This is a genomic window from Mediterraneibacter agrestimuris (genome assembly GCF_943193195.1).
Taxonomy (GTDB): domain Bacteria; phylum Bacillota; class Clostridia; order Lachnospirales; family Lachnospiraceae; genus Schaedlerella; species Schaedlerella agrestimuris.
The window spans coordinates 230,687-275,957 of sequence record NZ_CALPDG010000001.1; the positions used below are offsets into that span (position 1 = coordinate 230,687).

Sequence of the window (45,271 nt, forward strand, 5' to 3'; positions counted from 1 at the left end):
TACTTTTCAGTATAATTAGAAAATCTCCACCACCTGAAATAATCATAAATTCTGCCAGAAAAAATAGCAGTAATTGATTTGCCATTACAGAAACTACTGCAGCTCCACCGCCTAAAACTAATGTAGGCATAGCAGTTCCTAGCAAATATTGCCATTTTTCCAACGGTTCAGAGCAAGTACAGTATGGAGAAAAACTACTCCAAATAATTCCAAAATCAATCGAATGAAAATGATTCTTTGCAAAAATCCCCCAAGTGACGCCATGTATTAATTCATGTAAAATAGTTAGAGGAAGAAGCAGAAACGCCGCTACGACAAATCCCAAAGAAATCCCCCCTAAATCAAAACCATTCACATTATAATAAAACAAAAATGTAAAAATTATAAAAGGTAGCATACTCAAAGGTCCTAAAAAATTTGCTTGTCGAATATTGATAGTCATATTCTTAATTTTATATCCTTTTTGTTGCATTTCAGTACTTAATTTTTCAAAATAATCTTTACGTTTCAATTCTTTTTCTGTTAATTTTCTTTTGTCTTTATCCATACTTAATTCCTCCAAATCTCGATTTTTCTTTTATATTTTGAAATTATAGCACGAATACATAGATTTATCCAGAAACCTTGGCGCTAAAGTAAATGTATCTCCCCGACAGGGATTTCCGCAGTTCCTTTTTCATTTCTATTCCTCCATCCGATAGTTATTATTTTTCATTTTCTGTATTGTGATAGATTTAATTTAGTAAGTCAACAAAAACACCCTTTTTCCATTTGCGAATAATGCAAATCCGTGAGGTACAATCTATTACAGATTTACCTTTACGCCCCGTTTCCAAAAGCATTTTAAGGGTCTAACCGCACAGGAGAAGAAGCAGCTTAAAAACAAGCTGGAACTTCTGGCTGAAAATCCTTCTCATCCATCGCTGCGCACCAAACGAATCCAGGGAGTGCAGCGTCAATATGGGCATCCGCATTATCTGGTATTACGAAGGCGACAAAATGATTATCCTGGTGGACGTAGCACATCACGACATATTAGAGCAATTACTCCGTACCGTTGTTCCTCCCCTGCTACGTGGCGGGATCTTTGGTAACCCTTCCCATGAGATGAATAATTGCTGACATAAAATTTCTCCTTCCTGCCCTCTGGGCGTTGAAATAATAAAAATAGGTAAAAGAATGGGAAATCCATGTTTCTGATTTCCAAACTTAAACTCGCGTGTGCTCTGGAAGAATGGTCCAGACTCCCGATATGGGAAACGAACTTATTTTTAAACAGATGCTTGAAAATGAGGAGAAGATAGTTTATAATCAGCATAGAAGGTAAAGGAGATATTGGCATGTCCCCATTACCCTAGACGGAAACTTATGCAAAATGGTTTACAAGTTACACAAGCTATCCCCTATTTGCGGTAGAGGATAGCTTTTTTCTGCCTATTTACGGTTGTTGTGATTATCTATGTAAGTTAAGGCGGCAAATACCACCAGAAGTAATGTCAGAATTTCTAACGTGTTCATGATAACCCCCTTTCCGTTTCCGAAAAGGGCAACCAGGGAACTATCCCCTTACTGTCTATGCTGATTAAAGAAAGTGTAACACATAATAACAGAAATCGCCACAACATTTAATCACGATATGGTAAGGAATCTCCTGGAGAACTAGATTTGGAAGAATGTAAATTTTAATTAGCTGACGTATTCTAATCATTTTTTGTAATTACAGGCAATTCCTCGTATCCGACCAGATCTACAGAAGAATAATTGTTATAACTGGTATCAGGTATCCAGAACGGGGAATTTCGGAGATAACAGTGGAATATGGTGCAAACAGTATCTTTGATGTGAAGAAGGTGCAAGGACATTTATGCCAAACTTGTCTGGATAAACTGCTGGAAGTTATGGATAGCTGTGGATATGAGGGAGAGGAAACGGATGCAAAAGATATATGTATGGTGGATTTTAAGACGCTGGAGCTGTATTCCCTGCAGGAACATTACATTTCCCATTATATACGGGATTATTATGTCCAGGTAGACGGACGGGATGGGGAAGAACTGGAGGTGACGGGCATCTATACGCCGGTACTGGAGAATGGGGAACGGACAGCGGAATGATTGTGCAGGAAGAAAATGCAGGATATAATAGAAAGAAAATGCTGATAGAAAAAGATAGATGCAGTGGAAAACAATAAGAGAATCTGCCCAGGTTGTGGTAAAAAGATGAAACAGCAGTTTATTGGTTTGAAGCATTGTAAATGCAGCATGAGCTTGAAAAGAGACATCGGTTATTTTGAACGTACAGAAGACATGGTTTTCGCATTGAAAAGGAGAAAATGCGGGAAAAAGTGGAAACAGGTGCCGGTAATCAGATATAAATAGATAGAAAGCCTTGAAACAAGGGGAAGGGATATTCAAAAATATGAGACGGAAGAAACGGATTATTATTCCGGCACTATTGTTCTTTTTTATAGCAGTCCTTTGTGCCGGATATGTAAGTGACTATTATCATACAGATGAGAATGTACAGGTATATCTGCAGAAGAAAGATTCCGTAACACCAAGAACCACATAAGCAGCACGGCCTAAAATTCAATCCCATAAAGATTCTGAAGCTGGTCATGAATGCCATGTGTACTCATGCCGCGTGCATACAAAGAGATGATTTTTTTCATAACCGAGAGTTGCATCCAACTCTGCTTCCATCAGTTCCTGTAGGATATCTTTGAAGCTGTCTTTTAGAAGTGTGTACACATCTGCAACACTGCTAATGTTGTTTTCTGAGATAATCTGTCGAATTTGTTCCTTTGCAACTGCCATAAAAAATACAAACTATTTTACACTACCCCTTAGAAAAATATAAACAGTTTAAACTATTCTGGGATTCGTTGTGAAATGTAGGGATCAGATATCACTAAGAGGGGGCTGCCTACTAGCAAATGGCGCTACTCCTAAGTAACAAGTTTTTATTATTTCACTTGTCTACCTAGAAGGGAGAATATCATTTCCCGGCAGCCCCTTCTTTATATTTGATTATTCAATAATCATTAGAGTACGAAAAATTTCATTCATAAAGTATATTTTATATCAATATGGACATCCACTAACAAGAATAGCTGAAGCATAATGATATCTCGTATCTCCTGTACGAATTGCAAAACGTACCTCTTCTTTTGTCAATCTGCAGAATTCTGAATGAGGAATCTGCTCAATTGGAACATTATATTCTGCAAATAATTTTGAATAAGCATCATATAATTCTTTACTTACTTCCATCATTTCTTTTGCCAGATATGCTTTTTCAACAAGGCAATCCTCAAGAATTCCTTTTGTTACTGTAATCACATCAGGTACATTTGGAACAAACGCCAAGTCTATTCTTGTCATTTCTTTCGGAAGTTCCATTGCAGAATCACTTACTAAGTACTTATCTAAATGTGTCAATAAAGATAAATTGTAATTTACTTGTGGGTTAATAATACCATTCTTAATCATTTTTTTCTCCTTATCTTTTTCATTATTTTTCTGGATATAATAACTTCTGTACATCTTCATCTAATAAATTATTTTTCGTTACTAATTTAGCCCCGGGATCAATCACCTTATCAACTGGTCTTTTTTCAAGAGCATCCATTACACATTTAACTCCCATGTATCCAATTTCAAAAGGTTTTTGTACAATCATACCTGTAAGAATACTATCCCGTACTGCTTCAATCTCTACATCATTTGCATCAAATGCATATGATAATACGCGCTTTTCAGCACAAGCTTTGCGGATACCATTAGCAATTCCTACCCCTGTCATATCATTATCAGCAAAAATTCCAATTAAGTTTTCATCTTGAAGAAGCTTATATACAATTTCCTCTGTTAATACTGGATCGTTTTCCACATATTGAGTATCTAATATTTCAATTTCCGGTGCCAGTAATTTGACTTTTTCAATAAAGCCGGCATCCCTGTCTAAATCTACTTTTGAAATTTTTGATGAATTAATAACAACAACTTTTTTATCGTGCAAATCAATTTTTGAATCTTTTAATGTTTTAACCATTGCTTCTGCCGCCATACCTGCGGCAATTTTACTATTTGTTCCAATGAATGACACATATTTTTCAGTACTCACTTGATTATCTAAGGTAACTACAGGAATGCCGTTTTCCATAGCTTTTTCAATATATGGAACTGTTAGATCATTACTTGTTGATGCAATTACGATTCCATCGGGATTTGAATCTACAACCTGCTGCAGCATCTCCACCTGCTGCAAAATATCTGATTCTTCCGGCGGAGCCATCACTTCAACCTCTACCTGTTGCGGCAATTCGCTCATAACATGCTTTGCACCACTTAGCATTGTCTGCCAAAAATCAGAATTCCACGCTTTTACAATTACTTTAATATTATATTTTTTCATTTTCTTCCCTCCAATTTATAATACCTTTTTGCCGCAAATGAACTTTGCTTTAACATCTCTATCATCTGAAAGAGAAACCATACGCTCCACGCGCTCATAAGTTGTCCTATTACAAAAATCTGCCACACGGCTGTCGTCAAGCACTACAGCATCAAATTCATATCCTTTTTCAAAACTTCCTACATTTCCCCAAAAACTTCCTCCGCCTTTTGTTGCCAGATAAAATGCACTTGTTAATGGCAAGAAATCACGTGTTGCATTTGGATCTCCATTTCTTTCGGTATATGCCCATCTTACCTTTGAGGCTAACATTGCATCGCTTATTATTCTCATCATACTTAATGTATTTCCGCCTGATGCATCAGTTCCTAAGCATACTTTAGCTCCCGCCCGCATATATCTTAATACAGGCGCTGCGGTTCCAGATCCCTGCAAATTAGAATTTGGACAATGTGCTATCCATATATTACGATTGCATAATAATTCAATTTCTTTTTCCGTTGAGAATACACAATGCGCCATTATCGTAGGTACTACTGTTCCAAACATATCATACTGATCATATGCCTGACCATAAAAATCAATATCAGGTTCCAGTTCTTTTACCCATGCAATTTCATCTAATCCTTCTGATAAATGCGATTGAACCGGGACTGAATATTCTTTCATTAAATCAGATAATCCCTGCATTACTTCATTCGTACAAGATGGAATATATCTTGGCGTGATAATTGGTTTTACATGTTCATATTTATTATGTGTATTTTTTAACCACTCTTCTGTTTCATTTAAGGACTCTTCTGTTGATTCAAGTAACCCCTCCATAGAATTTCTATCCATATTTACTTTTCCAACATATGCGGCGAATCCTTTTTCTGATAGAATCTGCATAAGCAGTTCAGTCGCTTTTCTATGCAGACTTGCAAAAGCAACAACTCTGGTTGTTGTAGTATGCAGCAAATCATCTGTTAATCTTTCATAGGCCTTTTTAGCATACGAAATATCACTGTATCTGCCCTCATCAGGAAACGCATATCTGGAAAACCAGCTTGACCAATCTGAATTTTCGATGTTTTGCCCCATTCCTCTAAAACCATATTGAGGCGCGTGTAAATGCATATCACACATTCCCGGTATGATCAAATTATTGCCATAATCATAAATATAATATGACTTAAACTTTTCAGGTAATTCTTTGTAAATACCCTCTACCTTCCCATCCTCGCATACTAAATATGATTCTTCATGGAAAGCGAAATGATCTACATCTGGTGTATATACAATTGTTCCTTTTAATACATAACTTTTATCCATTTTTTCTCTCCTTTAAACAAATTATGATTTTACTGCTCCCGCTGAAACTCCTTCAAAGATATATTTCTGAAAGAAAATATATATAGACAATGTCGGAATCATTACTACCACTATTGCTGCTGCTAATATCTGCCATGATCCTTGCTGTGCACTTGCATAGCTCATTAAAAAAGTACTTAAAGTTTTTAATCTTGTACTAGGCATATATAAATAAGGAATATACATGTCATTTATTATATTAACTGATTTAATAATAACTAAAGTTGCTGTAGCCGGCGCTAACAGTGGAAAAATGATTTTTGAAAAAATCCGGTAATATCCACAACCATCTAACAATGCAGATTCGTCTAATTCTATAGGTATTCCTTTAATAAATTGACGATATATATATAACTGCATTAAATCAGAAGCAATATAAATAATTATTGGCGCGCCTAAAGTATTATATAATCCTAAGCTTCCGATAACTTTAAATCGTGATATTTCCATAACAAAAGTCGGTATCATCATGCCCAGAAAAAACAGCGCTACAATTATCCTTTTTAATTTAAAATGAAATCGCTCTAATGCATATGCTGTAATTGAGCCAAATATTATATTAAAAAACAGGCTGACCAATACTATAAACGCAGTATTTTTAAAAGCTGATAATAAATATTTGGATGAAAAAACATCTCTGTAATTCTCTAATGTTATTTCTGAAAAATCAGGTAATAACAATGGCGATACTGTTACCATATGTTCCTTTGTTTTAAAAGATGTAAACAGAACAACCAACAATGGTCCTATAATTACAAGAATAATTAAAATTGAAATAACATACTTTAGACCCTGCATAAAAACTTTTTTCATTTTCTCACCTCTTTTTCAATAATTTAGGAATCATATTTTTTATGAGATAAATCATCATAACCATTATCATAATGGCAACTGCCATTGTTGACGCCATTCCAAAATCATTAAATTTAAATGCTGTATCTATCGTATATAATGTAAAAGTAGATGATGCATATCCTGGTCCGCCTTGTGTCATTACAAATGGAATTTCAAAATGTTGTAACGTTCCTCTTATACAATCAAATAAAACAAAATCCATTACAAGTGCCATAGAAGGTAATTGTATTGCCCGTAGTCTTTGCAGAGAATTTGCACCGTCTATTTCTGCCGCTTCTAATAATTCTGGTGATACAGATTTCAAACCTGAGATAAATAAAATTACATGATAGCCGCTAAACCTCCAAATTGACACAAAAATCAATGTAAAATTAACTATTTTAGGATCTGACAGCCAATTCCTAATAAAAGTATCGAGATTACATACGTTCAATATTTCATTAAAGGCGCCATTTACAGGAGAAAAAAAGTAAGCAAATGCATAAGATATTCCTACTCCACTAATTACAAATGGTAAAAATATAATTGATTTTACGATGCCCCTTCCTTTCATTTTTGAATTAAGCATAACTGCGATTGACAGCTCAATTGGGATCATTATCATATGAAATACTAAATATAAACCATTATTTCTTAATGACAACCATAAATTTGGTGAATTAGTAAACATATTAATATAATTTTGTATACCGACATATTCTTTTACCTGGGAAATACCATCCCATTCCAAAAAGCTGGTTTGGATTAAATTAATTGCAGGATACACAACAAAGATCAATAATAAAATAACTGGAATCAATAATGATACAACGAGAAACCTTTTTTGTTTTTTCTCAATCATCTTCATACTTTTTCCCTCACTTTTATTCTGCTATTCCTGCCTTGCTTTTTTCCAGTCCTTATTTAGTTTCGTAAATACATCTTCAATATTAAAATCAGGCTCAAACATCTGTGCTCCTAATTTCTTATAATCAAATCTTGTTTCAGTAACTAGCTTTTGAAATTCAGCATCTCCGCCATTATAGGTATATACAACTACATTAGACGAATTTCTTTCTGCTGATTCAAATACCGGATCCAATTCTTTATCCACTGTTTCCATCGTACTTGCGCTTGCTAATTTAGAAATATAGTCTGGATACCATGCATCACTAAAATAAAATTCTACAAATTCCTTTGCCAACTCATAATTCTCTGTATTTTTAGTGATTCCCATAAGGAAATCTCCCCGTACTGGTAAATATAGCGAATCATCTTCGGATTCCCTAAATGGAATATAAAATGATTCCAAATTACTCGTATCAATGCCTTCACTCTTGATTGCTGTCAGTCCAATAGGACTATCCATTGCCATAGCAGCGCCTTTTTGCATAAAAATTGAAAATGCCTGATCATATCCCATTCCAAGCGGATCTTTTCCAAATACTCCCGTCTTAAAAAAATCATTTATCTTATGGTATGCTATATTTATATCCGTCCCCTCTTCAAATGGGGTGTCTTGTTTTGCCATATCATTCCAATACTGACCATTTCCTGATATTCCAGAAGGCATATTTTCTATTAATGGATAAATCGGCCACTCATCTTTAGCCCCCAATGCAATTGCCATATAATCTTTATTATCAGCTCCATAATATTCTTGTAATTTTTTTGAGATTTCTACAAACTCATTCCATGTTTGAGGAACATCGACCCCGGCTTCTTCAAATTGATCTCTCCAGAAAAAAACATACTCTTCTTGTCTTTTCTCCGGTATACCTAATACTTCTCCATCTACTGAATATCCATCTGCTAATATATTATTTTTAGCTGCTTCCGTATCACTTAAATCGTAAAGGTATTCTGCAAAGTTTGCTAATGTCACAGTTTCATTAAACATAATATCCGGAAGCTCTCCCGCCGATGCTCTTATTTTCATTGCATTAAAATATTCCGTATCATCCTTCATTTCTTCAATTTCCAAAGATACATTAGGATATAACTCTTGGAATCTGCCCTCAATATCTAATTCTTCATATAGTTTCATAGAATCTGCATCCCAAGTACCAAATGTTAATGTTGCCTTAATATTTGAATCTAATTCTCCTTCATTTTTTGTTTCATTTTTAGTTTCATTGCCCGCACATCCGCTTAAGAATAAAAATACAAGACTAAAAATTCCCAAATATATATTGCTTTTTCTCATCTTAATCACACCTCCTACAAATATTTTAGTGGTTCTATAATAGTTTCTAAATCCAGCATCATCTGTGTTGTCAAATCCCAGTTTAAACAATGTAAATTTTGAATCATCTGCTCTGAATTATTAGCCCCTGCAATAATCGTTGTCACCTCCTCTTTTTGTCGTAACCAGTTCATAGCAATCTCATACAAGGGATGTCCGATTTTATTTGCATATTCATTTAATTCTTGTGTTTTATTAAAATATTTTGAAAATGCTGGTTCTGAGAACTTAGGATTTTCATTCCTAATATCATTTTTAGAAAAGTTGTTTTTATCTTTCCATGTACCACTTAAAAGCCCTTGGAACAAAGGACTATATGGTAAAAATGCCTGCCCCTGTTCCTTTACATATGGCAAAACCTCTTCTTCTGTTTTATATTCCAATGGAATATTGTGATAACTTAAAGTATTACGTTCCAGCATATTATAAAGAGATTGCTGTGAATTAACTTCTATGTACTTTTCATACTTTCTGACATCTCCTTGTGAAAAATTACTTAATCCCACATATCTTATTTTTCCCGCCTTTTTTAACTCCTTTAATGTTTCTGCGGTCTCCTCAATAGGCGTGGTATGATCTGGCCAGTGTAATTGATAAATATCAATATGATCAGTCTGCAAACGAGATAAACTTTGATCAATCTCCCATAATATACTTTTACGGCTAAGATCATTTCGGGTTTTACGGCTTTCATCCCATCTCAAACCGCATTTGCTGGCAATCAAAATATGATTTCTAAACCCATGTTTTTTCATAATATTTCCAAGTACTGTTTCTGAATGGGAAAAACCATATACTGGCGCAATATCGAAAAAATTTATACCATTATCAAGTGCAGTCAGTATAATATCTTCTGTATTTTTGTCATTTGATTCATCCCAATCCCCGCCAAAATTCCAACAGCCTATACCTATAACTGATATTTCTTCCTCTATTTTCTTTACCTTTTTATACAACATATTAATTCTCCTTTGTGGAACCGCTCCCATATTTTGGTAAAAAAAGCATTTCTGCTTTTTTTATTGTTTTTTCTCAGATCCTTTTAAATGTAACTCATAGGGTACAATGATAATCTTTCTCCCCATATTGGGATTCGCAATTCTTTCTAATAAAATCTCTAATGCTGTCTTTCCCATTTTTTTTGTATTTCTAGTAGCACAGCTTAATTCATAACCAAGAATATCTAACATTTCTACATGATCAATACCGATAACACCAATGTCAATTCCTATTCTGATATTACAATCTTTTGCCGCCTTTACAAACCCTATACTTGTTCTGTTATTGCTGGTAAGAATACCATCTGGAATATCCCCAGATTCAAACATCGCCTTGGAGAGTTCATATGATTTATTTACACTAAAATTTCCTTCGTATATATATCTTTTATTTAAAGAAATTTGATGATCCTCAAGCGCCTGTTTAAATCCTTCATATCGTTCTCTTGCAATTTGCAGTGACAAATCTCCTGTTATAATCCCTATCTTCTTATGCCCTGCTTTTATCAAAGCTTCTGTTGCAGCATATGAACTATTATAGTTATCATAGAAAACACCGTCCCATTGTGTATTATTAAAATGACGATCTAATAATACAATAGGAGCATTTACTTTTTTTAGGTTTAAACGCAAGGAACTATTTACATCTTTATCTTGATATTCTTCGGCAGGTGTAATAATAAGACCTTTAACTCTTTGTTGAGAAAGCATTTGTAATACTTTCTGTTCACGTTTCCCATTATTATTTGTGTCACAGCATATCATTGTCAAATCATTTTCATCAAGTTTTTCATTGATTCCTGATAATATCTCGCTAAAAAACTCATTATCAATTTCAGGAATAACAACTCCAATATAATTTGTTTCATTTTTTGACAATCCTCTTGCCAATGATGAGGGAGAATAGTTATTTTCTTTTATTACCTTTTCAACGCGTAATCGAGTTTCTTCATTTACATATCCTGTATTATTGATCACTCTTGAAACAGTTGACTTAGATACGTTTGCTAACTTTGCTATTTCATTGATTGTCATTTTGTACTCCTTAATATGGAACCGGTTCTATATTTATTAATTTAATATTATCATTCATTCTTTATGTTGTCAATATAAAATATATTATTTGTATATTATCATCTATTATTGTGTATTATTTTTGTATATTTTGCACAATATTTTCTTGTATTTTCCAATATATTACATATGGTATCGGTTCCATAAACAAAATATAATTAAAATCACTGTAGAGCGACTCCCGATACACAAAAGAGAGGGTAAGATATTTGATAAAAACAAATTACCTTACTCTCTCTTTTGACTTTGTTACATAGACAACTATACACCTATCAATTTCTAATTACTGATCCATCCCGCATGCGGTTGCTGTTTCAATCAAACCACGGTCATTCATCACTGCATCATAGAAACGAAATCCACCCGAGAAATTATATGTCTCATAACCGTTTCCCTCAAGAATACGAGAAGCAATATAACTTCTTAGTCCGCTTTGGCAGATTACATACACCGGTTTTCCCTTTTCAATCTCATCCAAATGCTCCCGAAGCTCATCTACCGGGATATTTCTAAACCCTTCTATGTGACCTCTGCTGTATTCTCCAACGGTTCTTACATCTAATAAAGTTACACTTCCATCGTGAGGAAGGTTCGCTGCATCTTCTAAATGCCACTGTTTTAGAATACCTTTGGAAATATTCTCAATCATAAAACCTGCCATATTGACCGGATCTTTTGCAGAAGAATATGGGGGCGCATAAGCAAGATCCAAATCTTTCAGTTGTGTTGCTTTAAGCCCCGCATGAATAGCGGTTGCCAACACATCGATCCGTTTATCCACACCCTCATAACCTACTATTTGTGCTCCCAGAAGCCGATATGTTTCTTTTTCAAAGACTACTTTCATAGTCATAACTTTACCGCCCGGATAATACCCCGCATGACTCATTGGAGATAATATAACAGTATCCACATCCAAACCGGCTTTGCATGCATTTGTCTCATTGATTCCGGTAACTGCCGCAGTCATGTCAAATACCTTTATGACAGAACTTCCCTGACTTCCCTGATATCTGCTGTCGCCTCCGCAAATATTATCTGCAATGATACGCCCCTGTTTATTAGCAGGTCCGGCAAGTGAAATTAATGCATCCTGTCCTGTTACATAGTGTTTCACCTGAACTGCATCTCCGGCAGCATAAATATCGGGTACGGATGTTTCCATGTGGTCGTTAACTACAATACTTCCTTTTATCCCCAATTCCAATCCTGCTTCTTTTGCAAGATGTGTATCTGGAGTAACGCCGATAGCCTGAACGACCATATCTGCATGCAAAGACTTTGCATCTTTCAGCAGAACGTCTACACCTCCGTCTTTTTCCTCAAATCCTTCCACCGTATATCCAAGTACCAGAGTTACCCCTTTCTTGCGCATTTCACTATGTATAAAAGAAGCCATATCTGCATCAAAAGGATTCATGAGTTGTTTTGGACGCTGCACAATAGTCACATCCATTCCAAGCTCTTTTAAGTTTTCTGCCAGCTCCAGTCCGATAAAACCACCGCCGGTCAAAACAACAGATTTAGGATGATTCTGAATGATATATTCCTTAATACGGAAGGTATCTTCTACCGTCCGTAAGGTAAAGAGCTTTTCTATTCCTACACCGGGAATCCTCGGCTGGGTAGGCTTTGCGCCGGGAGAAAGGATCAGCTTATCATAAGTTTCTTCAAACTCTTCCCCGCTTTCCAGATTTTTTACAGAAACACTCTTTTTATCCACATGAATAGCCGTTACTTCATGATGAACTTTCATCTGAATGTGAAAGCGTGAGAAAAAGCTCTCTGGTGTCTGAAGCGTCAGCTCTTCCGGATCTGTAATTGTATCACCAATATAATAAGGCAGTCCGCAATTTGCATAGGATATGTATCCCGTGCGCTCAAAAACAATAATCTCTGCCTTTTCATCTAATCTTCGTATACGTGCAGCAGCGGTTGCTCCTCCTGCCACACCTCCTATAATTACAACTTTCATCTTATCGTTCCACCTTTCCCGTATATGCAGAAATACCGCCTATATTAGTTACATTCTCATATCCCATTCTCTTCAGCATACTGACTGCCTGACTGCTTCTGGAACCGGAATAGCAATAGACATATAATGGTATTTCTTTGTCTTTTACCACCAATTCAGCCTTATTAATTGTCTGAAGCGGCACATTTTTGCTTCCGGGAATATGCCCTTCCTTATATTCCTGCGGAGTCCGGACGTCCAGCAGTACCGCACCCGATACTATACTGTATTCTTCTATTCCTTGATTAATATCCTTTTGTTTAAAAATATCAAATAAACCCATATCTGTTATCCTCCTTACACAATAGTAAAACATTATGTTTTCCTTAAATTCGTAAATTCCTCTTTATATGTTTATATCATATCATAATTCCTTTAGTTCTTCTGTGATATTATCACTAAAAATGTCCACTCAACGTTTTTGTCATATGACTGGCAACTCAAAACAGCCCACTGAACTGTTTTTCGCATGATTGGTAACAAAAAATGGAAAATGATTTTGCTATCCGGCAATCTCATCTTCCATCTCTTATGTTCCTTTAGAGAGATTTATCTGTTAAAAATTAATATTTCCCTGTAACCAAATTGTTCCTTTAAATCTTCGTCCGATTTCAGGCTCTCCCAGAACTTGTTTTTTTGGTACACAAATATCAAACTGCAATTCATTTACATCCAGCTTCATCTGATACAGCGTCTCTTTCGTCATTGTATTCTTTCTCTCACGAACTGCTAGTATCTCTCCTAAAATTGAGTACATATCACATTCCACACCATAGGGCATAAAATATGTATCCACAATTGAGAATACATCTTCATTGATCAGCCGTCTCGATATCTTTGAGTAAATATCCATATCATCCAATGTCAATGTTTCAATTGCATTCTGATCTCCATTCCTGGCTGCATTTAGTAATTGCTTTCTGTTCTGTGAATTTTTCAATTCATCTTTCACTTGTTGCTCGCTCTTACTAATCGGAAACAGCACCTTTCCGGATAATGCTAATCCGGAAAGTGTAACTGTTGTATTATATTCTTGTCTTAATCCAAGCTGACGTTCCTTCATATATTCAATTCCATTTTGCACATGGAAAATCAATGTAATTCCAACTCTCGCATCTTCGCAAATACCTATATATTCTTCTTTTGCGATCCGGCGTTCTATCATTACATCCTCATAAGTCGTAATTCCGCTTCCCTCAAAGTAAGGAAAATATGAATCTACCTCAAAACATTCCTGCTCGTTTATTTCGCCGCACAGAGTAATTCCGATTCCCTGCCCATATTCTTTCTGTAACTCGCAATAATCTGCTTCCTCATTATAAGAAACAATCGTCTGGCGGGTACACTCAGCCTCGGTTTTTTTAAGAAGCTGTGCCAGTTCGTTTTTTGTCTGGATATTACTGAATCCAATTGCTTTTAAATACTGATGCATAAATACTCCAATTATTCAAATTCAAATATAACATTCTGCCTTTGTGGCGGAACTGTTGAGGAATCCGCCCTGTATAGTTTATTTCTAGAAAAGGGCACGTTCTCTATAATATTTTTACTTCTTTGGAACAATCACTGTATTTCCACCCATATATGGCTGCAGCGCATCTGGAATCTTTACAGATCCGTCCTCCTGCAGATTATTTTCCAAAAATGCAATGAGCATTCTCGGAGGTGCAACTACTGTATTATTTAATGTATGCGCAAAATACTTGCTGCTTTCCCCTTTGACACGGATTCCCAACCTTCTTGCCTGTGCGTCTCCTAAGTTGGAACAGCTTCCTACTTCAAAATACTTTTTCTGTCTTGGTGACCATGCCTCAACATCGACAGATTTCACTTTCAAATCTGCAAGATCTCCAGAGCAGCACTCCAGTGTACGGACCGGAACATCCAGAGAACGGAACAAATCAACTGTATTCTGCCATAGTTTATCATACCATTCCATACTTTCTTCTGGTTTACAGACAACAATCATTTCCTGCTTTTCAAACTGATGGATACGGTACACACCTCTCTCCTCGATACCGTGAGCGCCTTTTTCTTTACGGAAACACGGAGAATAACTTGTCAGTGTTTGTGGAAGCTGATCTTCTGTAAGCTGCGTATCAATAAATTTACCAATCATAGAATGCTCACTGGTACCGATCAGATATAAATCTTCTCCTTCAATCTTATACATCATTGCATCCATTTCAGCAAAACTCATAACTCCTGTTACAACATTGCTTCTGATCATAAACGGCGGTACACAGTATGTGAACCCACGGTTAATCATAAAATCTCTTGCATAAGATATAACTGCAGAATGAAGTCTCGCAATATCTCCCATCAAATAATAAAAGCCATTCCCGGCAACTTTCCTTGCACTGTCCAAATCAATTCCATTAAATCTTTCCATAACCTCTGTGTGATATGGAATCTCAAATTCCGGAACAACCGGCTCTCCATAACGCTCTACTTCCACATTTTCACTGTCATCTTTACCTATAGGGACAGACGGGTCAATGATATTCGGAATCGTCATCATAATTTTTTTCAGATTTTCTTCTACTTCTTTTTCTTCTACAGAAAGTTTTTCCATGCGGTCTGCACTTTCTGCTACCTGTTTTTTTAAAGTCTCTGCTTCTTCTTTCTTTCCCTGTGCCATCATCGCGCCTATCTGTTTGGATGCTTTATTCTTCTCAGCACGAAGCGCCTCTACTTCCTGTTTAATTTCACGGTTTCTTATATCAAGTTCCAATGCTTTGTCAACCAATGGAAGTTTCTCATCCTGAAACTTATTTTTAATATTTTGTTTTACTACCTCCGGGTTACTTCTCACAAATTTAATGTCTAACATCTCATTTCCTCCTTCATTTCTTTTTTATCTATATATCGTTATATCTAAATAAATTCTTTGAAATCTAGTTCGATTTCAATTCCAGTTCTATATCTTTAATATCATATGCTTCTTGAAAAATAGCTCTCTCTAAGCATTCTTTTTCCTCCGAAGATAGTTCTATATAACTTTCCCCTTTGACAATTTCCTTGACATAGGTATAAGTCCTCTCTCCGCAATGTAAAGAATTTAATATCCAGCCATTGTCTTCCTCATTTAAAAACGCAAGTACAAAACTTAAATTATTATTCATATTTTGTAATGCATTATATCTTACAATAGCTTTTTTTTGATAGGCTTTTCTTTGCTGCTTATAAAGATCTTTAATTTTTCCTTCCGAAGTCTCTAATCTCTTTGCTAATTCATTCAATTCATGAATCCTGTTTTGAAAACTTTCTTCCAGAGTTTTCCCGTCTTTTCCTTTCATAAACGATGAATAGCTTCGCTTCAACCGATTATATTTCATATTTACACTAATAAGCATGAAAAACAATACAATTTGTATAAAAACCAACGCAATAATCACATACTCTATATTGATCCCAAGCCTGTTCAATATTCCGTCTGTCACTTTTATACCTCCTTATTCAATTTTCTCCCCTTTTAATTTTACTGTAATAGTTCAGCCTTCTCAATCCATATTACAGAATCCACCCACCGAAGGCATGAATTATGGGATGCCCAGATGGGTTACTAAACTGTCACATATTACTTCAAATACCCTTATTTGTGAATTGACATTATCATATCATAAATCCTTTCTAGTTCATCCTCTGAATAATATTCTATCTCAATTTTGCCTTTTCCATTAGCCTTTGTATGGATATTTACCTTTGTCCCCATGATATGTTTCATCTTTTCGATAATATCATCGTAAACGAATATATGTTCGTTCTTTTCTGTTTTCTTTTCTTTTTTTGGCGTCTTTAATGATTTTACAAGTTTTTCAGTGTCACGTACACTCAATTTTTCATCAAAAATCTTACTTGCTATAATAAACTGCTGTTCCTCGTCATCAATTGCAAGAAGTGCTCTTGCATGCCCTGTAGAAATCATATCATCAATAACCATCTGTTGTACACGTCTGCTTAATTTTAAAAGACGCATGGAATTTGTTACTGCGGTTCTGCTTTTAGAAACTCTTTCAGCAACTTCATCCTGTTTTAGATTAAATTCTTCTAGAAGCCTTTTAAATGCCATTGCCTCTTCAATTGGATTCAAATTCTCTCTCTGAATATTTTCAATCAAAGAAATCTCTACAATTTCCTGTGCTGTATAATCTTTAATCAATACCGGGACTTCTTTGATACCTGCCAATTTAGCTGCGCGCCATCTTCTTTCTCCGGCAATAATTTCATAATATCCATCCCTTTTTTGTACGAGAAGAGGCTGAAGGATACCGAACTGTTTAATAGAATCTGCAAGTTCCAGAAGTCCATCTTCATCAAATTCTTTTCTTGGCTGATCCCTGTTCGGTTCAACATCATTAATTTTTAAATAAATCTCTCCTATCTTCTCCTCTTGTTTTAAATCAGATTCATCCTTTATTTCCGCTTTTTCTATATCTGTCGATTCCTTAATTACGGGTTTTATTGCTTTACTTGTTTTATCGGGAATCAGACTATCCAGTCCTTTTCCGAGACCATTTCTTTTCACCGCCATTACTCTTTTTCCTCTCCTTTATGGATTACTTCCTCAGCAAGCATCATATAACTTTCTGCACCAGAGGACTTCGGATCATACATACTAATTGGCATTCCATAACTTGGTGCTTCTGCAAGACGAATATTTCTCGGTATAATCGTTTTGTAAATTTCTTGTTCCAGATTTTCTTTTACATTTTCAACAACCTGCAAAGACAAATTTGTTCTTGCATCATACATTGTAAATACAACACCTTCGATATACAGCTTTGAATTCAATCGTTCCTGTACCAAATTAATTGTATGTATTAATTGACTCAATCCCTCAAGTGCATAATACTCACACTGTATCGGCACTAAAATTGAATTAGCTGTAGTCATTGCATTAATTGTGAGCATACTCAACGCTGGAGGACAGTCAATAATTATAAAATCATACTTGTTCTTTACCTTTTCCATTGCATTTTTTATTATATATTCCTTATCATCCACTCCAATCAGTTCAATCTCCGCAGCTGATAAATTAATATTTGAAGGGAGTACGTCCAAATTTTCAATTACATCTTTACAAATGCACTCTTCTATACCACATTCCCCTATAATTAAGTTATAAACACTATTCTCAATCTCATCTTTATCTACACCAAGTCCACTAGTCATATTTCCTTGTGGATCCAAATCTAAAGATAAGACTTTCTTTCCTAAACTAGCAAGACATGCTGATAGATTAATGGCTGTAGTTGTTTTTCCCACACCACCCTTTTGATTGGCAATTGCTATGATTCTTCCCATTATTCACACTCCTCTTCTTTTGACAACATCACTATATCACAAACACACTATTTCAAAAATAACACTACATTATACTTTTTCAAAATAATACTGTTGTTTTATTATATCACTATTATTCTTTATAATCTATAGCAAATGTTTCACGTGAAACATTTTTTTAGTATTTTATTATTTATTTTAAAATTGTATTTGAAATATTATTTTTTCATACATAATGAAAGATTTGATTTTTCATTATATTGAGATATGTTTTCTTTTTTATAAATTAAATTACTATATATAAAAAGTATTTGGATATTTAATTTCATAAGCACCAACTAAACTAAATAAAAATATAGACAAAAAAATGTTTCACGTGAAACATTTATACATGCCATAATATTACAGTTTATTTTTCGGGATTAAAGTTAAGTATTAACATGTATGACATACATACTATCTTTCCTAAAAAACATCATAACATATAATTAATTATTTCAATAATATATATGCACTTCAAATAGGTCAATTTATTATTTATTGCAATTATTATTTTATCATTATGAATGTTACTGTTCACACCCTACGGGTGCTCCAGTAACAGTATCCAGCCCATTTTAAGTCGCCTTCGGCGAGGGGCTGGATATATCTCTGTCATCACTTTATTGGTCGGACACCTTGCAGCGTAGTGCTAGATGACGTGTGAACAGTAACTTATGAATACAATAATTTTTCAGAATATTTTTAGCAAAAAAAGGGATTATATTTTCTTTCATATCTTTTGCTATTCATAAGAGATGAATAATTAAAAGTTCATTTTAATTACATTTTACTACAATATTTAATATTTAGATATCAGATGATATTATATTATCTTAATAATGTTTCACGTGAAACATTATATAATCTATGAGCATATGTTTTCTTAATATTTATTTCTCAATATAGTTACTGATTACCCCTGTGACTGTGCAGCGTGGTATACGGTCACAGATCAATAGAGTGTTACAGTTCACGGTCGGTTAGGTCGTGAACTGTAACATTTTAGTATATGTTTTCAAATATTTTTTAATTTATTTGTTTTATATAAATTCGGTATGTAGTATAATAAATATAGATTTCTAAAAATAAAATTTTGTTTCATTAAAAAATTCAAAAAACTATTAATTTCAATAGGAGATTTTAAAATGAATATTAGAAAAACAGTCAAAAACTTAGTTTGTTATGGTACAACTACTATAGGTATTATGCACTTCATAAATCAAGTAATTTATCATAAATCCAAAAAAACTAAATTATTATCTAAAAAAAATGAACAATACTATGACAGCCATCTTGGCAGTATCTTTTATACTGTTCACGGAAGCGGTTCTCCGCTTCTCCTTATTCATGATCTGGATGTGAGCAGCTCATCCCATGAATGGAATAATGTAATTAGTGAATTAAGTAAAAAGCATACCATATACGCCATAGATTTACTCGGATGTGGAAGTTCAGATAAATCAAACATGATTTATACAAATTATCTTTATGTACAGTCCATAACAGACTTTATAAAAAATGTTATAAAGAATAAAACTGATATTATTGCAAGCGGACATTCTTCTGCATTTACAGTTATGTCATGTTCACATAGCAGTTCGTTAATTGGAAAAATAATTTTATTAAATCCAGAAAGTATTATATCAAACAAAAAAGTATGTCAAATATATACAAAAATAGTCAAATATATTTTTATGAGTCCTGTAATCGGAAGATTCATTTATAATATGCATACTAACAAAGATAAGATAGAAAAAAATTTTTACCAAAAATACTATTACGATTTAGAAAAAGTATCTGCTAATATGATTATGTATTATTATGAATCTTCTCAAAAAAATAATACAAATGGAAAATATTTATATCAAAGTATACTCTGTGGATTTATGAACTACAATATTTCAAGTAATTTGCATAAGATAGAAAATAAAATTTCTATTATAATTGGAGATTCTGATTCAAATAATCTTGCGAATGCAATACAGTATCAGAATCATCTTCCTAACACAGAAATCAGAAAAATAAAAAATACAAAATATCTTCCACAACTCGAATCACCAGACGAATTTGTAACTGTAGTAGAAGATTTATTATAGTTAATATCTTTATCATAATAAAGATATTAGTATCCTGGCACATTCATTGTATAATAAATAAGAAAACAGATGCTATTTCAAAACCTATAAAGGTTATAACATAGCACCTGTTTTCTTATATTACAATATTCCTGTTATATATATTCAGATTTTCTAACTTAACGGTTCTTTCCCCGGTACTCCGGCTTTTCTCGGATATTTTTTCTTCGTTTGTTCTATCTTCCTTATTTTTACAAATGACCTTCCAATCTCAGTTCCCGGAAGCTGAAATTTAATAATATCATCTATTTTTCCGCCGAGAATCTTAACAGCCTTCTCTGACCGTTTTACCTCATCATCTACGTCTCCGCTTTTATAAGAAATAAATATACCCCCTGTCCGTATGTATGGTATACAATATTCACTAAGTGACGAAAGATTTGCAACTGCACGTGACACACAGATATCAAACTGTTCACGATATTCTGTTTTCTTTGCATAGTCCTCAGCTCTTCCATGAAGTGTTTCTATATCTTCCAATCCCAGTTTTTCAATTACTGCATCTAAAAATTTAATTCTCTTCTGCAGTGAATCCAACAATACCACATGCAAATGAGGATAAAGAATTTTTAATGGAATTCCCGGAAAACCAGCGCCTGTTCCAATATCAATCAAAGACTGGATTTTCTTCATATCAACTGCTTTTTTTACGGACAAACTATCTACAAAATGCTTTTCATTAACTTCGTCGTACTCCGTAATGCCTGTCAGATTCATTACCTTATTCCACTCTACCAACATTTCATAATATCTGCAAAACTGCTCTTTCTGTTTATCTGTCAACTGAATATCCAAATCCGCAAGCTGCTGTTCAAATTTATCTGCCATATTTTTCTCCAAATTCTTTCACAGAAATTCAAGAATAAAAATGTGCTTTCCACACATCAGATTCTTATTTTATTTATTTCCAAGATATACTAATAATACCGATACATCTGCAGGGGATACTCCAGAAATTCGTGATGCCTGTCCTATAGATGAAGGACGTATCTGCGACAATTTCTGTTTTGCCTCGATCCGAAGACTAGGAATCGTTTCATAGTCAATATCTTCCGGTATCTTCTTGCTTTCCAGTTTCTTAAACTGTTCTACCTGACGTAACTGGCGTTTGATATAGCCATCATATTTGATAGATATATCAACCTGTTCTATCACATCCTCTGGAAGTTCTATACGGTTTTTATCAATTGTTTCCAGACATGTATAAGATAACTCCGGTCTGCGGATCAATTCCGCCAATGTAGTTCCTGATACCAATGGTGTACTTTGATGTGTTTCCAACAGTCTCTGAACTTCTTCTGAAGTACCTACATGCGTATGCTCCAATCGTTCTACTTCTTCCCTTATTTGTTCTTCTTTCATCAAAAGGCTGTCATATCTTACCTGTGAAATAAGTCCGACTTCATATCCGATCCTGGTTAATCGCTGATCTGCATTATCCTGACGCAACAGCAGTCTGTATTCTGCTCTGGAGGTCATCATACGATATGGTTCATGGCTTTCCTTTGTTACCAGATCATCAATCAAAACTCCTATATACCCCTCAGAACGGTCAATAATAATTCCTTCTTTTCCCTGAAGTTTTCTTGCAGCATTGATTCCTGCAACCAATCCTTGTGCCGCTGCTTCTTCATATCCAGAACTTCCATTAAACTGACCGCCGCTGAATAATCCATCAATTTTCTTAAATTCTAACGTATTTTTCAACTGTCTTGCATCAATACAGTCATATTCAATTGCATAAGCATTTCGCACAATTTTTACATTTTCCAATCCCGGAACACTGCGGTACATGGCATACTGTACATCCTCAGGAAGAGAACTTGACATACCTCCCACATACATTTCCGTGGTGTCAATCCCCTCAGGCTCGATAAATACCTGATGCCGTTTCTTATCTGCAAACTTTACAACCTTATCTTCAATAGACGGACAATATCTTGGTCCTGTTCCTTCAATCATACCTGAATATAATGGTGAACGATCCAGATTTGCCCTGATAATCTCATGTGTAGTTTCATTAGTATATGTCAGCCAGCAAGAAACCTGATCAATCTGTACACTTTCTGGATCTGTTATAAAAGAAAACGGTACAACTCGCTCGTCTCCTTTCTGCTCCTCCATCTTAGAAAAATCAACAGAATTTTTATCAATTCTTGCCGGAGTCCCTGTCTTAAAACGGTACATTTCGATTCCAAGTTCTTTCAGACTATCTGTCAAATAATTTGCCGCCTGAAGTCCGTTCGGTCCCGTCTGCATACTCACATCTCCATAAATACATCTTGCTCTGAGATATGTTCCAGTACAAAGAACTACCGTTTTACAGTGGTAAATAGCACCTGAATAAGTTTGCACCCCTATAATTCTCCGCACACCGTTTTCGTCTGCATCATCCGCAAGAATATCTGTCACTTCCATTTGACGAATATCTAGATTTTCCTGATTCTGCAGTACCTGTCTCATCATCTTACTGTAATTTGCTTTATCTGCCTGCGCTCGCAGCGAATGAACCGCCGGTCCCTTAGATTGATTTAACATTTTTGACTGAATAAATGTCTGGTCAATAACTTTTCCCATCTCACCGCCGAGAGCATCCACTTCCCTCACTAAATGTCCCTTTGAACTTCCGCCGATATTCGGATTACACGGCATAAGCGCAATACTGTCAACGCTCACTGTAAATATAACCGTCCTAAACCCAAGTCTTGCCGCCGCAAGCGCCGCTTCACATCCTGCATGTCCGGCGCCGACCACAGCAATATCATAACTGTCTCTATTTTCCCATACAGAATTTGCTGAATATTTCATTTACCAAATCTTCTCCTATTGTCTCACCTGTAATACTTCCAAGAGCTTCATATGCGTCTATCAGATCTATAGAATAGAAATCTTCCGGCATCTGGGCGTTAATACTTTCCAAAACCCTTTCAAGAGAATGATACGCTTCCTGTAGAGCCATTTTCTGACGCATATTAGTAATATATACTTCATTATTAAAAGAAATGTTTCCGCCTAAAAACATACTTATCAGTACATTTTCAAAATCTTGAATTCCTCGTTCCTCCTTTGCCGAAATCTCAATTATCGGAAAACTTTCCTGCCCATTCTGAACCATCCCATAACTTTCTCTGATATAAGAATCAAGAAATTCTTTGTCCAAAACCGTATGAAGATCAGATTTATTTAACAAAATAATTGTTTTCTTGTCCTGAATCAGCTCGATAATCTTTTTATCATTATCATCCAGTTTTCTGGATGCATCTGCTACATAGATAATCAAATCTGCATCATCCGCATATTCCTTCGCTTTATCTACACCGATTTTTTCAATTACATCATCTGTATCACGGATTCCCGCAGTATCAATAATATTCAAATTTAAACCATGAATCTGCACCTGCTCTTCCAATACATCCCTTGTCGTTCCTTCAATATCCGTTACAATCGCACGCTCATGTCCTGACAAAACATTTAACAGGGAAGACTTTCCCGCATTTGGTTTACCAAGAATAACAGTCTGAATCCCCTCTTTGATAATTCTTCCATTCTCAGATGATTCAATCAATTCATGCAGCTGGCTGGATAATTCTTCAACTATAACACTTAATTTTTCTCCATATCTGTCTACACTGATATGTTCTGGATCATCCAACGCAGTCTCAATAAATGCTGTGTGATACAAAATTTCTTCTCTTATTTTGCTTATCTTCTCTTTGACACTCCCCTTTAACTGACTAATAGAACTCTTCAAGGCATATTCATTCTGAGAGTGGATCACATCAATCACTGCTTCCGCCTGCGACAGATCCATCTTTCCATTCAAAAAAGCTCTCTTTGTAAATTCTCCCGGCTCTGCCAGTCTTGCCCCATACCTGACCACTGTCTCCAAAATTTTCTTTACAACAAAAACTCCTCCATGACAGTTAATTTCCACTGTGTCCTCTCCCGTAAATGTTCTTGGAGCACGCATAACCGTAACGAGAACCTCATCAATCGTCTCGTCCCCATCCTTAATAAAGCCATAATGAATGGTATGACTGGACACATGAAATAGTTTTTCTTTTCCACTATATATTTGATCAATAATCTGAAGTGCTTCCGCACCGCTTATTCGTACAATTCCAATACCAGAATTACTCATCCCCGTAGAAATTGCTGCAATTGTATCATCCTTATACATAAATTACCTCTTAAAATCTCTTACTTTTCAAACATTGAATTACCTGGTATAATCTGTCACCTTTGCGACAGCAAGCCGATATATCGGCTTGGATTGCACTCGTGCAATTATTATACCATAAGAAAAAGCAGATTCATATAACCATCACAAGGTTTTCGTTACGAGAACCTCAAACAAGTACGTTATATAAACTGCCTTTTCTTTTTGTAATATTAAGTAAATCACTTTTACTGAAAACTAATTATCTCTTCAAAGTAACAACAACTTTTCTATATGGTTCCTCTCCTTCACTATGTGTTGTCACATACGGATCAGACTGAAGTGCTGAGTGAATAATTCTTCTCTCATAGGGATTCATCGGCTCAAGAGAAACTGGTCTTCTGTTTCTTTTTACCTTATGTGCAATATTCTTGGCAAGATGCTTCAAAGTATCTTCTCTTCTTGCACGGTAATTCTCTGTATCAAGCTTAACTCTTACATATCCATCCTGGTATTTATTTGCAACACGGTTTGCAAGATACTGGAGGGAATCAAGTGTCTGTCCCCTCTTTCCAATCAGGATTCCCATATTGTCACCCTTCATGTCAACAGATAAAGAACCATCTTCTTCAATCACAGAAGTAATCTCCACTTCCATTCCCATCGCTTTCAATGTATCATTGAGAAATACTTCTACAGCGGTTTTAGATTCATCTGTCACTCTTACAGTTACAATTTCACGTTTTACAGAAAATTCTTCCTTTTTCACAGTTCCTGTTGCTTTTTTCTCTGCTTTTGCTTCCTCTTTTATATTTTCTTTTACTTCCCGTTTAAATTCTCTTTTCTCTTTTTTTGTATCTTTTTTTGTTTCTTTCTTTTCATCCAAAGAAATGTCAAATTTAATTTCTTCTGGTACTTCAACTGCTTCAGGCTTTTTTCTTGCTTCGATAACCGCCTGCTTCATACCAATGCCAAGGAAACCAGCGCTTCCTTTTTCAATTACTTCATATTCTAATTTGTCGCTTGTAACACCTAATTGAATCATTGCTTCTGTAATTGCATCATCAACTGTCTTTGATGATACTCTGATACTTCCGTTCATATTCAAATCCTCCCTTTCTATCATTATTTTCGAGAATTTTTTATTTATCTTCTGAATTCTTACCGCTGTTATATCTGCTTACCATATTTGCTTTAGATGCAAGACTTCCGGCTTTTGCATTCTTATTATACTTGGCTGCCTGTTCCAGCTTCTTCTGTCTCTCAGCCTCTGTCATTGCAGATTTCTTAACCGGCTCAACATTTCTAGTACTGGTCATTGCCATTTTGTTGATCTCTCTTGCAGATGTTCCCTTCTTTTCCCGCTTTTCAGCAGCTTTTTTCTGGTTCTCTTCTATCAGTTTGTCTACTCCCTTAGCATTCAGATACTTGTTAATTCCAAGCTGCTGTACACAACGCACGGCAGCACTTATCGCCCAGTATAGACCAAGACCTGCCGGAAGTGTAAATCCGAGGAATACAGAAAACAACGGCATTGTATAAGTCATCATTTTCATCTGATTTGCCATAGCATTATTCTGATCTGTCTGCTGCGTCGGCTGTAGTTTCACACTGATAAACTGTGTCAGACCTGCCAGAACAGGAATGATGACTGCCATGATAATTCCTGCAATAGAAAATGTAGTCAAGGATGCCATCAACAAAGTAAACGGTGTTTCACCGATATTGATTCCAAGGAAACTATTTAAATGCCCCATTGTTGCCGTTGTTTCTGAAACGATTCCTTCAAGAGACGGTATCTTATCAACAAGAGTCGCCCATGTAGCATCCTGAAAACGATACAGTACATTCACTAAAGTATCTGCCTGTGTATAATCAAACTTTTCCGGATTGACAAGAACAGGACTGGCAGAACCAATTGTTTCCATGATCTTCTGATACCCGTCTGTCGCCATAATCTGGTTTACAACCGGCATATACACATCCTTTACACCATCAACATACTTCGGAATGTTCTGGATAACCGGATAGAATGAAAACAGAAGCGGCATCTGGATCAACATTGGGAGACAGCCTCCTGTCGGAGAAGTTCCATATTTCTCATAGAGAATATTCAACTCTTCCTGCTGTTTCAACATGGAAGCCTGATCCTTTTTATTTGCATACTTCTTCTGAATCTTCTGCATTTCGGGACTCATCACTGCTGAGAGCTTTGACCACTTCTGCTGTTTAATCGTCAAAGGAATCATCAGTGTATAAACAACAATTGTAAAGACAATGATACAAATACCGATATTCTGGATTCCAACCGCATCCAAAACATTATAAATTGCATTCATTACTTTACCCATCAGCCATGCAAGCTGCTTGATAATCGGCCAGTCTGCATAACCTGAAGCTAAAACACCATACATATCTTTTCCTCCTTATGGTACGGGATCATATCCCCCTTTTGCAAATGGATTGCAGCGCAGAATTCTCCATGCCGTCAAAAGACCGCCTTTTAAAACACCGTACTTCTCAATTGCCTCTATTCCATACTGAGAACATGTCGGTGTGTAAATACAATGCCACTGCGTCTTGAGACCAGACAGGTATTTCTGATAAAACCGAATCATACCAATACATATTTTTTTCATCTGCGTCACTTTCCTTTATATATATCATGAAGCTTTCCCAAATGGATCAGCGCACTTTTCATGTCTGCAAATGTGATTTCTTTTGCGCTGACTCTGACCACGATAATAATGTCATATCCACATTGGAAATTCTCTTCTAAAAGTCGATAGTTTTCGCGTATCAGCCTTGCAAGATGATGTCTTACAACGCTGTTGCCGACTTTTTTACTTGCGGAAATCCCGATTCTGTTTCTTTCAATCTCATTCTTCATTACATACATAACAAGATACTTATTAGCTAGGGATTTTCCTTTTCGATATACAACTTGAAAATCTTTATTTTTTTTCAAAGACTCTGAGAATTTCATAAATATCCTCTTTTACTATACTCTTTCTTACAGCAGCCGATCATAACAAAATACTATCCACATAGAAAATATTGATCAACTCCTGTCTTCTTCGCACAAATGCAAAGAAACCAGACAAAACTTACACTAAGTTCTGCTGGTTCACCTGCGGAAATAAACTCCCGATATCAGCTTTTTATATCCTCTTCAAGCTCTCGAAATAGAAGAAAAGGTCACATATATGTGACCTATGCTGATAACTGTTTTCTTCCTTTTGCTCTTCTGGCAGCTAATACTTTTCTTCCGCCCGGTGTGCTCATTCTTGCTCTAAATCCATGAACCTTAGCTCTGGAACGCTTCTTCGGCTGAAATGTCATTTTCATTACTCATACACCTCCCTTTACTGGTTATAATAACAGTAGTTGACTTCTTGACAGATATGCATCTGCCATAAAGTGTTGTACTTTTACTCACAATGAACAAAATTTAATTTATGTTCCTAATGTAGTTTCTAAAAGACACTGCTCTTAATTATATTCAAAAAAATGCGATAAGTCAAGCAAAACAAGCGTTTTTTTATTTTAAAGTTATTTCATTATGTAAAAGAAACATCAATGTGGTATTTACAAAAATTAGCAGGAACAGTTACAGATTTAAAAGATATTGGATGCAAAATAGAAATCGTTCAAGAGGAACTTCCAATTATTTTAAACAGAGATTCCATAAGAATTGAGGGCTTAAAGGAGATAAATTATCTCTATACATTTCAGAAAGGAGATCCCCTTTTTAACTACATATATCTGTTCATTATAAAAAGATTAAATTTGTGTCTTGACAACTGAACCACTATATTTTATTTTTTTGATTTAAGCATTGTTTTTCTCCTAAGATTTTGCAGGCTTGAGAAATAATACTGCGAGGTTATTTAATTTGCCGGGGGATTTTCTGCAATTATTCATATTTTACTTTTTTACTTTTATTATATAATTTACATTATTTAGACATATATGTAAAAAGCAGGAGGGATAATATGAAGGATATAATGTCGATAAAAAAACGTCTGGAACAGAAATCAGCAATTAATGGGAAGGCTGGCGTTGCAATTATGTCAGACATGCTAAATGAGGAGAAGATTAGGAATCTTGTAATAAAGCACTATAATAGTATTACATGTGAAAACGAGATGAAACCAGAAATAATTTTGGGAGACGTTCCTGTATTCAGTGTTGATACTGAAGGAAGTATATGTTTAGATGAAAATGGCGATCCGGTTTTAACACTTGATTTCAGCAAGGCAGATAAAATTATGGATTTTATAAAAAAACATAATGAGAAAAATCCAGATGATACAATACGGGTAAGGGGTCATGTACTCGTATGGCATTCACAGACTCCGGATTGGTTTTTTCGTGAAAAATATGACTCTCAGGGGGCATATGTGGGTAAAGAAAAGATGCTGAAGCGCCTTGAAAATTATATTCAGAAAGTGCTAGAGCATTATGACGGAGTAAATAGCCCGTATCGTGGTATTATATATGCCTGGGATGTAGTAAATGAACAGATTGAGCCGGACGATTTTCATCCAGAGAAAAACCCAGGATCAGTGCGCTATACATGTAATAACAAGAATACGGGTTGGTATAATATTTTTCAGGGGGACATTAGCTACATTACTCAGTCATTTGTTTTTGCAAACCGCTATGCGCCTAATGATATCAAGTTATTTTATAATGATTACAATGATGCAGATCCGGTGAAACGGGATGCTATTTGTGTTTTGCTCAGGCAGATTAAGGATACAAAGGGAGCACGTATTGATGGGATGGGAATGCAGGCACACTATCATATGGAGTTTCCGTCTATTGAACAGATTAGAGAAGCTGTGTATATGTATTCATCTATTGTAAATGAAATTCAGTTTACGGAATTTGATATGCAGTCAAGCAAAAGTTATGACGGATCAGACCGCGAGTTGGAGTTAGAGAGAGAGGGAGCAAGGTATAAAGAGTTGTTTCGAACAATTTATAGTCTTGATAAGGAAGATAAAATTAATATTACAGGTGTTACATTCTGGGGCACCCATGACGCAGTTTCGTGGCTACAGGTAGCTGCTTTGGTAGGAGGTGGATCTGATGGAAACAGACCTCAGATGCCGTTGCCATTTGATGATGCCTGTAACGAAAAACCAGCTTTTTGGGGAATTATAGACGCATGATAAAATATCGCTAGAGGGGAAAAGGATTGAAGTTATCATATTTGTTCAGTGATGGAATGGTATTGCAACGGGGAAAAAAGAATTATATTTGGGGAGAGACAAGCCCTGAAATTATAGTAACGGGAATACTCAACGGCAAGAAGTTTAATACTAAGGCAGATACACATGGAATGTTTGTGGCAGAACTTCCGGATCTTCCGGTTGGTGGTCCGTATTGTATGGAAATAAACGGTGACGAGAAGCGTGTAATTAGAAACATTATGAGTGGGGATGTATTTCTTCTGGGCGGTCAGTCCAATATGGAATTGCGAATAAAATTTGTAACAGAGCGGTTTGCAGATGAAATAAAGAAAATAAATGATTCGTTTATCAGAAAGTTTGATGTTCCGAAAGAATATGATTTCGGAGAGAAAAGACAATGGCTTTCCCAAGGACGCTGGGAAAGCGCACAGGGGGAATCGGTCCTTGAATTCAGCGCTTTAGGACTGTTTATGGCATTGTCTCTTCGAGAAAAAAATGATGTCCCGGTCGGGCTGATCCAGACTGCTGTGGAGGGAACGCCGGTGAAAGCATGGTGTAGTGAAGAGACAATAAGGCATATGGGTTTTTATACAGATGAGTTGGAAAAATGTAAAAATGAAGACTATGTTTTATGTACGCAGAAAATAGAAATTGAAAGAGAAAAATACTGGATGAAAAAAGCGGATCAGTCTTTTGATCAAAGGACAGATAGTTTTTATAAAATAAGTATTCCCGGTATATGGAAAGGAAACATGAGAGATTTCTGTGGAACAGTTTTACTGGAAAAGAAGTTCTTTATTACAGAAGAACAGGCAGTTACGCCTGCAGAAATTCTTATGGGAGCGTTTACAGACGCTGATAAAATATATATAAATGGAATCTGCTGCGGTAGTTCTTATGACAGATATGCATCAAGGATTTATCCTGTAGCCCCAGGAATTCTAAGGGCAGGAGAAAATGTGGTCTGCATACATCTGTATGTATTCCGTGGCAGAGGAGGAGCAATGCCAGGAAAACAATATGGAATACGATTCAAAAAGGGGAAAGAAAGATGGCTTGATTTGTCTGGAACATGGGATGCACAGATTAGAAAACAAATGGAATATTTGCCGGAAAAGACATTTTTCAATTATATGGCATCAGCTATGTTTAATGGTATGATATCACCGGTAAGTCCTTATAAGATATGTGCTGTTATTTATTATCAAGGAGAATCTGATGTTGGACATCCGAATAGATATGCGTTAGAATTTCGTGCGCTGGTCAATGACTGGAGAAAATCTTGGAAGGAAAAGCAATTGCCGATTATATACGTACAGCTTGCTGGTTTTTCCGATGGAAATATTAAGAAACAGGGGACGCAATGGGCGGAATTCAGGGAAGTACAGCGGCAGGCAATGGAGATTGAAAATACGGCGATGATACAGGCATATGATGTGGGCGAGTATAATGATCTCCATCCCATGGATAAGAAGACTTTGGGAATGCGAGCTGCGCTTGCTGTACATAAATTGGTTTATGGAGAAAAGGAAGAATGTACAGGACCGCAGGTGAGGAAAATCAGACTGGACAGAGATAAAAGAGTATATGCTGTTTTTGATCAGCCGTTGCAAACCGGAAGTAAAAAAGACGGATGTGAATTAGTAAGTGAAGTTGAACTCAGAAAAGCGAACGGAGATTATAAAAGAGCATATGTCACAGTTGATGGAAATGAAATTTGTGCATGGTTGTCTGATGGCGAGGAACCAACGGGAATTCGTTATGCATGGAAGGATTGTCCTATGAATATATGTCTGTATGGAAAAAGGGGACTTCCGGTCATACCATTTATAAAGGAGTGGGGCAGGGATGCAATCTATACTGGAAAAATTTGTGAGACAGATAGATAATTTTTCAATCCGCAAAAAAATGATTTTTATCTACATATTCTGTATGCTTTTACCAATCACGCTGACAGACGGGGTGATCATATATACGGTTCTGCATACAGAAGCACAGCTGCGCAGATCTGAAATGGAAGATATTGCAGATGCTGTTAACTATCAGATTTTTTATGATTTGGACACTGTTTCAAAAGTAGCAAAAAGTATATATGCGAATCAGTATATCAATGATTTCCTAGAAATGGAATATAGAGATCCTTTTGATTATGTAGTAAGTTATCAGCAATTTTTTAAAGATACACTTTTCCAGAGTTCAGATATGACAGGAAGTTCACTGATAACCTTGTATACAGATAACATTACAATTGTAAGCGGAGGTACGGTCAGAAATCTGGATCTGATCAAAGAAAGCGGTTGGTATCGGGATCTGAATGAAAAAGGAACAGAACAGATGCTTTATTTTGCATATGAACCAGAGGTACCAGGAGCAGTAATGCATCCGGAAAGGCATGTCTACTTTGTTCGTAAGATGAACTACTATGGAGGCGGACAGTCGGAAAAGTTGCTTAAAATTGAAATGGATTACAGTACGATAAATAAAAACCTGCAAAATCTGAATTATGATACGCCCGTATATATATGCCATGAGGGAAAAATTATATTTTCAAATCGTGATGGCGAAAATATCGGAGATGAGTATGAAAAATTTTCAGATTACAAAGAAGTTGAATATAAGAAAACAAGTAATATTTACGGCGCTCAACTGGAAATATACGTGCTACGTCCAGAGACAGATCTTATAGGAAAGCTGGTGGAAAGGCTGCCTATGCTGTTGCTCCTTTTTTCAATCAACATCTTTTTCCCGCTGATCATGGTACTGCTTTTAAACCGTTCATTAACTGCCAGAATCAGCAGATTGAGCAGTATTTTCAGAAACACAGAAGATGAAAATCTGGTTGAGATTGAAAATGTGAGTGCAAAAGATGAAGTAGGTGATCTGATGAGGAATTACAATCGGATGGCATCACGTATAACAACGTTAGTAAACATTGTTTATAAAAATCGGATACTGGAACAGGAAATGACAGTGGCAAGACAAAAGGCGGAGCTTCTTGCACTGAGAAGTCAGATCAATCCTCATTTCCTTTTTAATGCACTTGAAAGTATACGGATGCACAGTGTAATAAGAAAAGAAAAAATCACGGCGGAAATGGTTGAAAAACTTGCTGTTATGCAGAGACAGTATGTGGATTGGGGAGAGGATCTTATTGAGGTAGGTAAGGAGATGGAGATTGTCAAGAATTACATGGATCTTCAGCAGTACCGATTTGGTAAAAGACTGTCATATAGGCTGGATGTGGAAACAGAATGCCAGCATCAGAAGATACCGAAACTGACAATTGTTACATTTGCTGAAAACGCATGTGTGCATGGAATAGAGAAAAAGACTGCACCAGGCTGGATATTTATTACTGTGTACAGAGAAAATGAGGAAATGTGTATTGAAGTAGAAGATACCGGGGAAGGAATGACGGAAAAAGAGTTTGACAGTATGCGGCGAAAGATGAAAAATGCGAGCATAGAACTACTGGAAAATGAAAAAGGCGTAGGTATTATTAATGCCTGCCTGAGACTGAAAATGATGTCACATGATAGAGTGCAATTTGAATTAAACGGGGAAGAGGGAACGGGGGTGTCGGTTCTGATACGCCTGCCATTTATAGAAAGTGAAAAAGGGTGATAAGATGCTGAGAGTACTATTAGTTGATGATGAACCATTTATACTTCGGGGAATGAAAGAGCTTATAGATTGGAAAAATGAAGGATTTGAGATTGTAGGCTCAGCAGCTGACGGAGAAGAGGCACTTCTTTTTCTGCAGAATCACGATGCAGATCTTATTCTTGCTGATATTAAAATGCCAATTATGGATGGTCTTGAGTTGCTTCGTAAGCTGCGAATCTCTGAAAAATATAGAGATATTTATTTTATTATTCTGAGCGGATATGCTGATTTTCAGTATGCTCAGGAGGCAATCAAATATGCATGCAATGACTATATATTGAAACCCGTGGAGAAAGAAAAACTTGTACAGGCACTTCGCAAAGTCAGAGGATTAAAAAATATAGAATTGGAGAAAGAAAGAGAAACAAAAAAACTGGAAAATGCGTATCTTTCCGGGAAACTTATCTCTGTTATTCAGGGAAGATCGGATCCTCTGACGATTGAGTATGTTCAACAGCATATTCGTTTATCAGAACAGGTGAGGTATATTGAAATCCTGATCGATGGAAAAAATTACGAGGACGACTATGAGGATTCCGTAAAGTTAGCAAATCAAAAACAGCTGTATAGTATCTGTAAGGATTATCTTCAGGATGACAGTCAGCATTGTGTGATGGATGTCTCCATACAGGAAAAGGTCTATGATGTTGGTTTCATTTTATGCAGATATATGTATGAATCTTCAGATATTAAAGAATATTTGGGAGATTTTATAAAGTATCTGAGAGAAATACTCGGACTGCCAGTGATTATGATTGTGGGAAAAGAGGTAAAAAATCTGGAAGAAATTGCAAAATCATACAGTACAACGAGGATGGTAAGATCCTTTCAGGGATTCAGGGAAAAAAAGGAAATTTATTATTATGAGGAGGAAATGCAAATTCATACAAACGGGATCATGCTTTGTAAGAAAAGTCTTGATATTCTCCTGAATGCCATTGAACAGAACAATCATGCAGAAATTATGAAAGCAGTTGACGGATTTTATGAGGAAATGAGAGAGCGAGGGATAGCCGGCGAGGTAATGCGTCTTAATATTAATTATCTTCTTTTTCAGCTGCTGCATCTTGCATCGGAGCTGGATGACAGTGTAAATCAGGAAGAGATATTGAGGATGATCAGTGAAGGGACTTTTGAGGCTGGGATTCTGCGGGGAAGTAAAGCTCATCTGTGTAGGGTCGCATGTGAATACGGGGATTATTTGGCTCAAATGCGTAAGGATTCCTCACGAGGTATATTGGGGAAAGTAGAAAAAGAGATTCGGGAGAGATATGCGGAGAATCTGACACTTAAAGAATTCGGTGAGAAATATTACCTGAATGGAGCGTATCTGGGACAGCTATTTAGGAAAAAATTCGGACAGTCGTTTAAAGACTATCTAAATAATTGCCGGATAGAACAGGCTTGCCATCTGTTGCTGAGGACAGATAAGAAAATATACCAGATAGCGGAGATGGTGGGATACCGGGATCTGGACTATTTTGTGAATCGTTTTATCTCAGTGAAAGGTTGTACACCGGCAAAATTCCGAAAACAGGCGAAGACGAAGGATGAAAAGAAAGGGGCAGAAGATTTATCAGAGTGAAGTTCTATAGTTTATCCTGCTTTTTGATATACTTTATCTGATTTTTTTCAGGTAGTGATCCGTTAAAATAAAGTTATCAAATTTAAGGAGGAAAATTATGAAAGCAAAAAGAGTGACGGGAATGCTGCTGGTATCTGCACTTGCAGTATCACTGTTTACCGGATGTGGCGGCGGAAGCAGCGAGAATGAGGGAGGAATAAAAGAATTTACAGCTTTCTTTGCGGTTCCCGGGGCTGAAATCAATGACGACAATGAGATTCAGCAGATTATCGCAGAAAAAACCGGTGCAAAGGTGGACGAGACATGGCTTACCGGTCAGACAGCTTCTGAGGCGGTAGGGACGCTGATTGCCGGAGGTGAGTATCCAGATTTTATTGATGGCGGAGATGCAATGGGACAGCTCTATGAGGCAGGAGCACTTGTTCCTTTGGATGATTATCTGGATGATTATCCGAATATCAAGGCGTATTATTCGGATGAAGAGTGGAATAAGCTGAGACGGGATGATGGTCATATTTACTGGATTCAGCAGTTTCAGAATATTAAGGGAGAAGAGAAGGCTACGACGCATAATGATGAAGCCTTTTGGATTCAGACAAGAGTACTGGAGTGGGCAGGATATCCTGAAGTAAATACTTTGGAAGAATATTTTGATCTTTTGGAAAGCTATATGGAAGCCAATCCTACAATGGAAGACGGAACAGAGAATATTGCTTACACAATTCTATGTGAAGACTGGAGATATTATTGCCTGGAAAATGCACCGCAGTTTCTGGATGGTTATCCAAATGACGGATCTGTGATTGTTGATCCAGATGAACTGAAGATTATTGATTATAATACTACAGATACTGCAAAACGGTACTTTCAGAAATTGAATGAAGAATACCAGAAAGGTTATGTGGATCCTGAATCATTTACACAGACTTATGATGAATATATTGCTAAACTTTCTACAGGACGTGTGCTGGGAATGGTCGATCAGTGGTGGAACTTTGCATATAATGTAAATGATTCCTTGAAACAACAGGGACTTGATGAGAAAGGATGCAGTTATGTGCCGCTTCCGATCACTATCGATGAAGGAATTAAAAATCAGTGGCACAATTCAGGAGGAGCTCTGAATGTAGGAACAGGACTTGGAATTACAACAAGCTGCAAAGATGTGGAAGGAGCACTGCAGTTTATAGACGATTTGCTTAGTCAGGATATTCATAATCTGAGATTCTGGGGAGAAGAGGGTGTCGATTATGAAGTTGATGATGATGGATTGTTTTATCGGACAGAAGAACAGAGAATGCAGGCAGCAGATACAGCATACAAAGCATCACACCTTTGTTCATATTCTTATTTCCCATCCTATAAAGGAACGAGTGATGATGGTATCAATGCAAATTGGCCTGATGAGCAACCGGATGAATTTTTTGACAGTCTGAACTCAGCCGTACAGAAATGTTTTAAGGCATATGGCGTTGAGACATATGTGGATATGCTGGGAACGAATGAGGCTCCTGGTCCATGGTATCCGATGTATTCATTTTCCGGTACGATGACTACAAGTACACCGGGTGGTGTGGCATGGACAAAAATGGGAGAGATAAAACATGAATATCTTCCGAGAGCTGTCATGGCAGATGATTTTGAGAGTGAATGGAATACATATATGAAAGCCTATGAGGGATGCAATCCACAGGATTTCCTTGATGAGATGCAGGCGGAATTGGATCGTAGAATGGAAGAAGCAGCTAAATTCGAATAGGATATAACATACAAAACGGGCAGATATGTGTCATGCTTATCTGCCTGTTTGAAAAATGAGGTGAATCTATGTCTTTAGGAATAAAGAGAAAAAAAACAGCAGTGGCTGAACCCAAAATTCATTTTAGTTGGAAGGAGGCAAAACGACAGAAATCCCTTCTAATCTGGTCTGGAATTATTGTAATTTATGGTATCATTTTCTACTATCTCCCATTGGGCGGCTGGCTGATGGCTTTTCAGAACTACAGACCGATTGACGGACTTTTTCACTCTGAGTTTGTCGGATTGCAAAAGTTTCAGCAGTTGTTTTCAGATGCGACTTTTTTACGGGTAATACGAAATACACTTGCAATGGGTGTGATCAATTTGGTGGTTACTTTCGTTGCTGCAATTGCATTTGCAATCCTTCTCAATGAGGTACGAAATACAATTGGGAAAAAAACAGTACAGACAATATCGTACCTGCCGCATTTCCTGTCATGGATTATTGTAACCGGCATCATTCATGATGCTTTGTCAGGAACTGGCATTATTAATGAATTGCTTGTTAATTTGAATGTTATTGATCAGCCGATTAATTTTTTTGCTCATAAAGAGTATTTCTGGCCTATTGTCGCTTTTGCCAACGTATGGAAAGAAACCGGATGGAATGCAATTATATATCTGGCGGCAATAACAGCTATTGATCCGTCACTTTACGAAGCGGCATCAATTGACGGAGCAGGAAGGTGGGCGAAGATTAAACATGTAACACTTCCGGGAATAAGACCTACTATTATGATTCTGCTTCTTATGAATGTTGGAAATGTGTTGAATGCAGGGTTTGAAATTCAGTATCTGTTAGGAAACGGGCTTGTTCAGAGTGTATCCCAGACAATTGACATTTACGTGCTGAATTGGGGTATCAGTCAGGGAGATTTTTCCATTGGTACAGCAGCAGGTATATTTAAGAGTGTGGTAAGTATTGTTCTAATTGTTATTGCAAATCAGATTGCAAAACGTAATGGAGACGAAAGATTATTCTAAGGAGGGCTCAAGATGGGAACAAGAAAAAAAATAAAATCATCGCCCGCAGATAAAGTGTTTACAGTATGCAATACAATTTTTATGATTCTGTTTATTCTTATCACACTGTATCCGATTCTGAATACGCTTGCTCTTGCATTTAATGACGGAACGGATGCATTGCGAGGCGGTATATATCTGATACCGAGAAAATGGACATTGAAAAACTTTATTACTGTTTTACAGAAAGACAATCTGATCACAGGTGCCTATATTACTGTGGCACGAACACTGATCGGAACGTTTACAGCCCTTATTGCTAATGCGATACTGGCATTTATTGTAAGCAGAAAAAGATTTTTATTTAAAAAACAGCTGTCTCTTTTCTGGGTTATTACGATGTATGTAAATGGTGGTATGATTCCAACATTTTTGCTGTACAAAGGACTTGGGTTAACAAACAGTTTCTGGGTATATGTGATTCCGGGAATGATTAGTGCATTTAATATGCTTGTTATACGTACATATATGAATGGACTTCCAGACAGTCTGGAGGAGTCAGCGCAGCTTGATGGAGCAGGATACTTCACTATTTTTACGAAAATCATTTCTCCTCTGTGCAAACCTGTTTATGCGACAGTTGCTCTTTTTGTAGCAGTGGGACAGTGGAATTCATGGTTTGATGCAATGTTGTACAACAGAATGAATGCAAATTTAACAACATTGCAGTATGAGCTGATGAAATTACTGTCGTCTGTGACGAATCAAGGGGCTTCGGCAGAGGCAATGAAAAATGCAACAGGTTCGGTTACTCCTGAGACAGTTCGAGCAGCGGCGTCAATACTGACTATGCTTCCAATCATTTGTATTTACCCGTTCTTACAGCGATATTTTGTTACCGGACTTACTTTAGGTGGCGTAAAAGAATAATATATAGGCGGAGGTTAAAGGATGGACAGAAAAGAAGCCAGGAGAAAAGCACAGGAACTGGTTATGAAAATGACTATAGAGGAGAAGGCTTCTCAGCTCAGATATGATTCACCAGGTATTTCCAGGCTTGGGATTCCAGAATACAATTGGTGGAATGAAGGGTTACATGGAGTTGCGAGAGCGGGAATTGCAACAGTTTTTCCGCAGGCAATTGGAATGGCCGCCTCATTTGATGAAGATATGGTTCGAAAAATAGGAGATATTATTGCAGAAGAAGGCAGGGCAAAATATAATGCGGCTTCTAAACAAGATGATAGAGATATCTACAAAGGACTTACTTTCTGGGCTCCAAATGTAAATATCTTTCGCGACCCCCGCTGGGGCAGAGGGCACGAGACATATGGAGAGGATCCTTGCCTTACGGCTACTTTAGGCAAAGCCTATGTGGAAGGGCTTCAGGGAAATGGTGAGACGATGAAAGCGGCTGCCTGCGCGAAACATTTTGCAGTTCATTCCGGTCCAGAGGCATTACGTCATGAGTTTAATGCCGAAGTATCTCAAAAGGATATGGAAGAGACATATCTTCCAGCTTTCAAAGCTCTTGTAGAGGATGCGCATGTGGAAGCTGTTATGGGAGCCTATAATTGTGTCAATGGTGAACCCTGTTGTGGCAGTAAGACACTTATAAAAAATAAACTTCGGGGTGAGTGGAATTTTGAAGGGCATTTTGTTTCTGATTGCTGGGCAATAAGGGATTTTCATGAAAACCATATGGTTACGGGTACGCCAATGCAGTCTGCAGCAATGGCATTGAATGCAGGGTGTGATTTGAACTGTGGAAATACATATCTTCATATCCTTAATGCTTATCATCATGGCATGGTTACAGAGGAAGCTATTACGGAGGCTGCAGTCCGTCTTTTTACAACCCGTTTTATGCTGGGACTTTTTGATGGAAGTGAGTATGACAAAATACCATATTCTAAAGTGGAATGTAGCGAACATCTTTTGATAGCACACAAGGCAGCGTTAGAAAGCATTGTGCTTTTGAAAAACGAGAATGGAATTCTTCCGTTGAAAGAGAATGAGATAAAAACATTAGGCATTATTGGACCTAATGCAGACAGCAGGGCAGCTCTGATCGGGAATTATCACGGAACATCATCAGAATATGTAACTGTATTGGAAGGAGTCAGAAGATATGTGGGTGATGAGATAAGGATTATTTACTCACAGGGATGCGATCTTTTCAAAAATAAAACAGAACCTCTTGCCCAGGATATGGATCGCTTATCAGAAGCTGTAACTGTAGCACAAAATAGTGACGTGATTATCCTGTGTCTTGGCCTGGATGAGACTCTGGAAGGTGAAGAAGGAGATACAGGAAATAGCTATGCGTCTGGTGATAAGGAAGATCTTCAACTCCCGTTGTGCCAGCGTAGATTGATGGAAGTGGTGGCGCAGACTGGAAAACCGGTGATTTTATGTATGATGGCAGGGAGTGACATAGACTTGAGTTTTGCACAGAAACATTTTGAGGGAATTCTTCAACTCTGGTATCCAGGTGCCCGTGGAGGAAATGCTGTTGCGGAAATCCTGTTCGGAAAAGAATCTCCTTCAGGAAAACTGCCTGTTACTTTTTATGAAACTTTGAGCGAACTGCCTTCGTTTGAAGATTATTCCATGAGTGGAAGAACATACCGGTATATGAAAGGAAAGGCTCAGTATCCTTTCGGGTACGGACTAACTTATGGAAAGGCGGAAGTCCGCTCAGTAGAAGTGGTGGAAACAGAAACAGGAGCAAATGTTTTCGTGAAGGTGGAAAATACGGGCGAAAGAGATATTTGTGAGGTATTGCAGATCTATATCAAGTGTGAGAATTCGATTTATGCGGTTCCGAACCCGCAGTTATGCGGGTTCTGCAGAGTAAAACTTTACAAGGAAGAAAGAAAAACCCTTCAGGTACATATTCCTGGGGAAGCATTTACTGTTGTGGATGAAGAAGGACGTCATATTGCAGGGGGAAAGCATTATACAATCTATGCCGGTTTCTCTCAGCCTGATGCGAAAAGCGAGGAACTTACGGGTATGAGTCCTGTTAAGGTGGAGTTTAGAAAAAGGTAGACTGAACTTAAGAATGGAGAAAGCTATGAAGATTAATCTGGACAGTCCTGTTATTGTTTTTTTAACTACAGTTGCAGATTTTATGATATTAAATATTCTGTTCATTTTATGCTGTGCGCCGGTCATTACGATCGGCCCGGCAGTCAGTGCCCTTTACACGATTACTATGCGCGAGGCAAGACATGAGGGTGGATATATATTCAAACCTTTTTTCAAAGCATTTAAAAATAATTTCAAGCAGGCGTTTCTCTTATCCATCTTGTATTTAATAATCGGAGCAGTTTTTGTTTTCGGAGTGAAGTTTTGGCTAGAAAAGCCGGAATTTTCAACGGTCAATCAGGTGATTCTCGTGATTACGGGAGTATTTGCAGTTATTTTTATTTTTTCACTTCTTTATGTATTTGCTTTAATAGCCAGATTCGATAATAGTATTTTTAAAACTGTGAAAAATGCAGTGATTCTGGCTGTTTTTAATCTGAGAGAGACATTTTTGCTGACTCTGATCCATGTAATTGTAATTGTGCTTATGATTTTTACAAAAGGTATTTGGATTTTTATGATGGTTGGCGGATTTTCAGTCTGTGCATATATAAATTCACTGCTTTTTATAAGAGTATTCCGGCAATATGAAAAGATAGAAGGAGGAAATCATGATGACTAAAATGGTAATCAATCCGAACAGGAAACTGAGCAGGATTAACAGACAAATATACGGTCATTTTTCTGAACATCTAGGAAGATGTATTTATGAAGGAATTTATGTGGGGAAAAATTCACCTATTGAAAATGTGAATGGAATGAGATCTGATGTAGTTGAAGCGTTGAAAGAGATTCGAGTTCCAGTGCTTCGTTGGCCTGGAGGATGTTTTGCAGATGAGTATCACTGGATGGACGGAATAGGTCCTGTGGGTTCACGTAAAAAGATGATTAATACAAATTGGGGAGGCGTGTTGGAAGACAACAGTTTCGGAACACACGAATATTTTGAGCTCTGCCGTCAGCTCGGATGCCAAACGTATATTAATGGAAATTTGGGAAGTGGAACAGTTCGTGAAATGTCTGAGTGGATAGAATATATGACATTTGATGGAATATCCCCTATGTCCGAACTGAGAGGAAAGAATGGTCAACAAGCTCCATGGAAAGTTGATTATTTTGGAATCGGAAATGAAAACTGGGGATGCGGGGGAAACATGAACCCAGATTATTATGCAAATGAGTATCGCAGATATCAGAGTTTTGTTCGTGACTATAATAATGAACATCATATTCAAAAGATTTGCTGCGGAGCACCACACGAAGATTATGAGTGGACGAAAGAGGTATTGGCAACCTGTTTCCGTAGAACTTACGAAGAACAGCATGGATTTATGGATGGACTTTCTCTCCACTATTATGTATATCCAGAGGGGATTGAAATCAAAGGAAGCTCAACGGAGTTTGATGAAAATGTCTGGTATAAGACATTGAATAAGGCGGTGTATATGGATGAACTTATTCGCAGACATGGTAATATTATGGATGAATATGATCCTCTGAAAAAAATAGGCATGATTGTAGATGAATGGGGAACGTGGTATACATGTGAGCCGGGTACAAATCCGGGATTTCTTTATCAGCAGAATACGATGCGTGATGCACTTGTAGCGGGGATCACATTGAATATATTTAATAAACACAGCGATCGTGTGAAGATGGCAAATCTTGCACAGATTGTTAACGTACTCCAGGCTGTTCTGCTTACTGAGGGGGATAAAATGATTAAGACGCCTACATATCATGTCTTTGACATCTATAAAGAACATCAGGATTCGAATCTTGTGGAGAGCAGTATTGAGATAGAGATGATTGGGGTGGAAGAAAAGTGGAAGGTACCGAATCTGACAGAATCTGTCTCAGAAACAGCGGATGGAACACTCCATCTTACTATAACAAATCTTTCTGTCGATCAAAGTTTTGATATAGATACTACGATTATTGATAGAAGTGTAAAAACAGTAAAAGGAGAAATTGTTACGGAGGAAATACACGCAAAAAATACTTTTGAAGAACCGGAGTGTGTTACAGTAAAAAAATATGATGGAACACAGATTACGGAAAAGGGAATTCGGTTTACGATTCCGACGTGCAGTGTCCTGCATCTAGAAGTGAGGTAGAATGGTTGTGGGGAGTGAGCAGCATCGATTATGCAGAAAATGTCTATTAAAAGATATGTCTGAAAAAGAATTTTTTCACAATATGTATCGCTATATTTCCAATCTTCCAGAAGATGATAAAGTTTCCAATTCGGAATATGAGCGCAGATTGAAAAAATGCGGAGAATGTACGAATTTGTTGAATGGTATATGTAGGATCTGCGGATGCTTTGTTGAGATGCGTGCAGCGATAGCTGTTAAACATTGTCCTAACAGTGTTCCTAAATGGTAGAATTTTCTACAAGTATAAAATAGGGTGAAATCCTCTAGTCTTACATGTCTTGAAAATAGTAAAAACAAAATAGGAGTGGATGTAAAAATTACTCTACTCCTATTTTTTTTATTGATATCGGTAAAGGACAACTGGTGATATGCTCTAACGTATCTCGGCTAAATCATAAAGTAGATAAAAGAAATTGTTGAGGTACTAAAGTCAAATAATGTTGATATGAAAAGATGTATCGACTGAAAAGTATAGTGATAAAAATATTTTTCTAAGATGATATTCAATTTATTTAGAAATCAAATTTAAATGTTTGGAAGTCTATGGTCAAGTTTATAGTAGCTTGATAGAGGTAGTGGTTTACTCTAAAGGTTGATAAGAGGAATATTAGGATATAGATAAGATATCATTAACTATTTTACAATCACGAATAATAGAAAGTCATATTTCAAGAAAGAAATGTGACTTTTTTTATTTGACAAAAACTGATAAAATATTACGTGATTTTACTAAATTCTGTAAAGGTGTGTTCAACGAAAGTCGAATACACCTTTTTTTGTAGTATTTTGTCATAAGTTGTCACTTCACAAAGGACGAGATCCACCAATTTCCAATCTGAGAAAAACAGATTGGAGGAAAGAAAATGGAGCAAAAACGTCCGAAAAGAAGAAAAGATAAATATAATCCATATACTATATGCCGTATGAATGGAAAATATTACATATGCTTTTATAATGTTCAGAAAGAAAAAATCTGTATTGAAATAAGTAAAGAATTATATGAAACTTTTGATTCATTTGAATTGGAAGATAAAAGACAGTTGAATATTTATGACAGGTATATGGAACATTCAGAGGTATACGAATGGACATTAGAAAAGTATTCTGATCAAATAAGAGAATCGGCAGAAAATGAGGCATTAAAAGATATAACATTGCAGGAATTATATCAGGCAATAGATTTACTACCAGATATTCAACGACGAAGATTGATATATTATTATTTCAATAATTTGACTTATGAAGAAATTGCTCATATAGAAAAATGTTCTTTTCAGGCAGTTATGAAGTCAGTGAAATTGGCAGAAAGAAAACTTAAAGAATATTTGGAATAATGTATTATGATGACGGGGAGCAGTTGGAAGGAGCAATCTGTTAAGACGATATCTTCAGTTTAGTTCCAATTGAAAAAAATAACAATAGCGGGTTGTAAAAATACTCATAAGTGAGGAAACAGGTGGAAGAGTTAATCTTTCGCCTGTTTTTTTCGTAGGGGAAAAGCGGGCAGGAACCTTGAAAAGTTCATACCCATTCATCAAGTACCTTCCTGTTGCTATCGTGATGAGCGTAAGCCACATTAGCAGGTACGCCATGATCCAGACAGATAAAGGCAGAGAAATTTCACCCATATAGAAGAATTGGTTTGCGGCTGTTTTATCTGTCCGGGGAGCGGAAAATACCTGGCTATAACTGTCAGATTGCTACTGATAAGGCGATAACAGGCAACAGGGATTATGATACTCCTGTCCGGTCATAAAGTCGAGCGTTAAGAGCGTCGCAACAAGTGAGGGCAGCTTTGGGAGAACCTCAAAGGGGTATAGGCCCGTGGAGCTGATTAGCAGTCAGCCGCTTGATGATTTCCCTGCAAAAATATATGCGATAACAGCCGGGGTGCCGAGGACAAATAGGCTGAAACAGGCAATTATGGTAGTCGGATACAAAGAAATACCTTGTGTCCGGCTGATACATACCCGTTGTGAATAATGGTTTCCAAAGAGCGAGGAGGGCCTTATAGAGCAAAGAAAATTCTAAGGCATAGAGAGGAAGGAGATATGATTGTGGAAGAACAAGAAGTACGGCGCGGAGAGATTTATCACGCAGATCTGAATCCTGTTTTTGGGAGTGAGCAAGGAGGATATCGCCCTGTGCTGATCATCCAGAACAACCGGGGAAAGAGAATTATGTATTTCTGGATCAAAATCAGCAGCTGGCATTCATCAAACCATCGAATTATGAAATATCAAAAAAG

The 45,271-nt window shown here is 36.6% G+C and carries 42 protein-coding genes and 1 pseudogene (1 of these 43 only partly in view); 18 read left to right on the forward strand and 25 right to left on the reverse strand.

The annotated features are described in order from the left end of the window. Positions 1-547, reverse strand: partial view of a DUF3267 domain-containing protein gene (locus NFS18_RS01075; protein ID WP_251386776.1) — the 5' portion only. The gene continues 80 nt to the left of window position 1, outside the view; 547 of the gene's 627 nt are visible here — the first part of the coding sequence; its start codon is at positions 545-547; its stop codon lies beyond the left edge, outside the window. A gap of 1,264 nt (positions 548-1,811) precedes the next feature. On the opposite strand from NFS18_RS01075, the gene NFS18_RS01085 reads away from it, so the two are divergent. Together NFS18_RS01085 and NFS18_RS01090 are read left to right on the forward strand one after the other, a co-directional pair. Beyond that, positions 1,812-2,114 (forward strand): hypothetical protein, encoded by a 303-nt coding sequence (locus tag NFS18_RS01085; protein ID WP_251386777.1) that lies wholly within the window; start codon positions 1,812-1,814, stop codon positions 2,112-2,114. A gap of 304 nt (positions 2,115-2,418) precedes the next feature. Further along, positions 2,419-2,571, forward strand: coding sequence for a hypothetical protein (locus tag NFS18_RS01090; RefSeq protein WP_251386779.1), 153 nt, complete (start codon positions 2,419-2,421; stop codon positions 2,569-2,571). A gap of 16 nt (positions 2,572-2,587) precedes the next feature. On the opposite strand, the pseudogene NFS18_RS20060 reads toward NFS18_RS01090, so the two are convergent. The 16 genes and pseudogenes from NFS18_RS20060 to NFS18_RS01170 all read right to left on the reverse strand — a co-directional run. Further along, positions 2,588-2,816, reverse strand: a pseudogene (locus tag NFS18_RS20060) (hypothetical protein); the annotation flags it as partial. Between the two features lie 267 nt (positions 2,817-3,083). Beyond that, complete coding sequence (locus NFS18_RS01100; RefSeq protein ID WP_251386787.1) at positions 3,084-3,491, reverse strand: RbsD/FucU family protein; 408 nt, start codon at positions 3,489-3,491, stop codon at positions 3,084-3,086. Positions 3,492-3,513: 22 nt separating this feature from the next. Next, on the reverse strand, positions 3,514-4,416 hold the full coding sequence (locus NFS18_RS01105; protein ID WP_251386789.1) for a substrate-binding domain-containing protein: 903 nt from the start codon (positions 4,414-4,416) through the stop codon (positions 3,514-3,516). Positions 4,417-4,431: 15 nt separating this feature from the next. Continuing rightward, positions 4,432-5,730 (reverse strand): amidohydrolase family protein, encoded by a 1,299-nt coding sequence (locus tag NFS18_RS01110; RefSeq protein ID WP_251386791.1) that lies wholly within the window; start codon positions 5,728-5,730, stop codon positions 4,432-4,434. A gap of 21 nt (positions 5,731-5,751) precedes the next feature. After that, a complete protein-coding gene (locus NFS18_RS01115) occupies positions 5,752-6,582 on the reverse strand; it encodes a carbohydrate ABC transporter permease (RefSeq protein ID WP_251386793.1) in 831 nt (276 codons plus the stop codon). A gap of 4 nt (positions 6,583-6,586) precedes the next feature. Next, positions 6,587-7,471 (reverse strand): carbohydrate ABC transporter permease, encoded by an 885-nt coding sequence (locus NFS18_RS01120; RefSeq protein WP_251386795.1) that lies wholly within the window; start codon positions 7,469-7,471, stop codon positions 6,587-6,589. A 24-nt stretch (positions 7,472-7,495) separates the two neighbouring features. Then, complete coding sequence (locus NFS18_RS01125) at positions 7,496-8,809, reverse strand: ABC transporter substrate-binding protein (protein ID WP_251386797.1); 1,314 nt, start codon at positions 8,807-8,809, stop codon at positions 7,496-7,498. A 14-nt stretch (positions 8,810-8,823) separates the two neighbouring features. Further along, on the reverse strand, positions 8,824-9,807 hold the full coding sequence (locus tag NFS18_RS01130) for an aldo/keto reductase (RefSeq protein WP_251386799.1): 984 nt from the start codon (positions 9,805-9,807) through the stop codon (positions 8,824-8,826). Between the two features lie 60 nt (positions 9,808-9,867). Further along, on the reverse strand, positions 9,868-10,881 hold the full coding sequence (locus NFS18_RS01135) for a LacI family DNA-binding transcriptional regulator (protein ID WP_251386803.1): 1,014 nt from the start codon (positions 10,879-10,881) through the stop codon (positions 9,868-9,870). 322 nt (positions 10,882-11,203) lie between these two features. Further along, positions 11,204-12,895, reverse strand: a complete 1,692-nt coding sequence (locus NFS18_RS01140) for an FAD-dependent oxidoreductase (RefSeq protein WP_251386804.1) — start codon at positions 12,893-12,895, stop codon at positions 11,204-11,206. Between the two features lies 1 nt (position 12,896). After that, on the reverse strand, positions 12,897-13,217 hold the full coding sequence (locus NFS18_RS01145) for a rhodanese-like domain-containing protein (RefSeq protein WP_251386805.1): 321 nt from the start codon (positions 13,215-13,217) through the stop codon (positions 12,897-12,899). A 273-nt stretch (positions 13,218-13,490) separates the two neighbouring features. Beyond that, on the reverse strand, positions 13,491-14,366 hold the full coding sequence (locus tag NFS18_RS01150; protein ID WP_251386807.1) for a DUF3881 family protein: 876 nt from the start codon (positions 14,364-14,366) through the stop codon (positions 13,491-13,493). Between the two features lie 114 nt (positions 14,367-14,480). Beyond that, the gene (gene serS / locus NFS18_RS01155; RefSeq protein WP_251386809.1) at positions 14,481-15,767 is read right to left on the reverse strand and encodes a serine--tRNA ligase; all 1,287 of its coding nucleotides are present in this window, start codon (positions 15,765-15,767) and stop codon (positions 14,481-14,483) included. Between the two features lie 64 nt (positions 15,768-15,831). Further along, entirely contained in the window at positions 15,832-16,377 is a 546-nt protein-coding gene (locus tag NFS18_RS01160) for a DUF4446 family protein (protein WP_251386810.1), read from the reverse strand. Between the two features lie 152 nt (positions 16,378-16,529). Continuing rightward, positions 16,530-17,468: a ParB/RepB/Spo0J family partition protein gene (locus NFS18_RS01165; RefSeq protein ID WP_251386811.1), complete on the reverse strand. Its 939-nt coding sequence runs from the start codon at positions 17,466-17,468 to the stop codon at positions 16,530-16,532. Next, positions 17,468-18,241 carry a ParA family protein gene (locus tag NFS18_RS01170; protein WP_251386813.1) on the reverse strand — a complete coding sequence of 258 codons (774 nt, stop codon included), beginning with the start codon at positions 18,239-18,241 and terminating at the stop codon, positions 17,468-17,470. The genes NFS18_RS01165 and NFS18_RS01170 overlap by 1 nt, the downstream gene beginning before the upstream one ends. A 1,166-nt stretch (positions 18,242-19,407) precedes the next feature. On the opposite strand from NFS18_RS01170, the gene NFS18_RS01175 reads away from it, so the two are divergent. Further along, positions 19,408-20,358 (forward strand): alpha/beta fold hydrolase, encoded by a 951-nt coding sequence (locus NFS18_RS01175; RefSeq protein WP_251386815.1) that lies wholly within the window; start codon positions 19,408-19,410, stop codon positions 20,356-20,358. Between the two features lie 153 nt (positions 20,359-20,511). On the opposite strand, the gene rsmG is transcribed toward NFS18_RS01175, so the two are convergent. The 8 genes from rsmG to rpmH form a co-directional block, all read right to left on the reverse strand. Next, positions 20,512-21,225, reverse strand: a complete 714-nt coding sequence (gene rsmG / locus NFS18_RS01180) for a 16S rRNA (guanine(527)-N(7))-methyltransferase RsmG (protein ID WP_251386817.1) — start codon at positions 21,223-21,225, stop codon at positions 20,512-20,514. Positions 21,226-21,294: 69 nt separating this feature from the next. Then, on the reverse strand, positions 21,295-23,205 hold the full coding sequence (gene mnmG, locus NFS18_RS01185) for a tRNA uridine-5-carboxymethylaminomethyl(34) synthesis enzyme MnmG (RefSeq protein ID WP_251386818.1): 1,911 nt from the start codon (positions 23,203-23,205) through the stop codon (positions 21,295-21,297). Next, the gene (gene mnmE / locus NFS18_RS01190) at positions 23,171-24,577 is read right to left on the reverse strand and encodes a tRNA uridine-5-carboxymethylaminomethyl(34) synthesis GTPase MnmE (protein ID WP_251386819.1); all 1,407 of its coding nucleotides are present in this window, start codon (positions 24,575-24,577) and stop codon (positions 23,171-23,173) included. The genes mnmG and mnmE overlap by 35 nt, the downstream gene beginning before the upstream one ends. A gap of 241 nt (positions 24,578-24,818) precedes the next feature. Then, on the reverse strand, positions 24,819-25,658 hold the full coding sequence (gene jag / locus NFS18_RS01195; protein WP_251386820.1) for an RNA-binding cell elongation regulator Jag/EloR: 840 nt from the start codon (positions 25,656-25,658) through the stop codon (positions 24,819-24,821). Positions 25,659-25,698: 40 nt separating this feature from the next. Further along, complete coding sequence (locus NFS18_RS01200) at positions 25,699-26,970, reverse strand: YidC/Oxa1 family membrane protein insertase (protein ID WP_251386822.1); 1,272 nt, start codon at positions 26,968-26,970, stop codon at positions 25,699-25,701. Between the two features lie 12 nt (positions 26,971-26,982). Then, a complete protein-coding gene (yidD, locus tag NFS18_RS01205; RefSeq protein WP_251386824.1) occupies positions 26,983-27,195 on the reverse strand; it encodes a membrane protein insertion efficiency factor YidD in 213 nt (70 codons plus the stop codon). A 5-nt stretch (positions 27,196-27,200) separates the two neighbouring features. Then, positions 27,201-27,542: a ribonuclease P protein component gene (gene rnpA / locus NFS18_RS01210; protein ID WP_251386825.1), complete on the reverse strand. Its 342-nt coding sequence runs from the start codon at positions 27,540-27,542 to the stop codon at positions 27,201-27,203. A 227-nt stretch (positions 27,543-27,769) separates the two neighbouring features. Then, entirely contained in the window at positions 27,770-27,904 is a 135-nt protein-coding gene (gene rpmH, locus NFS18_RS01215; protein ID WP_004841272.1) for a 50S ribosomal protein L34, read from the reverse strand. A gap of 231 nt (positions 27,905-28,135) precedes the next feature. Here rpmH and NFS18_RS01220 point away from each other — a divergent pair, with 231 nt between their 5' ends. The 15 genes from NFS18_RS01220 to NFS18_RS01290 all read left to right on the forward strand — a co-directional run. Then, entirely contained in the window at positions 28,136-28,363 is a 228-nt protein-coding gene (locus NFS18_RS01220) for a hypothetical protein (RefSeq protein ID WP_251386827.1), read from the forward strand. Between the two features lie 188 nt (positions 28,364-28,551). Beyond that, positions 28,552-29,736, forward strand: a complete 1,185-nt coding sequence (locus NFS18_RS01225) for an endo-1,4-beta-xylanase (protein ID WP_227567426.1) — start codon at positions 28,552-28,554, stop codon at positions 29,734-29,736. Between the two features lie 26 nt (positions 29,737-29,762). After that, positions 29,763-31,646, forward strand: coding sequence for a sialate O-acetylesterase (locus NFS18_RS01230; RefSeq protein WP_251386829.1), 1,884 nt, complete (start codon positions 29,763-29,765; stop codon positions 31,644-31,646). Then, positions 31,606-33,381, forward strand: coding sequence for a sensor histidine kinase (locus NFS18_RS01235; protein ID WP_251386831.1), 1,776 nt, complete (start codon positions 31,606-31,608; stop codon positions 33,379-33,381). Before NFS18_RS01230 ends, NFS18_RS01235 begins: the two co-directional genes overlap by 41 nt. A 4-nt stretch (positions 33,382-33,385) precedes the next feature. Next, on the forward strand, positions 33,386-35,008 hold the full coding sequence (locus tag NFS18_RS01240) for a response regulator transcription factor (RefSeq protein WP_101871481.1): 1,623 nt from the start codon (positions 33,386-33,388) through the stop codon (positions 35,006-35,008). A gap of 97 nt (positions 35,009-35,105) precedes the next feature. Next, on the forward strand, positions 35,106-36,767 hold the full coding sequence (locus NFS18_RS01245; RefSeq protein ID WP_251386832.1) for a type 2 periplasmic-binding domain-containing protein: 1,662 nt from the start codon (positions 35,106-35,108) through the stop codon (positions 36,765-36,767). A 68-nt stretch (positions 36,768-36,835) separates the two neighbouring features. After that, positions 36,836-37,792: an ABC transporter permease gene (locus NFS18_RS01250; RefSeq protein ID WP_087149886.1), complete on the forward strand. Its 957-nt coding sequence runs from the start codon at positions 36,836-36,838 to the stop codon at positions 37,790-37,792. Positions 37,793-37,804: 12 nt separating this feature from the next. Next, entirely contained in the window at positions 37,805-38,701 is an 897-nt protein-coding gene (locus NFS18_RS01255) for a carbohydrate ABC transporter permease (RefSeq protein ID WP_064786857.1), read from the forward strand. 21 nt (positions 38,702-38,722) lie between these two features. Then, the gene (locus tag NFS18_RS01260) at positions 38,723-40,825 is read left to right on the forward strand and encodes a glycoside hydrolase family 3 C-terminal domain-containing protein (protein WP_118006325.1); all 2,103 of its coding nucleotides are present in this window, start codon (positions 38,723-38,725) and stop codon (positions 40,823-40,825) included. A gap of 25 nt (positions 40,826-40,850) precedes the next feature. Continuing rightward, on the forward strand, positions 40,851-41,486 hold the full coding sequence (locus NFS18_RS01265; RefSeq protein ID WP_251386833.1) for a YesL family protein: 636 nt from the start codon (positions 40,851-40,853) through the stop codon (positions 41,484-41,486). After that, entirely contained in the window at positions 41,479-42,981 is a 1,503-nt protein-coding gene (locus tag NFS18_RS01270) for an alpha-N-arabinofuranosidase (RefSeq protein WP_251386857.1), read from the forward strand. The genes NFS18_RS01265 and NFS18_RS01270 overlap by 8 nt, the downstream gene beginning before the upstream one ends. A 1-nt stretch (position 42,982) precedes the next feature. Next, positions 42,983-43,252, forward strand: a complete 270-nt coding sequence (locus NFS18_RS19665; RefSeq protein ID WP_101871488.1) for a DUF6171 family protein — start codon at positions 42,983-42,985, stop codon at positions 43,250-43,252. Between the two features lie 634 nt (positions 43,253-43,886). Next, positions 43,887-44,357, forward strand: coding sequence for an RNA polymerase sigma factor (locus NFS18_RS01280; protein ID WP_251386834.1), 471 nt, complete (start codon positions 43,887-43,889; stop codon positions 44,355-44,357). A 490-nt stretch (positions 44,358-44,847) separates the two neighbouring features. Next, on the forward strand, positions 44,848-45,006 hold the full coding sequence (locus NFS18_RS01285; protein ID WP_251386835.1) for a hypothetical protein: 159 nt from the start codon (positions 44,848-44,850) through the stop codon (positions 45,004-45,006). 68 nt (positions 45,007-45,074) lie between these two features. Next, the coding region (locus NFS18_RS01290; protein WP_408631541.1) for a type II toxin-antitoxin system PemK/MazF family toxin at positions 45,075-45,271 on the forward strand (197 nt) is incomplete at its 3' end.

Bases quoted from the DNA above. Each gene is read 5' to 3' on its own strand.
- NFS18_RS01090 (WP_251386779.1), top strand. From the start codon at position 2,419: ATGAGACGGAAGAAACGGATTATTATTCCGGCACTATTGTTCTTTTTT.
- NFS18_RS01100 (WP_251386787.1), bottom strand. From the start codon at position 3,491: ATGATTAAGAATGGTATTATTAACCCACAAGTAAATTACAATTTATCT.
- NFS18_RS01105 (WP_251386789.1), bottom strand. From the start codon at position 4,416: ATGAAAAAATATAATATTAAAGTAATTGTAAAAGCGTGGAATTCTGAT.
- NFS18_RS01110 (WP_251386791.1), bottom strand. From the start codon at position 5,730: ATGGATAAAAGTTATGTATTAAAAGGAACAATTGTATATACACCAGAT.
- NFS18_RS01115 (WP_251386793.1), bottom strand. From the start codon at position 6,582: ATGAAAAAAGTTTTTATGCAGGGTCTAAAGTATGTTATTTCAATTTTA.
- NFS18_RS01120 (WP_251386795.1), bottom strand. From the start codon at position 7,471: ATGAAGATGATTGAGAAAAAACAAAAAAGGTTTCTCGTTGTATCATTA.
- NFS18_RS01125 (WP_251386797.1), bottom strand. From the start codon at position 8,809: ATGAGAAAAAGCAATATATATTTGGGAATTTTTAGTCTTGTATTTTTA.
- NFS18_RS01130 (WP_251386799.1), bottom strand. From the start codon at position 9,807: ATGTTGTATAAAAAGGTAAAGAAAATAGAGGAAGAAATATCAGTTATA.
- NFS18_RS01135 (WP_251386803.1), bottom strand. From the start codon at position 10,881: ATGACAATCAATGAAATAGCAAAGTTAGCAAACGTATCTAAGTCAACT.
- NFS18_RS01140 (WP_251386804.1), bottom strand. From the start codon at position 12,895: ATGAAAGTTGTAATTATAGGAGGTGTGGCAGGAGGAGCAACCGCTGCT.
- NFS18_RS01145 (WP_251386805.1), bottom strand. From the start codon at position 13,217: ATGGGTTTATTTGATATTTTTAAACAAAAGGATATTAATCAAGGAATA.
- NFS18_RS01150 (WP_251386807.1), bottom strand. From the start codon at position 14,366: ATGCATCAGTATTTAAAAGCAATTGGATTCAGTAATATCCAGACAAAA.
- serS (WP_251386809.1), bottom strand. From the start codon at position 15,767: ATGTTAGACATTAAATTTGTGAGAAGTAACCCGGAGGTAGTAAAACAA.
- NFS18_RS01165 (WP_251386811.1), bottom strand. From the start codon at position 17,468: ATGGCGGTGAAAAGAAATGGTCTCGGAAAAGGACTGGATAGTCTGATT.
- NFS18_RS01170 (WP_251386813.1), bottom strand. From the start codon at position 18,241: ATGGGAAGAATCATAGCAATTGCCAATCAAAAGGGTGGTGTGGGAAAA.
- NFS18_RS01175 (WP_251386815.1), top strand. From the start codon at position 19,408: ATGAATATTAGAAAAACAGTCAAAAACTTAGTTTGTTATGGTACAACT.
- rsmG (WP_251386817.1), bottom strand. From the start codon at position 21,225: ATGGCAGATAAATTTGAACAGCAGCTTGCGGATTTGGATATTCAGTTG.
- mnmG (WP_251386818.1), bottom strand. From the start codon at position 23,205: ATGAAATATTCAGCAAATTCTGTATGGGAAAATAGAGACAGTTATGAT.
- mnmE (WP_251386819.1), bottom strand. From the start codon at position 24,577: ATGTATAAGGATGATACAATTGCAGCAATTTCTACGGGGATGAGTAAT.
- jag (WP_251386820.1), bottom strand. From the start codon at position 25,658: ATGAACGGAAGTATCAGAGTATCATCAAAGACAGTTGATGATGCAATT.
- NFS18_RS01200 (WP_251386822.1), bottom strand. From the start codon at position 26,970: ATGTATGGTGTTTTAGCTTCAGGTTATGCAGACTGGCCGATTATCAAG.
- yidD (WP_251386824.1), bottom strand. From the start codon at position 27,195: ATGAAAAAAATATGTATTGGTATGATTCGGTTTTATCAGAAATACCTG.
- rnpA (WP_251386825.1), bottom strand. From the start codon at position 27,542: ATGAAATTCTCAGAGTCTTTGAAAAAAAATAAAGATTTTCAAGTTGTA.
- rpmH (WP_004841272.1), bottom strand. From the start codon at position 27,904: ATGAAAATGACATTTCAGCCGAAGAAGCGTTCCAGAGCTAAGGTTCAT.
- NFS18_RS01220 (WP_251386827.1), top strand. From the start codon at position 28,136: ATGTGGTATTTACAAAAATTAGCAGGAACAGTTACAGATTTAAAAGAT.
- NFS18_RS01225 (WP_227567426.1), top strand. From the start codon at position 28,552: ATGAAGGATATAATGTCGATAAAAAAACGTCTGGAACAGAAATCAGCA.
- NFS18_RS01235 (WP_251386831.1), top strand. From the start codon at position 31,606: ATGCAATCTATACTGGAAAAATTTGTGAGACAGATAGATAATTTTTCA.
- NFS18_RS01240 (WP_101871481.1), top strand. From the start codon at position 33,386: ATGCTGAGAGTACTATTAGTTGATGATGAACCATTTATACTTCGGGGA.
- NFS18_RS01245 (WP_251386832.1), top strand. From the start codon at position 35,106: ATGAAAGCAAAAAGAGTGACGGGAATGCTGCTGGTATCTGCACTTGCA.
- NFS18_RS01250 (WP_087149886.1), top strand. From the start codon at position 36,836: ATGTCTTTAGGAATAAAGAGAAAAAAAACAGCAGTGGCTGAACCCAAA.
- NFS18_RS01255 (WP_064786857.1), top strand. From the start codon at position 37,805: ATGGGAACAAGAAAAAAAATAAAATCATCGCCCGCAGATAAAGTGTTT.
- NFS18_RS01260 (WP_118006325.1), top strand. From the start codon at position 38,723: ATGGACAGAAAAGAAGCCAGGAGAAAAGCACAGGAACTGGTTATGAAA.
- NFS18_RS01265 (WP_251386833.1), top strand. From the start codon at position 40,851: ATGAAGATTAATCTGGACAGTCCTGTTATTGTTTTTTTAACTACAGTT.
- NFS18_RS01270 (WP_251386857.1), top strand. From the start codon at position 41,479: ATGACTAAAATGGTAATCAATCCGAACAGGAAACTGAGCAGGATTAAC.
- NFS18_RS19665 (WP_101871488.1), top strand. From the start codon at position 42,983: ATGGTTGTGGGGAGTGAGCAGCATCGATTATGCAGAAAATGTCTATTA.
- NFS18_RS01280 (WP_251386834.1), top strand. From the start codon at position 43,887: ATGGAGCAAAAACGTCCGAAAAGAAGAAAAGATAAATATAATCCATAT.